Origin of the sequence: Methylobacterium sp. J-043 (assembly GCF_022829505.1) — a bacterium.
Lineage (GTDB): Bacteria > Pseudomonadota > Alphaproteobacteria > Rhizobiales > Beijerinckiaceae > Methylobacterium > Methylobacterium extorquens_A.
On sequence record NZ_JAKSYB010000030.1, the window covers coordinates 1 to 55,243 of the forward strand.

Annotated in this window: 55 protein-coding genes, 1 tRNA gene and 4 pseudogenes (1 of these 60 cut by a window edge); 28 read left to right on the forward strand and 32 right to left on the reverse strand. The window is 66.3% G+C overall.

Features of this window, described 5'->3' with window-relative positions:
* Positions 1-415: sugar nucleotidyltransferase (locus MKK50_RS05210; protein WP_499020891.1), on the forward strand; the 415-nt coding region annotated here is incomplete at its 5' end.
* Positions 416-611: 196 nt separating this feature from the next.
* On the opposite strand, the gene MKK50_RS05215 is transcribed toward MKK50_RS05210, so the two are convergent.
* Positions 612-1,271, reverse strand: a complete 660-nt coding sequence (locus MKK50_RS05215) for a hypothetical protein (protein ID WP_499020973.1) — start codon at positions 1,269-1,271, stop codon at positions 612-614.
* 89 nt (positions 1,272-1,360) lie between these two features.
* A protein-coding gene (locus tag MKK50_RS05220) for an IS630 family transposase (RefSeq protein WP_437871952.1) occupies positions 1,361-2,322 on the reverse strand; the annotation gives its coding sequence in 2 pieces (ribosomal slippage) (positions 1,361-1,977 and positions 1,977-2,322; 963 coding nt in all).
* 65 nt (positions 2,323-2,387) lie between these two features.
* On the opposite strand from MKK50_RS05220, the pseudogene dps reads away from it, so the two are divergent.
* A pseudogene (gene dps, locus MKK50_RS05225) lies at positions 2,388-2,879 on the forward strand (DNA starvation/stationary phase protection protein Dps); the annotation flags it as partial.
* 146 nt (positions 2,880-3,025) lie between these two features.
* Here dps and budC read toward each other — a convergent pair.
* The 3 genes from budC to MKK50_RS05240 all read right to left on the reverse strand — a co-directional run bounded on the left by budC (position 3,026) and on the right by MKK50_RS05240 (position 5,538).
* On the reverse strand, positions 3,026-3,691 hold the full coding sequence (gene budC / locus MKK50_RS05230) for a meso-2,3-butanediol dehydrogenase (protein WP_499020893.1): 666 nt from the start codon (positions 3,689-3,691) through the stop codon (positions 3,026-3,028).
* A gap of 156 nt (positions 3,692-3,847) precedes the next feature.
* Complete coding sequence (locus MKK50_RS05235) at positions 3,848-4,417, reverse strand: type 1 glutamine amidotransferase domain-containing protein (RefSeq protein WP_499020894.1); 570 nt, start codon at positions 4,415-4,417, stop codon at positions 3,848-3,850.
* Between the two features lie 38 nt (positions 4,418-4,455).
* Positions 4,456-5,538, reverse strand: coding sequence for a catalase family protein (locus tag MKK50_RS05240; protein ID WP_499020896.1), 1,083 nt, complete (start codon positions 5,536-5,538; stop codon positions 4,456-4,458).
* Positions 5,539-5,770: 232 nt separating this feature from the next.
* On the opposite strand from MKK50_RS05240, the gene MKK50_RS05245 reads away from it, so the two are divergent.
* From MKK50_RS05245 to MKK50_RS05285, 9 genes are all read left to right on the forward strand, one after another.
* Positions 5,771-6,883 carry a catalase family protein gene (locus MKK50_RS05245; protein ID WP_499020897.1) on the forward strand — a complete coding sequence of 371 codons (1,113 nt, stop codon included), beginning with the start codon at positions 5,771-5,773 and terminating at the stop codon, positions 6,881-6,883.
* An 11-nt stretch (positions 6,884-6,894) separates the two neighbouring features.
* Positions 6,895-7,191: a hypothetical protein gene (locus MKK50_RS05250; RefSeq protein ID WP_499020899.1), complete on the forward strand. Its 297-nt coding sequence runs from the start codon at positions 6,895-6,897 to the stop codon at positions 7,189-7,191.
* An 18-nt stretch (positions 7,192-7,209) separates the two neighbouring features.
* Positions 7,210-7,620 (forward strand): ester cyclase, encoded by a 411-nt coding sequence (locus tag MKK50_RS05255; protein WP_499020901.1) that lies wholly within the window; start codon positions 7,210-7,212, stop codon positions 7,618-7,620.
* A gap of 246 nt (positions 7,621-7,866) precedes the next feature.
* A complete protein-coding gene (locus tag MKK50_RS05260) occupies positions 7,867-8,238 on the forward strand; it encodes a PAS domain-containing protein (RefSeq protein ID WP_499020903.1) in 372 nt (123 codons plus the stop codon).
* Positions 8,239-8,350: 112 nt separating this feature from the next.
* Positions 8,351-8,689, forward strand: a complete 339-nt coding sequence (locus MKK50_RS05265) for an HWE histidine kinase domain-containing protein (RefSeq protein WP_499020904.1) — start codon at positions 8,351-8,353, stop codon at positions 8,687-8,689.
* Between the two features lie 399 nt (positions 8,690-9,088).
* Positions 9,089-10,261 (forward strand): zinc-dependent alcohol dehydrogenase, encoded by a 1,173-nt coding sequence (locus MKK50_RS05270; RefSeq protein WP_391510766.1) that lies wholly within the window; start codon positions 9,089-9,091, stop codon positions 10,259-10,261.
* Between the two features lie 71 nt (positions 10,262-10,332).
* Entirely contained in the window at positions 10,333-10,938 is a 606-nt protein-coding gene (locus MKK50_RS05275; protein ID WP_391510765.1) for a cyclase dehydrase, read from the forward strand.
* A gap of 23 nt (positions 10,939-10,961) precedes the next feature.
* Entirely contained in the window at positions 10,962-12,059 is a 1,098-nt protein-coding gene (locus tag MKK50_RS05280) for a two pore domain potassium channel family protein (RefSeq protein ID WP_499020975.1), read from the forward strand.
* Positions 12,060-12,389: 330 nt separating this feature from the next.
* Positions 12,390-13,019: a tyrosine-type recombinase/integrase gene (locus MKK50_RS05285; RefSeq protein WP_480235055.1), complete on the forward strand. Its 630-nt coding sequence runs from the start codon at positions 12,390-12,392 to the stop codon at positions 13,017-13,019.
* Positions 13,020-13,325: 306 nt separating this feature from the next.
* Here the strand turns inward: MKK50_RS05285 and MKK50_RS05290 are convergent, their stop codons facing one another.
* From MKK50_RS05290 to MKK50_RS05305, 4 genes are read right to left on the reverse strand one after another with little or no spacing between them, the layout of a single operon-like run.
* Complete coding sequence (locus tag MKK50_RS05290; protein WP_499020907.1) at positions 13,326-14,084, reverse strand: VOC family protein; 759 nt, start codon at positions 14,082-14,084, stop codon at positions 13,326-13,328.
* Positions 14,081-14,995 (reverse strand): SMP-30/gluconolactonase/LRE family protein, encoded by a 915-nt coding sequence (locus MKK50_RS05295; RefSeq protein WP_499020909.1) that lies wholly within the window; start codon positions 14,993-14,995, stop codon positions 14,081-14,083. The genes MKK50_RS05290 and MKK50_RS05295 overlap by 4 nt, the downstream gene beginning before the upstream one ends.
* 4 nt (positions 14,996-14,999) lie before the next feature.
* The gene (locus MKK50_RS05300; protein WP_499020911.1) at positions 15,000-15,452 is read right to left on the reverse strand and encodes a cupin domain-containing protein; all 453 of its coding nucleotides are present in this window, start codon (positions 15,450-15,452) and stop codon (positions 15,000-15,002) included.
* Positions 15,449-15,931 carry a DoxX family membrane protein gene (locus MKK50_RS05305; protein ID WP_499020913.1) on the reverse strand — a complete coding sequence of 161 codons (483 nt, stop codon included), beginning with the start codon at positions 15,929-15,931 and terminating at the stop codon, positions 15,449-15,451. The genes MKK50_RS05300 and MKK50_RS05305 overlap by 4 nt, the downstream gene beginning before the upstream one ends.
* 145 nt (positions 15,932-16,076) lie before the next feature.
* Between MKK50_RS05305 and MKK50_RS05310 the strand changes: the two genes are divergently transcribed.
* From MKK50_RS05310 to MKK50_RS05330, 5 genes are all read left to right on the forward strand, one after another.
* Positions 16,077-17,657, forward strand: a complete 1,581-nt coding sequence (locus MKK50_RS05310) for a GMC oxidoreductase (protein ID WP_499020915.1) — start codon at positions 16,077-16,079, stop codon at positions 17,655-17,657.
* Between the two features lie 293 nt (positions 17,658-17,950).
* A complete protein-coding gene (locus MKK50_RS05315; protein WP_499020916.1) occupies positions 17,951-18,745 on the forward strand; it encodes a COX aromatic rich motif-containing protein in 795 nt (264 codons plus the stop codon).
* On the forward strand, positions 18,742-20,844 hold the full coding sequence (locus MKK50_RS05320; protein WP_499020918.1) for a cbb3-type cytochrome c oxidase subunit I: 2,103 nt from the start codon (positions 18,742-18,744) through the stop codon (positions 20,842-20,844). The genes MKK50_RS05315 and MKK50_RS05320 overlap by 4 nt, the downstream gene beginning before the upstream one ends.
* Entirely contained in the window at positions 20,841-21,479 is a 639-nt protein-coding gene (locus MKK50_RS05325; RefSeq protein WP_183571917.1) for a cytochrome c oxidase subunit 3, read from the forward strand. Before MKK50_RS05320 ends, MKK50_RS05325 begins: the two co-directional genes overlap by 4 nt.
* On the forward strand, positions 21,476-21,913 hold the full coding sequence (locus MKK50_RS05330) for a cytochrome o ubiquinol oxidase subunit IV (protein ID WP_499020919.1): 438 nt from the start codon (positions 21,476-21,478) through the stop codon (positions 21,911-21,913). Before MKK50_RS05325 ends, MKK50_RS05330 begins: the two co-directional genes overlap by 4 nt.
* Positions 21,914-21,940: 27 nt before the next feature.
* Here MKK50_RS05330 and MKK50_RS05335 read toward each other — a convergent pair whose 3' ends face one another.
* A complete protein-coding gene (locus tag MKK50_RS05335) occupies positions 21,941-22,969 on the reverse strand; it encodes an SDR family oxidoreductase (RefSeq protein ID WP_499020921.1) in 1,029 nt (342 codons plus the stop codon).
* Positions 22,970-23,563: 594 nt separating this feature from the next.
* On the opposite strand from MKK50_RS05335, the pseudogene MKK50_RS05340 reads away from it, so the two are divergent.
* Positions 23,564-23,776: pseudogene (locus MKK50_RS05340) on the forward strand (transposase); the annotation flags it as partial.
* 61 nt (positions 23,777-23,837) lie between these two features.
* On the opposite strand, the pseudogene MKK50_RS05345 reads toward MKK50_RS05340, so the two are convergent.
* Positions 23,838-25,188: pseudogene (locus MKK50_RS05345) on the reverse strand (IS3 family transposase).
* 20 nt (positions 25,189-25,208) lie between these two features.
* On the opposite strand from MKK50_RS05345, the gene MKK50_RS05350 reads away from it, so the two are divergent.
* Positions 25,209-25,421, forward strand: coding sequence for a hypothetical protein (locus MKK50_RS05350; protein WP_499020923.1), 213 nt, complete (start codon positions 25,209-25,211; stop codon positions 25,419-25,421).
* Positions 25,422-25,423: 2 nt separating this feature from the next.
* On the opposite strand, the gene MKK50_RS05355 is transcribed toward MKK50_RS05350, so the two are convergent.
* Positions 25,424-26,542, reverse strand: coding sequence for a hypothetical protein (locus MKK50_RS05355; RefSeq protein ID WP_499020926.1), 1,119 nt, complete (start codon positions 26,540-26,542; stop codon positions 25,424-25,426).
* Between the two features lie 239 nt (positions 26,543-26,781).
* On the opposite strand from MKK50_RS05355, the pseudogene MKK50_RS05360 reads away from it, so the two are divergent.
* A pseudogene (locus tag MKK50_RS05360) lies at positions 26,782-27,096 on the forward strand (type 1 glutamine amidotransferase family protein); the annotation flags it as partial.
* An 81-nt stretch (positions 27,097-27,177) separates the two neighbouring features.
* Here MKK50_RS05360 and MKK50_RS05365 read toward each other — a convergent pair.
* The 13 genes from MKK50_RS05365 to MKK50_RS05425 all read right to left on the reverse strand — a co-directional run bounded on the left by MKK50_RS05365 (position 27,178) and on the right by MKK50_RS05425 (position 39,363).
* The gene (locus MKK50_RS05365) at positions 27,178-27,723 is read right to left on the reverse strand and encodes a type 1 glutamine amidotransferase domain-containing protein (RefSeq protein ID WP_499020929.1); all 546 of its coding nucleotides are present in this window, start codon (positions 27,721-27,723) and stop codon (positions 27,178-27,180) included.
* 56 nt (positions 27,724-27,779) lie between these two features.
* Positions 27,780-28,082, reverse strand: a complete 303-nt coding sequence (locus MKK50_RS05370) for a putative quinol monooxygenase (RefSeq protein ID WP_499020932.1) — start codon at positions 28,080-28,082, stop codon at positions 27,780-27,782.
* A 40-nt stretch (positions 28,083-28,122) separates the two neighbouring features.
* Positions 28,123-28,452: an FmdB family zinc ribbon protein gene (locus tag MKK50_RS05375; protein ID WP_499020934.1), complete on the reverse strand. Its 330-nt coding sequence runs from the start codon at positions 28,450-28,452 to the stop codon at positions 28,123-28,125.
* A 75-nt stretch (positions 28,453-28,527) separates the two neighbouring features.
* On the reverse strand, positions 28,528-28,821 hold the full coding sequence (locus MKK50_RS05380) for a hypothetical protein (RefSeq protein ID WP_499020936.1): 294 nt from the start codon (positions 28,819-28,821) through the stop codon (positions 28,528-28,530).
* A 533-nt stretch (positions 28,822-29,354) separates the two neighbouring features.
* Positions 29,355-29,795 carry a thioredoxin TrxC gene (gene trxC / locus MKK50_RS05385; RefSeq protein ID WP_499020938.1) on the reverse strand — a complete coding sequence of 147 codons (441 nt, stop codon included), beginning with the start codon at positions 29,793-29,795 and terminating at the stop codon, positions 29,355-29,357.
* A gap of 349 nt (positions 29,796-30,144) precedes the next feature.
* Positions 30,145-30,711: an HdeD family acid-resistance protein gene (locus MKK50_RS05390; RefSeq protein WP_499020940.1), complete on the reverse strand. Its 567-nt coding sequence runs from the start codon at positions 30,709-30,711 to the stop codon at positions 30,145-30,147.
* Between the two features lie 114 nt (positions 30,712-30,825).
* Positions 30,826-31,425 (reverse strand): Hsp20/alpha crystallin family protein, encoded by a 600-nt coding sequence (locus MKK50_RS05395; protein WP_499020942.1) that lies wholly within the window; start codon positions 31,423-31,425, stop codon positions 30,826-30,828.
* Between the two features lie 113 nt (positions 31,426-31,538).
* Positions 31,539-31,874 carry a chaperone modulator CbpM gene (locus tag MKK50_RS05400; RefSeq protein ID WP_499020944.1) on the reverse strand — a complete coding sequence of 112 codons (336 nt, stop codon included), beginning with the start codon at positions 31,872-31,874 and terminating at the stop codon, positions 31,539-31,541.
* Positions 31,875-31,887: 13 nt separating this feature from the next.
* Positions 31,888-32,763, reverse strand: a complete 876-nt coding sequence (locus MKK50_RS05405; protein ID WP_499020945.1) for a DnaJ C-terminal domain-containing protein — start codon at positions 32,761-32,763, stop codon at positions 31,888-31,890.
* A 56-nt stretch (positions 32,764-32,819) separates the two neighbouring features.
* Positions 32,820-33,428, reverse strand: coding sequence for a nucleotide exchange factor GrpE (locus MKK50_RS05410; protein ID WP_499020947.1), 609 nt, complete (start codon positions 33,426-33,428; stop codon positions 32,820-32,822).
* Positions 33,429-33,456: 28 nt separating this feature from the next.
* Positions 33,457-36,045 carry an ATP-dependent chaperone ClpB gene (gene clpB, locus MKK50_RS05415; protein WP_499020948.1) on the reverse strand — a complete coding sequence of 863 codons (2,589 nt, stop codon included), beginning with the start codon at positions 36,043-36,045 and terminating at the stop codon, positions 33,457-33,459.
* A gap of 97 nt (positions 36,046-36,142) precedes the next feature.
* Positions 36,143-38,050: a molecular chaperone DnaK gene (gene dnaK / locus MKK50_RS05420; RefSeq protein WP_499020949.1), complete on the reverse strand. Its 1,908-nt coding sequence runs from the start codon at positions 38,048-38,050 to the stop codon at positions 36,143-36,145.
* A gap of 593 nt (positions 38,051-38,643) precedes the next feature.
* A complete protein-coding gene (locus MKK50_RS05425; protein ID WP_499020950.1) occupies positions 38,644-39,363 on the reverse strand; it encodes a helix-turn-helix domain-containing protein in 720 nt (239 codons plus the stop codon).
* 596 nt (positions 39,364-39,959) lie between these two features.
* Here MKK50_RS05425 and MKK50_RS05430 point away from each other — a divergent pair.
* Together MKK50_RS05430 and MKK50_RS05435 are read left to right on the forward strand one after the other, a co-directional pair.
* Complete coding sequence (locus MKK50_RS05430) at positions 39,960-40,979, forward strand: LLM class oxidoreductase (protein WP_499020951.1); 1,020 nt, start codon at positions 39,960-39,962, stop codon at positions 40,977-40,979.
* A 43-nt stretch (positions 40,980-41,022) separates the two neighbouring features.
* Positions 41,023-41,304, forward strand: a complete 282-nt coding sequence (locus tag MKK50_RS05435) for a hypothetical protein (protein WP_499020952.1) — start codon at positions 41,023-41,025, stop codon at positions 41,302-41,304.
* Here the strand turns inward: MKK50_RS05435 and MKK50_RS05440 are convergent.
* The gene (locus MKK50_RS05440; RefSeq protein WP_499020954.1) at positions 41,259-42,278 is read right to left on the reverse strand and encodes a zinc-dependent alcohol dehydrogenase family protein; all 1,020 of its coding nucleotides are present in this window, start codon (positions 42,276-42,278) and stop codon (positions 41,259-41,261) included. The genes MKK50_RS05435 and MKK50_RS05440 overlap by 46 nt on opposite strands.
* A gap of 186 nt (positions 42,279-42,464) precedes the next feature.
* Positions 42,465-42,911: an SRPBCC family protein gene (locus MKK50_RS05445; protein ID WP_499020956.1), complete on the reverse strand. Its 447-nt coding sequence runs from the start codon at positions 42,909-42,911 to the stop codon at positions 42,465-42,467.
* Positions 42,912-43,163: 252 nt separating this feature from the next.
* Between MKK50_RS05445 and MKK50_RS05450 the strand changes: the two genes are divergently transcribed.
* From MKK50_RS05450 to MKK50_RS05465, 4 genes are all read left to right on the forward strand, one after another.
* Positions 43,164-44,345: a baeRF11 domain-containing protein gene (locus MKK50_RS05450; RefSeq protein ID WP_499020957.1), complete on the forward strand. Its 1,182-nt coding sequence runs from the start codon at positions 43,164-43,166 to the stop codon at positions 44,343-44,345.
* 208 nt (positions 44,346-44,553) lie between these two features.
* A complete protein-coding gene (locus tag MKK50_RS05455; protein WP_499020977.1) occupies positions 44,554-45,765 on the forward strand; it encodes an alkene reductase in 1,212 nt (403 codons plus the stop codon).
* 268 nt (positions 45,766-46,033) lie between these two features.
* Positions 46,034-46,540 carry a PRC-barrel domain-containing protein gene (locus tag MKK50_RS05460; RefSeq protein ID WP_499020958.1) on the forward strand — a complete coding sequence of 169 codons (507 nt, stop codon included), beginning with the start codon at positions 46,034-46,036 and terminating at the stop codon, positions 46,538-46,540.
* A 248-nt stretch (positions 46,541-46,788) separates the two neighbouring features.
* Entirely contained in the window at positions 46,789-47,487 is a 699-nt protein-coding gene (locus MKK50_RS05465; protein WP_499020959.1) for a TMEM175 family protein, read from the forward strand.
* A 107-nt stretch (positions 47,488-47,594) separates the two neighbouring features.
* On the opposite strand, the gene MKK50_RS05470 is transcribed toward MKK50_RS05465, so the two are convergent.
* Positions 47,595-49,289: an FAD-dependent oxidoreductase gene (locus tag MKK50_RS05470; protein WP_499020960.1), complete on the reverse strand. Its 1,695-nt coding sequence runs from the start codon at positions 49,287-49,289 to the stop codon at positions 47,595-47,597.
* A 43-nt stretch (positions 49,290-49,332) separates the two neighbouring features.
* A complete protein-coding gene (locus MKK50_RS05475) occupies positions 49,333-50,859 on the reverse strand; it encodes an aldehyde dehydrogenase family protein (RefSeq protein WP_499020962.1) in 1,527 nt (508 codons plus the stop codon).
* Positions 50,860-51,032: 173 nt separating this feature from the next.
* Between MKK50_RS05475 and MKK50_RS05480 the strand changes: the two genes are divergently transcribed.
* The gene (locus MKK50_RS05480) at positions 51,033-51,323 is read left to right on the forward strand and encodes a DUF2867 domain-containing protein (protein ID WP_499020964.1); all 291 of its coding nucleotides are present in this window, start codon (positions 51,033-51,035) and stop codon (positions 51,321-51,323) included.
* Between the two features lie 869 nt (positions 51,324-52,192).
* Here MKK50_RS05480 and MKK50_RS05485 read toward each other — a convergent pair.
* Positions 52,193-52,268 (reverse strand) — tRNA-Ala (locus MKK50_RS05485).
* Positions 52,269-52,390: 122 nt separating this feature from the next.
* Between MKK50_RS05485 and MKK50_RS05490 the strand changes: the two genes are divergently transcribed.
* Both MKK50_RS05490 and MKK50_RS05495 read left to right on the forward strand, forming a co-directional pair.
* Positions 52,391-52,681 (forward strand): YggT family protein, encoded by a 291-nt coding sequence (locus MKK50_RS05490; protein ID WP_003604312.1) that lies wholly within the window; start codon positions 52,391-52,393, stop codon positions 52,679-52,681.
* A 200-nt stretch (positions 52,682-52,881) separates the two neighbouring features.
* Complete coding sequence (locus tag MKK50_RS05495; protein WP_499020965.1) at positions 52,882-53,928, forward strand: MaoC family dehydratase; 1,047 nt, start codon at positions 52,882-52,884, stop codon at positions 53,926-53,928.
* Between the two features lie 28 nt (positions 53,929-53,956).
* Here MKK50_RS05495 and MKK50_RS05500 read toward each other — a convergent pair whose 3' ends face one another.
* Together MKK50_RS05500 and MKK50_RS05505 are read right to left on the reverse strand one after the other, a co-directional pair.
* The gene (locus MKK50_RS05500; protein WP_499020966.1) at positions 53,957-54,748 is read right to left on the reverse strand and encodes a TSUP family transporter; all 792 of its coding nucleotides are present in this window, start codon (positions 54,746-54,748) and stop codon (positions 53,957-53,959) included.
* Positions 54,749-54,900: 152 nt separating this feature from the next.
* Positions 54,901-55,243, reverse strand: the 3' end of a protein-coding gene (locus MKK50_RS05505) for a class II glutamine amidotransferase (protein WP_253370276.1). 443 nt of this gene lie beyond the right edge of the window; 343 of the gene's 786 nt are visible here — the last part of the coding sequence; the start codon falls outside the window, past its right edge; it ends in the stop codon at positions 54,901-54,903.

Genomic DNA, 55,243 nt, shown 5'->3' on the forward strand with positions numbered 1-55,243 from the left:
GAAGCCCAAGACGCCAGAGAGCCCCTGGGCGGTGACGGGCCTGTACTTCTACGACAATGGGGTGCTCGACATCGCCGCCGAGGTGAAGCCCTCGGAGCGGGGCGAGCTCGAGATCACCTCCGTCAACCAAGCCTATCTCGAACGCGGCCAGCTCCATGTCGAGCGGATGAGCCGCGGCTACGCTTGGCTCGACACCGGCACGCATGACAGCTTGCTGGAAGCGGGCGAGTTCGTGCGCGTGCTGCAGCGCCGGCAGGGGCTTCAGGTCGCCTGCCTCGAAGAGATCGCCTACCTGCAGGGCTTCATCGGCCGCGAGCAGTTGCAGGCGCGCGGCGAGCTGTTCGCCAAGACCAGCTATGGCCAGAACCTGCTGCGCCTCGCCCGCGAAGGCCGCCGCGCCGATCAGGACTTTTGAAGGACACGCTTCAATCGCGTCACTACGAGAGCATCGTCCCGAAAGGTGACTGCCGGCTTTCGGAAAGGACGATGCTCCAGGCGAAGCCGAAGCGGTCCAGCGCGCCGATTGCTCCGGCAAGGTCGCGCCGGTGGATCGCTTCGGCTTCGCCTTGCGATGACGGGTGGGGTGCCGTCGTCTTCGGTCCGGAGCCGCGTCAGCGCTCGCCCTGAATGAGTACGGCTCCGGTATAGGTCTCGGCGACCTCGCAGAACGGCACGCCGCCCGCCGTCAGCACCGCCTCGACGGAAAACAGCGGCTCGCCGGGCCCCGGCAGGCCGCCGGATTCGGGGCGCCACAGCATCGTCAGCGAGCGGTTGCGCCGGCTCGGACCCAGCGGGCGCACGACGTGGCCGAAGGGGGCTTGCGTGCCGTCCAAAGCCGCGTTCATCGCGGGCGTCAGGCGGCTCGGAACGTACCAGTTGTCGGCCTCGGACAGAACGTGGGTGCCGCAGGTGAGCCGCACCCGGCGGTAGCGCACGGGCTCGTCCGGGCCGACGGCCAGCCGCTCGCGCCGGTCGGCACCGGGGGCCTTGTCCGGGACGGGGACGCGCACCGCGACGATCTGCGGATCGGGGCTGAGCCCGCGCTCGGCGCACCACGCTTCGAGAACGGCGGTGGCGCTCGGCGCGGCGAGAAGGTGGGCGCTCAGCGTTTCGATCAAGGCGCGCGCCTCGGACCCATCCTGCGCCTCTCGGCTTGCGTCGGGAGCGACCTCGGAAGCTTGCGCCCGCGCGCTGCCCGCGTCGGCGGGCGGCACGGTGGCACCGAGCGCCGCGAGACCCACCGTCAGCATCCGTGTCGCCGTCCGCTCCATCGTGCAGCGCAATACGTCGATGGCGGGCAAAGGTCCATCGCGCCGGGCGACCGGTTCCCGATTCGCTGGCTACTTAGAGCCGGATCTGCTCATTCTGAAACGGCCAAGTCGGTTTCGTATCCAGCAGCCTCGATGTAGTTCCGGCACTCGGTCGCGGTGAAGTGCTTGAGCGTCTCGCGGATGGCGGCGTGGAGGTCGTCGACGGTGCGAGCGGCAGCGGTTCGCAGCCGGCCTTTCAGTTTGGCGAAGGCTTGCTCGATGGGATTGAAGTTCGGGCTGTAGGGCGGAAGGTAGAGCAGCCCCACGCCGGCTTTGGCCAAGCGCTGTCGGATGCCGGCGACCTTGTGAGCAGGCAGGTTGTCGAGGATGAGCGTGTCGCCCGGCCGCAGCTTGGGCACGAGCACCTGCTCGACGTAAGTGCGGAAGCGCTGGCCGTTCATGGCGCCGTCGAGAAGCCAAGGAGCGACGATGCCACTCGTGCGCAGACAGGCGGTGACGGTGGTCGTTTTGTAATGCCCATGAGGGACGGCAACCCGACAGCGCTGTCCGCGCGGTGCACGCCCGTAGCGGCGGGCCATGTTGGTCGCGGTGGCGGTCTCGTCGAGGAAGACGAGGCGGTCGGGATCGAGTTCGTCCTGCGCCCCGAACCAGTCTTCGCGCTCGGCCTTCACATCCGGCCGCTGCTGCTCGGCGGCGTGGGCTGTGTTTTTTTGCGCGTGATGGCGTGGCGTTTGAAGAAGCGCGACAGGCCGCTCTGGCTGACCGTGATGCCGCGGTCGGCCAAGGCGTCGCGGAGTTCCCACAGGAAGAGGGTCGGCCGCTCCTCGTAGAGGGCCCGGATCACGTCGGCCTGCGCCTCGACCCTGTACGAGCGCTGATCGCCGCCGCGTGGCTTGGGTGCGACATCCCCTGTCTCGCGCATCTGCCCGCACCAGCGGCTCGCGCTCGCCACGCTCACGCCGAAGCGTTCGGCCGCCTTGTGCTGTGATGTCCCTGCCGCCACCGCGGCCACAACGCGCTCACGCAGATCGACCGATAGGGTCGAGGCCATGGATTGGCTCCCAAACCTCCCCAACCCATGCGCCTCACAGCCGTTCCAGATCGCTCGGATGGCGCTCTAATTCCAATGCAAAGAGAGTGTCCATCGAGGCTCTGAACGCACGGCTGGCCGACGGCATCGATCTCGCCCTGGCAATCAAGCAGGCTCACTGGAACCTCAAGGGACCGCAGTTCATCGGCATCCACCTGATGCTGGACGGTTTCCGCACCGAGATCAGCGGCCTCAACGACAAGGTGGCCGAGCGGGCCGTGCAGCTGGGCGGCACGGCACTGGGAACGGCACAGGTCGTGGCGGGATCGACCAAGCTGCCCGCCTACCCGACTGGCATCTACGCCATAGCCGACCACATCGCCGCACTGATTGATAGCTACGCCGCCTACGCCAACGCGGTGCGCGAGAACATCGACGAGACGGACGAAGCGGGCGACCCTGACACGGCGGACCTGTTCACCGAGGTGTCCCGTGCCGTCGACAAGCAACTCTGGTTCCTTGAAGCCCACGTCCAAGAGCCGACGGGCCAGATGCGCGACGGCGACGCTTGCAAATGAGGAACACCCCACCCCTCCGTTGCCGACCCAACGGAGGGGCGGTCAGGAGCAAGGAAGCTCCATCGTCTTGTCGGCCAAGTCGGCTTGGCCGACGCTAAGTTCACCGACGGCGATAGGGCGCGCTACCGACCGGCTTGGCCTCCCACCTAGCTAAGCTTCGGCTGCCCGTTGGAAGCCGAGAGGCCGCCGTCCACTGGCAGGTTCACCCCGGTGACGAAGCGCGCGTCCTCGCTCGCTAGGAAGGCGATGACCCCGCTGATATCGTCTGGCTGGGCGCCCCGTCCCATCGGGATGCGTTCGTTGAACTTGGCCACGAGCTCGGGCTGATCCTGCATGCCGGCGGTGAACGGCGTGTAGACCAGCGTCGGGTTGACCGCGTTCACACGGACGCCATGGGCCGCCTCGTCCATCGCCACCGCGCGGGTGAAGTTCGTAACCGCCCCCTTGGCTGCGCAGTAGAAGCTGTGGTTCCAGTCGCCGCCGAGCCCGGAAACAGACGAGACGTTGACGATGCACCTGCGGCTCTCGCGCAGGTGCGGCAGGGCGAACCGCGTCATGTAGAAGACGCCGTACAGGTCGGTCTCGATGATCGTCGAAAAGTCCCCGATGTCGCCTTCGTCGACACGACCGAGGTGGTCCTTTCCGGCATTGTTGATGAGGACGTCGAGGCGGCCAAAGCGCTCGATTGCGGCCGCGACGACCTCCCGGCACCGGTCGGCGTTCGAGAGGTCGGCGACCCGGGCGAGCGTCCTGTCCGCCCTGATCCCGGCGGCGACCCGGTCAAGGCCTTCACCGTTCATGTCGGCGAGCAAGAGGCTTGCCCCTCCTCGCCGAAGCGGCGTGCGGCGGACTCGCCGATGCCGGACGCGGCACCCGTGACCAGGACGACCTTGTTCGAGAAACGTGACATCGCGATTCCTGAATTTGGACGCCGGGCAACCCGCCCGACGCCTTGACGAAGGGCGGTCTCAGGCGCTGCGGGCCTGGTCCGGATGGCGTCCCTCGGCGAACTCCTCGACGATCTTGGCGCAGAAGGCCGGCAGGTCCTTCGGGTTGCGGCTGGTGACGAGGCCCTTGTCGACCACCACCTCCGCGTCGACCCATTCCCCGCCCGCGTTGCGGATGTCGGTCTTCACGGTCGGGAACGAGGTCAGCTTGCGCCCCTTCACGACGTCGGCCTCGACCAGGGTCCAGGGCCCATGGCAGATGACGCCGACCGGCTTGGCCTGCTGGAAGAAGTCCCGCACGAACTTGACCACGGCCTCGCTGCCGCGGAGCTTGTCGGCCCCGACGCTGCCGCCGGGGATGACGAGACCGTCGAAGTCCGAGGCGAACACGCCGTCTATGGCCTTGTCGACCGGGTACTTACCGGCGGGGTCGAGGTCGTTGTTGACCGTCTCGGCCTCGCCCGCCTTGAGCCCGACCACCGTGACCGTCGCCCCGGCCGCGAGCAGCGCCTCGCGGGGCTTGGTGAACTCGGGCTCTTCCGTCCCACGGGGGGCGATCAGGATGGCGATGGTCTTGCCCTGAAGGGTCATGGGTCATTCCTCTCTGCGTGATGTGGGAAGGGGTAAGCTCAGGCCGGGATGCTCTCGGGCGAGGCGGTGTTCTCGGCGGTCACGCCGTTCTCCCGATGGCGGAAGTCGCTCAGCGCCCGGTAGACCTGGAGCCGCGCCCGCATGATCGACCCGAGGGGGCGGTGCGCCGAGAGGCTGTGCGCGGGGCGGAAGGTCATCACCTCGTCAAAGTAGCGAACCCGCTCGGGGGAATAGGCGTCCTGCCGGGGCAGGCGGACCGTCGCCACCGTGCGGTACGGGCTGATCGAGACCGGCCAGTCGACCGAGGAATCCTCGATGGGCTGGCGCTCGGCATCGGCCCAGAGCTGCGCCTTGAGCTCGAACACCACGTCGTCGTCCCGAAAGAACGCGACCGTGGCATGCCGGAAGCCGTCCTCGTCCCCGTGCGGGTCGAGGCGCCATTCGGCGAGGTCCCGCTGCGCCTGCGTCGCGGGCACCGCTCCGAGCTTGGCGACATAGTCGCCGAACCGCATCGGCGCTTGGCTGAAGTAACTGTCGGCGAGCGGATGGCTGTACGGATGGCCGAAGAAGTCGGCCATGGCGCTCTCCGTGCCGAAGGCATGCAACACCCGGTTGAGGTTGCGCGCGGTGGCGGCGACCGCGCTCTTCACGCCCTCGGGCAACCCGGTCGCCTTGCCGATTACGGTTCCGTCGCGCAGGAACCCGGCCGCGGTCCCGGACGGGAAGGTCGTGCCGGTGGCGAGCACAAAGTCCTGGGTCTCCACATCGTGCCCGGGAAGCTTCTCGCCGGGCACGCCGAACACCTTGATCGACATGCCCCGGTGGGTGGACACCCGGTCGCCGAGGGTCTCGCCGGGACCCTGGGCGAAACGTACAGCCACCTTGTGCGTACCCGGGGTCGCGAACAGGCCCTGGGCCAGTTCCGGCGGCAGGCCGGCGGCAACCGTCAACTCGCCCGTGACGCAGGCCGAGCTCTTGGCGTGGCTAGCGCGCACGGCATGGTGCTCGCGCTTCTCCACCGTCTGCGACTGCTGGGTCATACCCTTGATAATGCCGTCGATGGTCTCCTGCTCGTTCGGGGCGGGCTGCTCGATGTCGGGCGCGAAACGCAGGTAGGTCATGCTCGTCCTTCAATTTCCGCCTCGCCCCCGGGGCAGGGGCAGAGGGGCTGCCGAGCTTCATCGAATGCGCGCCTCTCAGAAGCGGCACCGTTCGAGGCATGAGGCCACACGGTCGGGAATGCGGGTCCAGGCGGACCGTCGCCCTGACAAACGCCAGCCGGCTCGGACGTTCCCAACGGGTCGTTCACGGGCAATTGAGCGGCGCGCAATCCGGAACGCCGATCCGTCGGGCATGTTCTGTCCCGAGATGAACGACGAAGGACGCGAGACCTTGCAAGCACCTATCCGCTACAGCGCCGACGTCGAGGATGTGAAGCCCGACGAGTATCGGACCATCGAGCAGCTCAATGCGACCTTCGACACAATCCTGGAGACCGTCGCGAACGATTCCGGCCACGCCGTCCGCTCGGTCCACGCCAAGTCGCACGGCATCCTGGAGGGGACGCTGACAATCGACGCAGGGTTGCCGCCTGAGCTCGCGCAAGGGCTGTTCGCGACGCCGGGCGAGCACAAGGTCTACATGCGCATGTCGACCAACGCGGGCGACATCCTGCCGGACGCGGTCTCGCTTCCCCGCGGCCTGGCCCTCAAGGTCCTGGACGTCGCCGGAGAGCGCCTGCCAGACGCGGAAGGGACGACGCAGGATTTCGTCATGGTCAACGGCCCGGTTTTCCAGGCACCGAACGCCGAGAAGTTCCTTGGCAGCCTCAAGCTGCTGGCCAAGACCACCGACCGGATCGAGGGCGTGAAGGTTGCCGCCTCCACCGTGCTGCGGGGGGTCAACAAGGCGCTGACCGCGGTTGGTATCGAGAGCCCGACGCTGGGCTCGCTCGGCGGCGCGCCGAACGTCGATCCGCTCGGCGAGACCTACTACAGCGTCACCCCGTTCCGGTACGGCGATCACATCGCCAAGCTCTCGGTCGCTCCCGTTGCTCCGGCGCTTAAGGCGCTGACCGGGACCGAGATCGACGCCTCTGGACGCCCGGATGCGATCCGAGAGACCGTGCGGTCGGAGATGGCCGGCATCGAGGGTGTCTGGGAGTTCCGGGTGCAGCTCTGCCGCGACCTAGAACGACAGCCGGTCGAGGACCCCACGGTGCAGTGGGACGAGAAGGAGGCGCCGTTCCAGCGCGTCGCCACCATTATCGTCCGGCCGCAGGACAGTTGGGACGCCGAGCGCGTCGATGCCGTGAACGAGCGCATGCGTTTCGCGGTATGGACCGGTCTCGCCGCGCACCGGCCGCTCGGCAACATCAACCGTGCCCGCAACGCACCCTACAGGCACTCGGCCGAGTTCCGGCAGCGCTTCAACGGCTGCCCGATCCACGAGCCGGCCAGTAGCTGAGGGAGACTGTGATGCGAAGCCCCGGGACGCTCGCCGCGGTGGCGGCGCTCACCATGACTTGCATAGGCACGGTTTGGGCGGAGGAGCCGGCTCGGACGCCGCTGACGCCGTTCAACGTCACCATCCGGGTCTTCGACCCCACGAAGGGCATTGAGGGAGGCCAGGACTACGTGCTGCCGGTCGACAGTCCCGACGCCGAGCATGCCATCGCCTCGACGACCGCGAACGCGGCATCTTTCACGAGGAAGACGGAGGGCGGGAAGCCACTGCCCGTCGCCTTCACATGCATCAAGGTCGAGCCGCGCTGAGGGATGTGAGCTATGTCGATGGAAACGAATAAGGACTTGGTCCGCGCCTACTTCACGGCATTCCGCGACCGGGACGCGGCGTGGTGGCAGCGCTTCATCGCCCCGGATTTCGTGCGCCACGACCCTGGCCTCGCCTTCGAGGTCAGGGGCCCGGCGGGGGTCGCCCGGCTCGGCGAGGTGCTGCACGGCGCCTTTTCGGACATCGAGATGCACATCGCCGAGGTCATCGCGGAGGGTGACCGGGTGCTGACGCGATTGCGCTTCACCGGGCGGCACACGGGCGAGTTCGAGGGGACCCCGGCCACCGGCACCACGGTCGACATTGCGGTCATGGACTACTTCCGCATTGCGGACGGGCAGCTTGTCGAGCACTGGGCGCTCATGGACAACCTCTCTATGCTGAAGCAGATCGGCGCAGTGGCCCCCTGAGGGCACACACAGCCTCGTCCTCGTGATCTTCGGGGTGAGGCGGCTCGCCCCCGAGCTACGTCAGGGTTGTAGGATGCCGCAGGTGTCGAGAGCAGCGAGGGCGGCAAGCTATTCCCTCAAATGCTGGGCCGTGTGGAAGGTCTGAGCCGAAGGCAACCGTCGCTGAGGCGGACGGTTGACCGGGGTGGCAATCGAGGGACGGGGGCGGAGACTCGGCAACCCGCGCCGTCGCCAAGGGGAATCGCGTTGGCCCAGCTCAACGGAAGCGTATCGGCTCCGCCCGATTTGGGCGTGCTTCTCGCCGCCGTCGAGGCATCAGGTGAGGCCATCATCATCACCACGGCCGACCTGGACGAGCCCAGGCCCCGCATCGAGTTTGCCAACCCCGCCTTCCTGCGCATGACCGGGTTAGAGGCGCACCAGATCCTCGGAAGGACACCCCGCCTCCTTCAGGGACCGGACACGGATCGCGCAGTCCTGGACCGGATGCGCGCGGCGCTCGCGGCCGGCGAGCCGTTCCGGGGCAAGGCGGCGAACCACTGCAAGGACGGCACGACCTACGTGGTCAAATGGCTGATCACCCCGGTGCGCGGATCGGATGGCCGCATCGCTCACTAAGTCTCCACCCAGCGCGACGTCACCGAACGACGGGCCTACGAGGACCGGCAGGCGCTGATAGTGCGCGAACTCCATCACCGGAGTGAAGAACACCCTCGCCACGGTGTAGGCCGTGGTAAACGCCACCGTCCGCTCGTCGCTCACCATCCCGGAGTTCACCCAGGCGCTGTCTGAGCGCATCACGTCGCTCGCTCGGACGCACGCCCTGATCACGAAGGACCTCGCCCAGGTCGCCTCGTTCGACGGGCTGCTGGGGGGCCGAGCTCGGGCCCTACGACGAGCGCGGGCGCCTGAGCCTGGAGGGACCGAAGGCCGTCCTGCCCTCCGAGCTCGCGGTGCCGGTCGGCATGGCCCTGCACGAGCTCACCACCATCAACGGCAGCAGTTGGCCTTCAAGCGGCCATTCCAGTGTCTTCGGTCGGAGGTCCGCTCATGGCGCACAGCCGAATAAGTTGAGCGCGAACTCCTGACCCCAAGCGGACTCTGGGATGACGGCCGCTGAAGGACCGGATGGGGTGGGGAGCGGGCATTCGACCGAGGGGCCGCAAGGGACCGCATCGCCACTGGAAGCAGACGTTCGCTGTGACGCAGAGGCGCGGGCCTGGGCTCGCAGCGCTCCGCTCAACTGCGCAGTCGCGCAACATTATTTCATTTGAAATAACGCCGAAGCCTCTGAGGAGTTTGCCAAAGACGTTCGGCAGCGGTTTCAGCCGAAATTACTGTCAAGGTGACACATGTCGCAAATGGTCATCTTTGCTTGCTCCTATGTTGTAGAGGAAGGGGTATTTCTTTGTTAGTTTGTAACTAGAAATTAACTCGCAATAATTCCTACCTGTTGCGGAGAATTCCTATGAGAGCACTGGTTTGGCACGGCACTGAGGATATCCGCTGCGATACGGTCCCCGACCCCAAGATCGAGGATGAGCGCGACGCGATCATTAAGGTGACCACCTGCGCGATCTGCGGTTCGGATCTGCACCTCTACGACCACGTCATGCCCGGCATGGAGAAGGGCGACGTGATGGGCCACGAGTTCATGGGTGAAGTCGTTGAGATGGGAAAAGGGGTCAACGGCGCTCTTAGGAAAGGCGAGCGCATCGTTGTGCCGTTCACGATCATCTGTGGCGAGTGCGACCAGTGCAAGCGCGGCTACTTCTCCGTCTGCGAACGTTCGAACCGCAACAAGCATGTCGCCGACAAGGTCTTCGGACACACCACTGCGGGTCTATTCGGCTACACCCACCTCACCGGTGGCTACCAGGGCGGACAAGCCGAGTACGTCCGCGTGCCGTTTGCCGACAAGACCCACATCAAGGTGCCGGAGCACCTGAGCGACGAGCAGGTGCTGTTCCTCGGTGACATCTTCCCGACCGGCTGGCAGGCGGCGGTGCAAGCCGATATTCAGCCGACCGATACGGTTGCGATCTGGGGCGCCGGTCCGGTCGGCCAGATGACGTTGCGTTCCGCGCTTCTTCTCGGAGCCAAGCAGGTAGTCTGTATCGACAGCGTGCCGGAGCGCCTTGAGATGGCACGCGCGGGTGGGGCTATCACGATCGACAATTCGCAGGAGAGCGTGGTCGAGCGCCTCAATGAGTTGACCGGTGGCAAAGGTCCGGAGAAGTGCATCGATGCTGTCGGCATGGAGGCGCATTCGCCCCGGGCTCTGGAACACGCATACGACCGACTGAAGCAAGCTGTGATGCTGGAGAGCGACCGCGCCGCGGTGCTGCGCGAGATGATTTATGTCTGCCGGCCCGCTGGCATTCTCTCGATCCCGGGTGTCTACGGCGGCCTAGTCGACAAGCTGCCGATGGGAGCTCTGATGAACAAGGGGCTGACCATCCGCACGGGGCAGACCCACGTGAACCGGTGGACGGATGACCTCGTCAAGCGCATCGACGAGGGACAGATCGACCCCTCCTTCGTCATCACCCACCGGGTCGGGCTCGATCAAGGGCCCGAGATGTACAAGACCTTTCGCGACAAGAAGGACAACTGCATCAAGGTTGTACTTCGGCCCTGATTGGCTCCGTCGCTCGCCGTGCTGCGGCGGGCCTGCCACGCCTACCTCATTGCGGAACTGAGGAAGTCTGCATGTCCAATGCCATACCTCACCGCGACAGGGACCGCGCGCCCGTGACCTCTTCCCTGCCGAGTTACCTCACCTCGGACCCGCGCCGTAGACCGGATCCCGCAACCAGGGAACTCGCCCAAGGTCTGGGCTGGTTTTCGATCGGCCTCGGTCTGACTGAAGTAACGTTCGGCGGTGCCATGGCCCGCTGGCTCGGAATGCCGCGCGCGGCCCCGGTCATCCAGGCCTACGGGGTGCGCGAACTCATACAAGGTGCCGGGATCTTGGGCTCGCGAGATCCGACACCGTGGATCTCGGCACGTGTCGCGGGAGACGCGCTCGACATCGCCACCGTCCTGCCAGGGCTTGAGGGCCATAATCCGCACAAGGACAACGTGCTGATCACCCTCGTGGCTTTGATCGGCGTGACAGCCATAGACGTGATCTGTGCGCAAAACCTTTCCGGGGCGCCTCTCAACCCTTCCCAGAAGATCCAGCAGGATTACCGCCGCCGCAGCGGCTTTCGCCGTCCCGCGAAGGCAATGCGAGGGGTGGCACGCGACTTCAAGCCGCCCCCTGATATCATCGGACCGGAGGCAATGCGTCCCTGGACACTGACCAACGCCTGAAGCTCAGAAGGATGGCGAGCATGATGCTGCCTATCCTTGAACAGGCGTTGGGCGCGCTCGGCATGGGCCTCGTCCTCGCCGATATTTTCCTGACGGTCCTCTATGCGCGCATCGGGACAGGCCTGATCGCGGACAGGGTTGCCCATCTCACCTGGGCAATCTTCCGTCGTGCCGCCGGTAGGTTCGGGCAGAGGCGGGACGCCGTGCTCTCCTTCTGCGGCCCGGTCATCCTCATCGCCTACGTCCTGCTCTGGGCACTGGGGCTGACCCTCGGAGCCGGCCTGATCATCCACCCCGCGCTCGGGACCGCCGTTCGAGCGAGCACCGGGGAGACGCCGGCCGACTTCATGACCGCCCTCTATGCCGGCGGTAGCAGCATGGCGATCGTAGGAGCTAGCGACTTTAAGCCGGTCACGGACGCCTATCGCGCCCTCTATCTCGTGAACTCGCTCGTTGGGATGTCGGCGACGTCGTTGGTTCTTACATACGTCATGCAGGTTTACAGCGCGCTTCGGCAGCGCAACGCGCTCGGATTGAAATTGCATCTATTGGCGGGTGAAACGTCGGATGCCGCCGAACTCCTGGCGCGGCTCGGGCCACAGGGGCAGTTCAGCTCAGGTTACAGCCACTTAGCCGACGCCGCGGCATCCATGGCCGAAATGAAAGAGACGCACCACTTCTATCCTGTGCTGTTCTACTTCCGCTTCCGGCAGCCTTTCTACTCGGTCTCAGCACAGGCATTTATCGCTCTCGACACCGTGTCACTGATCCGCAGTGGGATCGCAGACCGGCAGGCGGCATGGCTGAAGGAAACCGCCGCTGTGGATGCAATCTGGCGCGTTGCCATGCTGCTCGTCGTCACGCTTGAAACGACGTTCTTACCGGGAGACCCGCCCGCTCCAGCCGACGTGAACAACGTTGAGAGCGAGGCTTGGTGCAACCGCTTCGCAGCGGCTCTCAGGCGCCTTTCGGCAGCTGGCGTAGAAACAATGCCCAACGAGGCAGGGGCGGAGACTTACCTCGCGCAAAGGGCACAATGGCAGCCGCATATCGCGCGACTGGCACCCGCGATGGCCTACCACATCCACGACTTCGAACCCGGCGGCCAGAAGCGCAGATGATGCGCTGATGATGTGCTGTGGCCCGGACGGTGGGTGAGCTCTTTCAGTGGAATGGGTCGACACTCTGGAACGTCACCACCCTTGAAGCTCCAGAACTAATTGCAACTACCAAGCCCCTCCGTCTCGCCGGCAGAGGCCACGGAGGTCCGCTGTGCCTTCGTTAGTAGCCCTTCATTGCTGGCATGCCGAACGGCTTCTCTGGGTCGGGTGCAGCGGTCCAGGCCCATTAACGCCAATGTCGGCTTGTGCTGCAGTGAACCGTCATTCGAGATTGGGCTTAGCAGCAGCATCGGGTTCCTCATCACGAGCTCCTCAACCCAGGAGCCTGTCATGCCCGAAGTCGTTGCCGTTCCCACCAGTACACGTGTTCCCTGGAACCGCGGCCGTATAGTCGGCCCCAAACCGCCCCTGAAGCCGAAGCACATCTGGGCCCTGCGCACGCGCTTACAGCTCGCCAACCGCACGCGAGATCTTGCCCTGTTCAACCTTGCCGTCGATAGCAAGCTGCGCGGGTGTGATCTCGTCGGCCTGCGCGTGAGCGACATCCACCTGGGCGACGCCGTGCGTCTCCGAGCGACTGTCTGCCAGCGCAAGACCGGCAGGCCGGTCCCGTTCGAGATCACCGAACCGACGCGCGAGGCTCTCACGGCTTGGCTGACTGCGCGCAAGTTGAAAGCCGGTGACTGGCTGTTTCCAAGCCGGAGTCGGCTTGGGGAGCATCTTACGACGCGCCATTATAGTCGGCTGGTAGACCGCTGGGTTGCCCTGATCGGCCTGGACCCTTCGGCGTTCGGCACGCACAGCCTGCGCCGCACGAAGGTCGCTCTGGTCTACAAGCGTACCGGCAATATCCGAGCCTGCCAACTGCTGCTCGGCCACACCAAGCTGGAGAGCACGGTTCGCTACCTCGGCATTGAGGTTGACGACGCGCTGATCCTCTCAGAGCAGACCGAAATCTGATCCAAGCGCCGCGGTCGAAATGGCCGCGGCGTGCCAGCAGGATGGCCGCCCCCAGGATGCCGAATGACCCCTTGCCGACATTCGAGTTGACAACGTCAAAGGTCCGGATGGCGTCGAAAGCCGCCATTCGAACCGAACAAGCTGAGCGTCAGGATCGCATCCTTTCCGAACTTTCCAATGCATATTATTCACTTTTTACTAAATGGTAAGCCAATTTATCACACGACGTCTCGAGATGATACTGAAGAATTTGTCGCAAATGTTTGGAAACGCGTCAGATAAAAGAATTTATTGTGCCGTAGATGATCAAAATAACGAAATATTGTTGTTGCCGACCAGCCTATGGCCATCGGGGTCACGGAGGTTGCTCCCGCCGGCCAGGACGATTCGGGTGGCCAGAGGCGAGCCGTCGGCGCAGGGGCTCGGGACCGTGCCCGGCGCGCGGTAGCACAGAAGCTCCAGATGCGGCGCCGCCCCGCCCGGCGGCGTGAGGCCGGTCACCTCGACGACCGGATCGTCGACCGCGTCCAGACGGGCCTGCTCCGGGCCCCGGTTCAGTCCCCGGCTCGCGACCCGGAACCCGAGGCCGGCATAGAAGGCGACGGCGCGCTCAGTGTCGGCGACCGTGATCGCCGTGTGGTCGATTCCGAGGAACAGGCCCGGTCGATCCCGCCAGATCGGCGGTACGGCCTCCGGCGGAAAGGCCAGGAGTTCGAGCGGGTGCCCATCGGGATCGCGGAACTTGAACGCGCTCACGCCGCCGGAACGCGCGGGCAGTCGCTCCGGCCCGGCCCGCGAGATTGGCGTCCAGCCGGGCACCTCGGAGAGATGCGCGTAGGCAGCCTCCATGTCCGCGACGACGAGGGCGCAATGCTGGAAGTCGGTGCCGTTGGAGGGCGCGGGCTCGCCCCCATGGTCGGAGGCGGGCGCGAGTTGAATCGTCTGTGCTCCGAGCGCGACGCCGCCCGCGGCGAGGCTGGCGCCGAAGGCCGCCGTATAGAAGGCGGCGGTGGCCGCCGGGTCCGGGCAGAGCAAGCGGATCGCGGCGATCCGCAAGCCGGTCATCGCCCGGCCCCCGGCAGCGGGGCGCCGCGGCGGTTGAGGAAGATCGCGAACACGCGCTGCGAGGCGGCGATGAACAGGCGGTTCCGGTGCACCCCGCCCCAGGTCAGGTTGGAAACGCGGTACGGCACTCGCACCTTGCCGAGGAGGCGCCCCTCCGGCGAGAGGCAGTGGACGCCATCGGCGGCGCTCGACCAGACATTGCCGTCCTCGTCCACCTTCATGCCGTCGCAGTAGCCCGGCGCGATTTTATGGAAGATGTCGCCGCCGTTAAGCGTGCCGTCCGCACCGACGTCGAACACGCGGATGTACTGGCGCGGATCGGGCCGGCTCTGGTCGCCGGTCTCTGAGACGTAGAGGCGCCGCTCGTCGGGCGAGAAGGCGAGGCCGTTCGGTCCGTCGAAATCGCCGGCCGCGACGCGGATGTCGCCGGTCGCGGGGTCGAAGCGGTAAAGGGCCGGCGGCTGCTCGGATTCCTGCCGGCCGCCCTCGTAATCGTTGGAAATGCCGTAGAGCGGGTCGGTGAACCAGATCGTGCCGTCCGATTTCACGATCACGTCGTTGGGCGCATTCAGCCGCTTGCCCGCGTGGCGATCGATGAGCCGCGTGACGCGCCCGTCGTGCTCGGTGCGATACAGGCATCGACCGTGATGCGAGCAGGCGATCAGTCGCCCCTCGCGGTCGCGGGTCTGCCCGTTGCCGTAATCCGAGGGCGCGCGGTAGATCGATAGGCCTTCCGCCTCGCTCCAGCGCATCGTGCGGTTTCGCGGCAGGTCCTGAAACAGCAGGCAGTTCCAGTCGCCCATCCAGACCGGACCCTCGACCCAGCGGAAGCCCGCGGCGATCTCCTCCAGCCCGGCATTGTCGAGCACGTAGCGCCGGAACCGGGGATCGTGGATCTCGAATCCGTCCATCGGCTCACCCGAACCGGCAGGGCGTGGTGCGTTCGCGCTTGGTGTCGAACTGCACCACCATCAGCACGGCGGGCGCGTCGCCGACCGTGCCGGACTTGTGCCCGGTCTTGCCGTCCACCGTGCGGCAGCCCTGGTCCTCGCCGAACGAAATCTCGCCCGGCCCCATCTCGATCCGGGTGCCGTCCATCGACTCGACGTACCAGCGCCCGCTCAAGGGGATGATCCATTGCGGCGCCGGATTCTCGTGCCACGTACCCTCCCAGCCGACGGGCTGGACCGTGATCATCGTGGTCATGCCGTCGTGGTGCTTCACGCCCTGCCATTGCGGCGAGGCCGGCGGCTTCATCGAGGCGAGATGGAACTCGGTCATCGCGCAGCGGACCTGACGGCTGATGCCGTCCGCGTCGGTGTAGAGGTGCCAGTAGGGCACGCTCGGCTTGTCGCCCGGCTCGCTCATCGACCTGTCTCCGGAATGGCTTGCTCGTAGGGATGCGTCGACCCGAACGGGTCGTGCAGGAAGGCTGCGACGCCCTGCGCACTCGGCCCGCCCCAGGCGAGCGCGAGGAAGCCGCCCGCCACGGCGAAGTTCTTGAGGAAATCCCAGAACGTCTCGCGGCCCTCGCTCGAGCCCCTCAGGCGGAAATCGGGCTTGCGCCAGAACGGTTTCCATAGCAGCGCCGTGACCATGCAATAGCCCGCGAGCACGAAAGCCGCGAAGCGGTCGGCGATGCCGGTGAGCACGCCCAGCGACATGGTCACCTCGACGAACAGCCCGGCGAGGATCAGCGCCATCGCGCGCGGACGCGAACGCGCGGCCTGCGCGGCTTGCCCGACCGCGGCGGAAAAATTCAGAACCTTGTCGAGGGCGCTGAACGGCAGGAACAGCAGCACCAGACAGGCTCGGGCCGCGAAGGCGGCGAACACCTCGAGGGTCATCCGGGTCTCCCGGTTTCGTCTTTCGGCTGCCAACGTCACTGGGCCGGTGCGGTTCGCGCATGTCTCGCATCAGTTTGGCGGTGGCACCTGCCTGGAACGGGGGGCGCCGCCGTCCGTTCACGCGTCGCAACGCGGAGCGAGGCGGATGAGCGACGACCGTTACGACGTGATCATCGTGGGCTCGGGGCCCGGCGGCGGCTCGGTGGCGTGGCGCCTCGCACGCACCGGCAAGCGGGTTCTCGTGATCGAGCGCGGCGACTACCTGCCGCGCGAGCGCGAGAACTGGGACACCGACGCGGTCTTCCGCAAGGCCCGCTATCAGGCGGACGAGACGTGGACCTCCTCCAACGGCGACGCGTTCAAGCCCGGTCTGCACTACTACGTCGGCGGCAATTCGAAGGTCTATGGTGGCGTGCTGTTCCGGCTTCGCGAGAGCGACTTCGAGGCGCAGCGCCACCCGGATGGCATCTCGCCCGAATGGCCGCTGAAATACGATGCCTTCGCGCCCTACTATCAGGCGGCCGAGGAGCTGTTCCAGGTCCACGGCGCCCGCGGCGAGGACCCGACCGAGCCGCCCGCGCCGCATCCCTACCCTAAGCCCGCGATCAGTCACGAGCCGCGCATCCAGAAGCTCGCCGACGACCTCGCCCGCACCGGCCATCATCCGTTCCACCTGCCGATGGGCGCGCTGATGGAGGAGGATGGCAGGGGCGGAACCCTGCCGCATTCGCCGCTGCTGCGCTGCGACCCGTTCGACGGCTATCCGAGCCTGACCAACGGCAAGGCGGATGCGCAGATCATCTGCATCGATCCGACGCTGGCCGCCCACCCCAACGTCACGCTCTTGCGCAACGCCTATGCCGAGCGCCTGCTGACCGATGCGGGCGGCGGCCGGATCACCGGCGTCGAGGTCACGATCGAGGGCCGAAGCCATACGCTCAGCGCCGACCTGTTCGTGGTCGCCTGCGGCGCGCTGTCGTCGGCACTGCTGTTCCTGCGTTCGGGCAACGACCGGCATCCGGACGGGCTCGCCAACCGCTCGGGCCAAGTCGGGCGCAACTACATGCGCCACAACAACACCACCGTGCTGGCGATCTCGAAGGACCCGAACCCGACGCAGTTCCAGAAGACGCTCGGGCTCAACGACTTCTACTACGGCCACGACCGCAGCCCGCTGAACGAGTGGGAATTTCCGCTCGGCCACATCCAGATGGTCGGCAAGTCCGATGGGATGCAGATCGAGGCGGAGGGGCTGCCGGGCTTCCTGCAATGGCTGCCGACGCGGCCGTTCGACTACATCGCCCGGCACTCGATCGATTTCTGGCTGACCTCCGAGGATCTGCCGCGGCCGGAGAACCGCATCCACTACCGCGATGGCCGGGTGCATCTCGACCTGACGGCGACCAACGCGGAAGCCCAGGCCCGGCTGCGCGAAAAGCTGCGCAGGCTGTGCGACAGCCTCGACATCCACCCGCACCTGTTCGACCGCACGCTCTATCTCGGCAAGGACACGCCAATCGGCGGCACGGCGCATCAGGCCGGCACCCTGCGCTTCGGGCTCGATCCGGACAGTTCCGTGCTCGACCTCGATTGCCGGGCGCACGGCATCGACAACCTCTACGTCACCGATGCGAGCTTCTTCCCCTCGATCGGCGCCGTGAACCCGACGCTGACCATCATCGCCAACGCCCTGCGGGTGGCCGACGGGATCGCGGCGCGGCTTTAGCGCATCGTCCCGGATATCGGATCCGGGACGATGCGCTAGGTTGTTGTGCCGCATTGGCTTTTTCCGCAAACCGGTTCCCACCGTTCGGGCCGGTGCTTGAGGCCGGTCCAACCATGGAGGCGAACCTCTGACCACGAACCGGAATGGACGAGGCCGCGATGCCTGAGGCCACCCCCGCGCACACGCTTCCCGGCGGAGCGGTCCGCCGGGGCCGGTCGCTTCGGCGCCTCCCGTCATGCCTGTGTGTCCTCGCGCTGCTGCCGCTTGGCGGGTGCGGCGTCCTCGATCACGGCATGCTCGGGGCCGCCGGCCCGGTCGCCGACCAGACACGCAGCCTGTTCCTGCTCGTCTGCGCGATCATGGTCCTCGTCGCCGCCCCGGTGATGCTGCTGACACCGATCTTCGCGTGGCACTACCGGCTATCGAACACGAAGAGCGCCTACCGCCCGCAATGGGGGTTCAACTGGCCGCTCGAAGGCCTGATCTGGATCCCGCCGACGATCATCGTGATCGTGCTCGCGGTGTTCCTGTGGCGCGACACGCACGCGCTCGATCCCTACAAGCCGCTCGCCTCGCCGCATCAGCCGGTCGAGGTGCAGGTGGTGGCGTTCGATTGGAAATGGCTGTTCATCTATCCCGGTGAGGGCGTGGCCAGCGTCAACGAACTCGCCTTTCCCGCCGACCGTCCGGTCCATCTCAGCCTGACGAGCGCCACGGTCATGCAGTCGTTCTTCGTGCCGCGAATCGCCGGGCAGATCTACGCGATGGCCGGCATGACGACGCAGTTGAACCTCGCGGCGCACGCGCCCGGTCGCTTTCGCGGCGAGAATACGCAGTTCAACGGCACGGGCTTCCAGAACCAGAAATTCGCGGTCCTGGCGCAGTCGAACGACGACTACGCCGGCTGGCTCGCGCGGGCCCGCGCGGGCGGCAGGACCCTCGACGGGGCCGCCTACGCGTCCCTGACCGCCCGCTCGATCCAGCCCGAACCGATCCTGTTCGGTTCGGTCACGCCGGGCCTGTTCGGGTCGATCCTCTCCCGGCACGCGCCCGGCATGCACGCCGCCCACGGACATCACCCCCAATGAGCGAAGACGGCCACTGGCTCACCCTGTTCGGCCGCCTGAACCTGCGGGCGTTCCCGTTCGTGCGGGCCTGGGACAACCCCACGGTCAGCGAACTCATCGGCGCGCTGGCCGGCGCGCTCGTTGTTGTCGGCGCGCTCGCTCTCGTGGCCCTGCTGACGTGGAAGCGCTGGTGGCGCCCGCTCTTCCAGGACTGGCTGATGAGCCTCGATCACAAAAAGATCGGCATCATGTACGTCGTGCTGGCCGGAGTCATGCTCAGCCGCGCCCTGGTCGAGGCGGTGCTGATGCGCGCGCAGCAATCGCTCGCAGTCAACGCGCCGGGCATCGTCGCGCCGGAGCACTTCGCGCAGCTCTTCAGCACCCACGGCACGATCATGATCTTCTTCATGGCGATGCCGTTCCTGACGGGGCTGATCAACTACGTCGTGCCGCTGCAGATCGGCGCGCGCGACGTCGCCTTCCCGCTCCTGAACTCGATCAGCCTGATGCTGACGGGCGGCGGGGCCGGGCTCGTGATGCTCTCGCTCGCGGTCGGCGAGTTCTCGACCGGCGGATGGTCGGGCTACCCGCCCTACACAGGCAAGGCGTTCCAGCCCGGCGTCGGCCCGGATTACTGGATCTGGGCCGTCACCCTGGCCTCGCTCGGCACGACCCTATCGGGGATCAACATCGCCGCGACGATCTACAAGAAGCGCTGCCCCGGCCTGCACCTCACCCGCATGCCGCTGTTCTGCTGGACCTCGCTCTGCACCGCGATCCTGATGATCTTCGCGACCCCGCCGCTCACCGTCGCGACCGCTCTGCTCGCCCTCGATCGTTACCTGGACTTCCACTTCTTCACCAACGACCTCGGCGGCAACATGATGAACTACGTGAACCTCTTCTGGCTGTTCGGCCATCCGGAGGTCTACATCCTCATCCTGCCGGCCTTCGGCGTGTTCTCGGAAGTCATTTCGGCGTTTTCCTCAAAAGAACTCTACGGCTACAAGTCGCTCGCCATCGCCACGATGGCGATCGCCGTGCTGTCGTTCACGGTCTGGCTGCACCACTTCTTCACCATGGGCCAGAGCGCGAGCGTGAACGCCGCCTTCGGGATCGCGACGATGACGATCTCGATCCCGACAGGAGTGAAGATCTACAATTGGATCTGGACGATGTTTCGCGGCGAGGTCCGGTTCACGGCGCCGATGCTGTTCGCGCTCGCCTTCATCGTCACCTTCGTGCTGGGCGGCCTGACCGGGATCATGTTCGCGATCCCGCCGATCGACTACGTGGTCCACAACACTGTGTTCCTCGTGGCCCACTTCCACAACATGCTGATCCCGGGGCTGCTCTACGGCATGATCGCCGGATATATGTACTGGTTTCCCAAGGCGTTCGGCTTCCGCCTGTCGGAAGTCTGGGGCAAGGTCGCCTTCGTTTGCTGGGTCAGCGGCTTCTACCTCGCCTTCATGCCGCTTTACGTGCTCGGGCTCGGCGGCATGGCCCGGCGCAGCCAAGCCCTGTTCGAACCCGATTACCGACCCTGGTTGATCGTGGCGGCCTGCGGCGCCGTGCTGCTGCTGTCGGGCCTCGTCAGCCTGTTCGTGCAGCTCTTCGTCAGCGTGCGCGACCGGGACGCCAACCGCGTGCCGGTGGGCGACCCTTGGGATGCCCGCGGCCTCGAATGGTCGGTCGCGGCGCCGCCGCCCGAGTACAACTTCGCCACGATCCCGCGGGTCGATCGGCTCGATCCGTTCTACTGGCTGAAGGAGCGCGGCGAGGCTTACCGGGCCCCTTCGCGCTACGAGGACATCGTGATGCCGAAGGAGAGCTGGGTCGGCCCGCTTGTCGGCCTCGCGGCAGCGGCCTGCGCCTTCGGCCTCGTCTGGCATATCGGCTGGCTGAGCCTCGTCGGCTTCCTCGGCATCTGGATTCCGGTCGTCGCCCGCAGCTTCGTGCGCGACATCCACCGCACGATCCCCGCCGCCGAGGTCGAGGCGACCGAGCGGCTCTGGCTGGAGCGCGCCCACACGGTGCGTCCGGTGCCGCGCGAACGCGAGACCGAGCCGGCCAATCTCGGGCTCGCCCGCCCGTTCCCGTCGGAGGTGACGGCATGATCGCGCCTGCGCAGGGGCCGCAACTGCAGCATGTCGGGCTCAACCTCCTCGATTCCGACGAGATGGAGCCGGGGGAGGCCGCGACCGGGCTGTACGGCTTCTGGCTATTCCTGATGAGCGACGCGATCCTGTTCGCGCTGCTGTTCGCGATCTACGGGACGCAGGTCGCGGCCACCGCCGGCGCGCCGGGCCCGCAGGAGACGCTGAAGCTCGGGCCGACCTTCATCGAGACGCTGATCCTGCTCACCAGCAGCCTGACCTTCGGGCTCGCCGCGATCGCCTTGAAATACGACGAGGGCCGCCGCGGCCTCGTCCTCTGGCTCTGCGTGACGCTGGCCCTCGGGATCGCCTTCCTCGGCTTCGAGCTGAGCGACCTGCGCACGATGGTCTCCGACGGGGCGACCCCGAACCGCAGCGGGTTCCTCTCGGCCTTCTTCGCCCTGGTGCCGACCCACGGCCTGCACGTCGCGGCGGGCTGCCTCTGGATCGGGGTGATGCTGGTCCAGATCGCGGTGTTCGGCACCGATGCGCGGGTCAAGCTGAACCTGCTGAAGCTCGGGCTGTTCTGGCACCTCCTCGACATCGTCTGGATCGCGATCTTTTCCGTGGTCTACCTGCAGGGAGCGTCCGCATGACGACGCAGGGACCGTCGCGGGGCACGGTGCTGCTCCGGGCCCTCGGCGCCGCCGGCCTGATCGGGCTCGCGCGGGCCGTGTCCGCCGGCCCTCCGCCGCGGCCGAAGCCTGCGGCGTCCGAGGCCGACCCGCGCCATGCCCGGCGGCGCGATCTCCTCACCTACGGCATCGGCTATGTCCTGGCGCTGCTCCTGACCTGCGCCGCCTTCTCCATCGTGACGTGGCGGTGGGCGGCCGGGGCGACCGCGCTCGGCCTCGTCTTCGGCCTCGCGCTGGTCCAGGCCGTAGTGCATTTCCGCTGCTTCCTGCACATCGACCTTAAGCGCTCGGCCCGCGACGACCTCCAGCTGATCCTGTTCTCGACCCTCATCATCGCCCTGATGGTGGGCGGCACCCTCGTCGTGCTGTTCAACCTACGCATGCGGATGATGTAGCCGGGTTCGAGGGGCAGCCCCACCGTTCTACCGAAGGCGGCGCGACGGTCCGGACGCCCGCGCGGCTGCCAGCGCGCCGAAAGCGACCGTCCCGAGTGCGGCGGCGAGGCCGAGCCGGAGCCAGCGCGGGTCGGCGGCGGACACCGACGGGAGTGCCCGGTCGTCGAAGCGTCCATGCGCCCCCGGATCGGTATCGACCGGTTCGTAGAGGTTGTCCGGTCGGTTCGCGCGGGCTGGCCGGCTCGTCATCTCGCCGCGATAGCCGTGCCGTGAGAGGTAGCCGTCGATCCAGCCGGGCGCGATCATGTTGCCGATGATCGCCTTCCAAGTCGGGAAGCCGATCCAGAGTTCGCGCGGCGCGGTGTGGGCCGCGCGGTAGACGTGGCGCGCGATGGCCTCCGGCTGATAGATCGGCGGCACCGGCTCCAACTGCTGCTGCATGCGCGAGCGCGCCCAGTCGAATTGTGGGGTGTTGACCGCGGGGAGTTGCACCATCGTCAGCCGCACGCGGGAACCGTCGTGCAGCAATTCGCTGCGCAGGCTGTCGAGGAAGCCGCGCACGGCGGCCTTCGCGGCGCAGTAGCTCGATTGCAGCGGAATCGAACGGTAGGCCAGAGCTGAGCCGATGCAGACGATGGTGCCCTCATCGCGGCGCTGCATGTGCTTGAGGGCGGCCAGCGTCCCATAGACCTGCCCGAGATAGGTCACCTCGGTCGCCCGCTGGTATTCCTCCGGCGGCGTCTGCTGCGCGGGCGCGTAGATCGTCACCATCGCGACGTTGATCCAGACATCGATGCCGCCAAATGCCCGCACGGTCTCGTCGGCGGCCCGCATGACGGCCTCGGCATCCGCGACATCGACCCGGTGCGCCAGGGCGCGGCCCCCGGCCCGCTCGACGTCGCGCACCGTGCCCTGCAAACCGGCCTCGCCGCGGGCCAGGACCGCAACATTCCAGCGGTGCCGCGCGAATTCATGCGCGATGGCCCGTCCCACCCCGGCACTGGCTCCCGTCACCACCACGGTCCGATGCCGGCCGTCCTTCTCATTGCGCTTCATCGATCACCCATCTCGGACGCACTCGGCCCTGTCACCACGGCCGAGCCGTCAACGTCCGATCGATGACGGCGTTCATGGCTCCGGTCGCCTGCGACGGTACCCGAGCGGCGCAACCGAAGTTCCAGCCCCGGGGGTAGCGATGCGCCGTCATCGGACGACCGCCCTCCGTTCTTATCAATTAGGTCCGGATCGTCTCGAACTGTCCGGGCGGAAGCCTCCGCCACTACGCATCGGGCGCGGCTCGAACAGCCGCTTTCGACCTACGATCAGACATTCAAGCCCCTCCCGTCGAAGGTCCGGATGTGGCGCACAGCCGAATAAAAGGCATGCGAACTCCTGACCCCTTGCAGACCCTCAAGCCTGCCGGCCGAGACGTCCGCTTGATAAGAAGAAGCGGACCTTTAAGCGGCGGTCACGACATCGGCATGTCGGGGTACATCATGCCCCTCGTCAAAACCGCGACTGACTGGCACGGCATCTAGCTGTGCGAAGCGCAACCAGCCCTGGACAAGCTAGGGTTTGAACCGAACCAAAGCGTTGCAGCGGATATGGTTTTTGTGATTCAGAGCCACCGTTTTCAGCGTGGAGGCGGCGGTGGCGGACCTGTTCTGGCTGTCGGACGAGCAATGGGCAGTGATTGAGCCGTTCATGCCCAAGAACCAGCCCGGGCCGGAGAGGAACGACGATCGGCAGGTCATCCCCGGCATCCTGCACGTGCTGACCTCTGGCTGCCGCTGGCGCGACTGCCCGGCAGCGTATGGTCCGCGCACGACCGTCTACAACCGTTTCAATCGTGTCCGTCGTCAGATGATTTGAGACGCTTTGAGGTGCTCAGGAACGGAGGCTCTGGTCCACCTGGGTTGAGTGGTTAGGCAGCCTGCGCGTGATGGCGCAAGCGGCGATCCATGAGGGTCTGGCGCTTGATCAGCGCCCGTTCACGTAAGATCGTCTCGCCGCGGCCGAAGTAGACGTCGGCAGGGGTGAGATTGCCCAGGCTCTCGTGAGCCCGAGCGTGGTTGTAGTGCTCGACAAAGGCGGCAACCCGCGCCTCCAATTCGCCGGGCAGGTAGGCGTCTTCGAGCAGGATGCGGTTCTTGAGCGTCTGGTGCCAGCGCTCGATCTTGCCCTGCGTCTGCGGATGGCGCGGCGCACCGCGGATATGGGTCATACCCCGACTGCCGAGCCGGTCGGCCAGATCACCCGCGACGTAGCTCGATCCGTTGTCGGTAAGTAGCCGTGGCCGATGCGCCACCTGCACGTGGTCGAGCCCGGCCGCCGCCAGCGCAAGGTCGAGCGTGGCGGTGACGTCGCCGACCTGCATCGTCGTGCACAGCTTCCACGCCACGATGTAGCGCGAGAAGTCGTCGAGCACGGTCGAGAGGTAGTACCAACCCATCCCACAACCTTCAGGTAGGTGAAGTCCGTCTGCCAGAGCTGGTTGGGCGCGGTCGTCTTGTCGTGGAACTCATCGGCGGCTTTGACGACGATGTAAGCCGGGCTGGTGATCAGGTCCTGGGCTTTGAGCAAGCGGTAGACGGTTGCCTCCGAAACGAAGTAGCGCCGCTCGTCGGTGAAGCGCACCGCCAACTCGCGCGGGCTGAGCTCCGGCTGCTCCAGCGCGAGGGCGACGATTTGCTCGCGGATCTCTGCGGGCAGACGATTCCAGACCCGGCTGGGCCGCGAGGGACGATCCGCCAATGCCTCGGGGCCGCCGCACTGGAAAGCGTCATACCAGCGGTAGAAAGTGGCGCGCGGGATGGCGAGCTTCTCCAGGGTAGCGCGCACCGGCAGGTGGGACTGCTCGACCAGCTGGATGATCTCCAGCTTCTCAGAGGCCGGGTACCTCATGCCTCGTCGCCCCCAGCCGCGGTCATGCTTTTTTTCAGCAGGCGGTTCTCCAGGACGAGGTCGGCCACGAGTTCCTTCAGCGCACCCGTCTCGCGGCGCAGATCTTGGACCTCATCAGCGGTCGCGGCACGGGCCGTGTCGCCGGCCAGCCGCTTCTTGCCGGCCTCCAGAAACTCCTTGGAGCAGCCGTAGTACATCGAACTGGCGATGCCCTCACGCCGGCACAGCTCGGCGATGCTGTCTTCACCGCGCAGGCCTTCCAGCACGATGCGGATCTTCTCCTCGGCCGAGAACTGTCGGCGTGTCGCGCGACGGATGTCCTTGATCACGGCTTCTGCCGGCTTCCGTGCCGGCCCGGACGTCTGTTTCATCTTCGCTTCTGGAGGCTACGATGAACCAGCCATCCTCCGTTCGAGAAGACCCTCAGTATGTCTCAGGAGTGCTGACGGCGGACAACGGCGGACAATCGGACGTGTATGTCCAGCGGGGGCGCCGGGTCGTCTCGTCGTGGATCGAGCCTTCGCGCGCGAAGATCGATGCCCGCCCCGTTCCGGACGGGACGCTCCTGACGATGGTCGGCGGTCTGCAGATCGAAGCCGCCTAGCCTCAGACCTCCCCCCCGAGGTCGTCGCGCCGCTTCCGCCAGACGCCATTCGACCAGTAGCACATTTGCCCCGTGCCCGCGCCGGCGGCCTCGCCGGACTTGCGGCCGTTGGTGATGTACCACAGCACGCCCTCGTAGCGCCCCGTCGCCGCGTCGGTAGGCAGGCCTGTATGCGCGGTCGCGGCGGGCCGGATGGCGCCGGAGTAGAGCAGCGGAGGTCGGATCGCGGGTCCGAAGTCGCCCATGGAGTTCTGCTGGAACCATGGCGCGACGACCTGGATCCCCTCGACCGCGACCGCGACCGCGCTCTCGACGCCGTACCGCTGCGAGTACCGGATAAGCACCCCGACGATGTGCAGGTTGACCGAGGACGAGTTGTTGTAGAAGGCGCTGCCGACGGCGTTGAAGCTGGTCCCGCCCGTATAGGTAATGGTGGCCGAGACGTTCTCGTCGATGATGAAATTGTGGGTCGAGCTCGACGCCAGCCACGTTCCATCGAACTCGAAATAGGAACCGACGCCGGCCCGGGTATCCGAGATGCGGATGCCGGGGCCGTCGGTCGAGCCGTCGAACTGCGCCAGGGGTCCGAAATTCAGCTCGCGGTTGCCCTCGGCCGTCGGCGTCGTGTCGATGATGAGGCCGGTGCCGTTCGCCGCCGTGAGGTAATCCACCAGGAGGCCGCCGAACGCGCCGCCGACGCGCAGGCCGACGCCGCACTGCTGGATCTTGCCGCACAGCATGTGCAGGTCGGCCTTGGCCCCGCCGCCGGCACCCTCGTTCACGCGCGCTCCATCGGCCTGGCAGCGGATCTGACAGTGCAGCAGCTTGACGGCATCGAACTCCCGGAACCACATCCCGAGCCAGAGGGTCTGCGTGCCGTCCTGGCCGGCGGCGATCACGTCCTGCACGATGGAGCGCGCGTACCGGTAGAACAGGAGCGCGGTGCCCGCCGTCATCTTGGTCGAGCTGTCGACCGTGAACCCCCTGACGAGCGACCGAATAACGAAAACGGACGAGTTGCCGAAGGTGATCAGATCCTTCGTGGTGCCGGTGCCGGCGCAGACGAGCTTCGTCGAAGCCGAGCCATCTCCCTGAAGGGAGAAGTCCGAGGCGGCCGTCACGAGCGTGTCGGTGAACTTATAGGTCCCGGCGGGTCTACGACCGCACGCGGGCGGACGCCGGTATCCCCTGGCTGACGGAATGCCAGGATGAGGGGCTTAACCGGTTGTACGGGGAGGCTTTCGCGCAGCGGGATCGGGCCCGTCTGGCACTCGAGCAAGCGGCGGCATTGCGATCGAAGCCTGTGGCCTCGGGTGAGCCCGAGACGGATCCTTCCGTCGATGACGCTTCCACGCCGTCCCAGGCCGATAAGCCCGTCGCCCTCGTCTGCCACGCCCCCGGCGTGCTGCGGCATGCCAAGGCACCCGACGGCAGGCCGCTCGTCGAGGGCAAGGCCGTCACCGGCTTCACGAACACCGAGGAGGAGGCCGTAGGCCTGACCGCGATCGTCCCCTTCCTCGTCGAGGACGAGCTCAAGCGAAACGGCGGCGTGTTCTCTAAGGCCGGCGACTGAGCGCCCTACGTGGTCGGGGACGGGTTGCTGATCACCGGCCAGAACCCGGCTTCCCCCGGTCCGGCGGCCGAGCGCCTGAAGGCGTATCTCGACAATCGTTGACCGCTTGGAGCGACCACGGCGCGAGGGGCGTTCGCAGCCCCTTGCGCGTTTGAAGGGCTGACCGCTTCACGCGGGCCGGACTCACCCGCCTGCGCCTGCGAACAGCCTGATCATCTCCCGATTGAACGAAGGGATGTCATCGGGCTTGCGGCTGGTCACCAGATTCCCGCCCACGACCACCGCCTCATCCACCCAATCGGCCCCTGCGTTTCTCAGATCCGTCTTGAGCGACGGCCACGAGGTCAGGCGTCGCCCGCGCGCAGCGCCCGCCTCGATGAGGGTCCAGGGGCCGTGACAGATCGAGGCCACGGGCTTGCCCGCATCGAAGAAGGCCTTGGCGAACGCGACGGCCTTCTCGTCCATCCGGAGCGCGTCGGGATTGATGACGCCGCCCGGCAGGAGAAGGGCATCGAACTGATCCGGCCTCGCTTGGGTTAGGGGCACGTCGACGGGCAGGCTGTCGCCCCATTCCGTGAACTTCCAGCCGCGAACCTGACCGTCCTTGGGCGATACGATCGCGGTGTCGGCGCCGGCCTCGTCGAGCGCCTTGCGCGGTTCGGTCAACTCGACCTGCTCGAAGCCGTCCGTGACCAGGATGGCGATCTTCAATCCGTTGATGCCGGCCATAGCGATGCGCCTTTCGATGGGATCCTTGGGGCAAGGGCCGCCGCGACGTGGAAAGCCTAGTCGGGAAGCTTCGAGGCCAGCACGTCGATCTCCCCGATCGCAGGCGGCTCGGAGAACAGTTCGGACGCCTGCGCCTTCAGCGCCTGCGCGACGCCGCCGGACAGGTGAGCTTGCCGGCCCGCCTCGTCGGGGAAGGCGTCGAAGATGCCGAAGGTCGACGGTCCGATCCGGACTGCGAACCAGGCGGTCGTCGCCGGCTCCTGCTCGACGATCGAGAGACCGTCGCGCAGGAACCGTTCCACGTCGGCCTCTCGTCCGGGCTTCGCTTGCAGTCGTACGAACAGCGCCTTGGTCACCATGGCGAGCCTCTTCTGATGGCGAGGACGTTCCGTTCCGGTCTCACCGCCCGCTCCGAGGCAGCGGACCGCTCGACGTGAAGACGCGGCCGGTCGAAGCCAGTGCGCTCGGGATCGGCGAACGGCGCATGCAACAGCCGCAGCCGGCCGGATGGACCGCCGGAGCTCCACCCGAATGGGTCGCACTCGGCTCGGTTGCCGCGAAGGCGAGACGGCCACCTGCGTTGCCGCCCACGATGGCCGGTGCGCTCAGGAACGTCCGTGCGACCGCGTCGCCGCATTCCGGGCAGGCGCACGGGTCCCGGAACTGCGCCATGGGCCGCATCGCCGTGAACGGCCCGCACGCGTCGCAGGCGTAGTCGTAGATCGGCATGGGATCCTCACGCTCGGGCCTGTCAGGCACGTGTCGAACAAGCCGGGCGAGCGATGGCTCTCCCGGTCCGACGGCTCATGCGGCGGGCTTGAGGATCACCTTCGTCCAGCCATCGTCGCGCGCGTCGAAGTGCCGGTAGGCGTTCGGTGCCTCGCTCAGCGGAAGCTCATGCGAGACGATGAAGGACGGCTTCGCGCGGCCGGTCGAGATGAGGTCGCGCAACTGCCGGTTATAGGCTTTCACGTTGCACTGGCCGACGCCGATCTTCTGACCCTTGAACCAGAACAGCCCGTAGTCGAAGACGATCTCGCCCTGCTTGTAGAGCGGGTCCTGCGGGGCCGGATCCTGGGGCGTGTAGACGCCGACCACGCCGATGCCGGGATGCGAAGCGACCGGCTCCGGACTGCCCGGCCCTTCCGCTATTGAGAAACGGCGGCTGCAGCATCTTTGTTTGATCGGGACGGCTCCTAAGGGTTTTTCCGCTATCTGCGCGAGCCGGCAAAGGTCGGAGCACCACTGTCCGGTTTCTGGTCCTTCCTGCGCGATATACGAAAGCTTGAATGTCGGCCTTGGCTTCCCTCTTTCGTCGACCGAGCGGCACTCTCAGTATGCGATGCACCCGGCGGTGCCGTCTGAAGCTTGGGCTGAACGCAGGCCATCGAACACGCCGGTGACGCGCAGCCGCAAGGCACCGGATAGCGCGCCTCTTTGGCTCGACGACAGAGGCGCTTCGCCGTCGATCCAGGGCCAGCTCCGTTCGCCGTCGCGCTCGATTTCGCGGGACTCCCGCGTGAACCCTACCATCCGACTCAGCACAGAGCGAAAATGCTCCAGCCGGTCAGTCCAACGCCCATGCGTCGAGCACGAGTGGTCGTCGTCGGTCGCGCCTGAGCAAGTCGTCATCAAATCTCGTGCTGCCGGAGCCAAGCCCGGAGGGTCTCGGTGTTGACCGCGCCGGCACGCCGAGCGAGCTCGTCGCCCCTCCAGAACAGGATCATCGTCGGAATGCTGCGGATGCCGTATCGCGCCGCCAATTCCTGCTCCGCCTCGGTATCGACCTTGAGGAAGCGGAATTCGGGCTCGAACTCGGTGGAGAGCTGCTCGAAGACGGGAGCCATTGCTTTGCAGGGACCGCACCATTCGGCCCAGAAATCGACCACGACCGGAATGTCGTTCCTTTGGATATGCCGGTCGAAATGTGCGGAGCCGATCGAAGCCGGATGCCCCGTGAACAGCGCCTGCTTGCACCGCCCGCATCGCGCCGCCTTGGCCGGCTTGGAGAGGGGGACGCGGTTGATGCTCGCACAGTGCGGACAGACGATGTGACGTCCCATCTCGCTCATCGGTTGCTGTCCCAGGCTCGACCATCTTCCCGCCGGCGGGCCACACTTGATCTCAGGCGCTTTGTCGAGACATCGGCCTACGTCCCGAGCCGTACCCGACCACGTTCGTCAAATCACGGCTCCAGAGCATCGTGCTGGGTATCGTATCCGGCACAATGATCCAGGTTGTTGTGCCGCATCGGCATTTTCCGAAAGCCAGTTTCCACCTTTCGGGCCGATGCTCTAAGTCTTTGTTCTGAAATGCACTCTAACGACAAGCCGCCGTCCATTTCATCAGTTTGCACTCTATGATCACGCGCTGGGTCAACTTAGCGGCGCTCGCGCAGGCTGCCCGGCGACAACTGTCGTTCTAAGCCGGCTGAGCCACCGTGGGGCTTGGTCGATCATTGCGGTGTTCGCGTAGCCTGAAGGCGAGCACCAGCATGGCGAGGCCCAAGACAAAGGCGTAGATCCCGATCCACCACGTCAGCACCACGGCGCCCGCGAGCGGAGCCAGAACGAGAATGATGCCGAAGGCGATCGATGTCACACCGCCGAGCGCCAGCCACCACCGTCCATGGTCCCGCTTGAGGCGGACCGCCGCAGCCAGCATGGTACATCCCGAGACGATGGACCAAGCCGCCGTGATCACCACGAACACGAGGGCGGTGATGCCGGGCCACGCGGCAGCAAGCACCCCGGTGATGATGTTGAGGACGCCTCCGAGGAAGAGGGCGCCCCAGCGCTTCCTGTGCCGCGCCGCCCTCAGGGACGCGACAATGGCGAACATGCCATCCACCAACATATAGGCGGCAAAGTATAGGATCAATGCGATCAAGGTCGAGACGGGCATCGCGAGCGCCAGGATGGCAAACACGATTGCAAGCGCGCCCCGAATGGCCATCACCCACCAGTTCTGGGCCAGCGAATGGTTCAAGGCGTCGATCTCGCCTGAGGTCCAACCGCGGCCTGAGGGTTGTGAGCTTGCACCGGCCATTTGCGTCCTCCTCGTTTGAAGCGTGCGCGACGGACCAGCCCGAGGTCCGGTCCGTCAGTGCGGCATTGACTGTTCGGACGCCTTGTCCTGCTGGCTCGTCTCGGCGCCGTTCTGGCTGAGCGAGCCTTGGGATGCGGCGGCTTGGTCGGCGCCACGCACCTGCACACGGCGCGTCCGTTGCTGAGCCTCGGTCTTGGGGAGCGTGATCGTGAGCACCCCATTCTCGACCCTAGCCTCGACCTGTTCGGGATCGACGCGGAACGGCAATGCGAGCGCACGCTGGAACGTGCCGAAGACGCGCTCACTCACGTGAACGTTCTGACGATCGTCCTGACGCTCGGTCTCCTTGACAGCGCGAACGACCAAGGTGTCGTCGTCGACCAACACCTCGACATCCGCCTCACGGGCGCCGGGCACCTCGACGGTGACGCGTATCTCACGCTCCGTCTCGGCGATGTTGATGTCCGGCACGAGGATCGTGGCGCCGGACTGGTTGGCGGCACCTGCGGCCCCACCGCTTGCCCCCGATGCGTCATCGAGCAGGAGGCGGTTCATATCGTGGTAGAGGGCGAGAAACGGCGTCAACAGCGGGCTCGGCATGCCGCGCCTGGTCGAACCGCCCGAACGCGGAAAGGCGACGAGTCCTCGGGACATGACGTGTATCCTCCGTGATGGATGGGCGGCCTTCGGCCCCTCGCGCTTCCGCTGTCGAGGCTGCGCGATCTCATTGGACTAGCCGATCATGCGCATCGCAGCCCTGACGCCTATCAGTTTGCCTTCCTGATCGGCTCCGCGCCGCGCATTCCCTCCGCAATCTGCCGACGGACAGCGTCAGGCTGCGCCTCGAGAGCCCGCAGGACCTCCCGGAGCACGTGCCTCAAGCCGCCGACCTGATCGATGAGGTCGAGCACGACCGCGACGCCATCGTCGTTGATCCCGAGATCGTGCTGCAGATCGTGAATCAGCTGGACCCTGGCCAGATCGATCTCGAAGTAATGATGGACGCCCTCCCGGTAAGTCGGCACGAGCCAGCCGGTCTCCAGCCAGATCTCCAGTGAATCGGCGCGCAAGTCAGCCCGAGCCAGAAATTCACGCTCTTCCATAGCATCGCCCTTCTCACTTACGCCTATGCCACTCGGCGACCCATCGTTCGAGTTCGGGATCAGGCCTGTCCGGCAACTTGATCAGCAGCTTCACGTAGGCGTCGCCTGCTGTCCCGTCCGGCCGCGGAACGCCTTTTCCCTTGAGGCGAAGCATCTTGCCGGAGCTGCTCCACTTCGGGATCGTCATCGTCACGGGCCCCGTTGGGGCCGACACCTCGATCCGACCACCGAGGACCGCCTCGCGCAGCGGGACGCCCTGTTCGAAATGGACGTCGTCACCTTCACGCCGAAAGACCGGGTGCGGGCGGACACTGACCTCGACCAGCGCATCCCCGGGCGGCGCGCCGCCCTGACCCGGTTCCCCCTTGCCGCGCAGGCGCAGCGTCTGTCCATCGCGCGTGCCCGCCGGGATGCGGACATCGAGCCTGGAGCCATCCGGCAGGATCACCGAGCGGGTGGCACCGTTGAGCGCATCGAAAAAATCGAGGGTGAGATGGTAGCGAATATCGGCGCCCCGGCGCCGGAGATTCGAGCGATCACGGCGACCGAAGATCTCGGAGAGGATGTCGTCGGCATCGAAATCCGCAAAGCCCGCGTCGCTGGCATAGGCATGGCCGGCGGATTGCTCGGAAAAATCGCGATAGTAGCGCTGCCGGGGCCGCTCGACGCCGGAGATGTCGATCTCGCCGCGATCGAAGCGCGCGCGCTTCTCCGGATCGTTCAACAGATCGTAGGCGCGCGATACGTTCTTGAATTTCTCTTCCGCCTCGGCGTTGCCCGGATTCACGTCCGGATGCAGTTTACGTGCGAGCTTGCGGTAGGTTTTCCGGATCTCCTCCGGAGAGGCATCGTTCCTCACGCCTAAAATCGCATAGGGATCGTCGCTCAACGCTTCCTCCCTGCGCCGTCTCGTGGCGAAGTGTGCGACCCGTCGGGGACATCGCCTTACGGATGGTGTTTCGACGGTTCGTGCCGCCGGTGATCGCCATTCGATGGTCCGCGACGGGTCACGGTGACACGGGCAGGCCGCAGCAGTCGGTCGTGGATGACGTAGCCCTCCTCCATGACGTCGGCGACGGTCCCAGGTGCGTTCGAAGGGTCGTCGACCTCCATCATGGCCTCATGCCGCGACGGGTTGAACGGGGCGCCGAGGGCATCGACCTGCTGGACGCCGACGCGCTGCAGGACGCCCATGAGCAGGCGCTCCGTGGCCCGTACCCCGTCGATGAGCGACGCGCCCTGAGACGACGTCTGCTCCGAAGCCACGATGGCCCGGCGCAGATTGTCGAGGACCGGCAAAAGCTCGCGGGCGAGGCCCGTCACCGCGAATTGCCGCTCGTCCTGCACGCTGCGCTCCGCCCGGCGTCGGGTGTTCTCCGCGTCGGCCAAGGCCCGCAAGGCGCGGTCCTGAAGCGCGGCGTTCTCGGCCCGCAGGGCTGCGGTCGCGTCCGTGCCCGACCCGGATGCCGCGCTCGTCTCGGGGGCATCCGACGGTGGGGAATGACCGGCGGATGCGGGCGGGGAACTCTCGTGGTCCGAAGGCTTCTCAGCCATACCATGCCTCCCTTCAGCCCGGCCGGCTTCAGGCCGCCTGAGCCAAGCTGGTGCCGCCGACGGTGAGCTGGCCGTTGAGGACCGACACCGGAACCGTGTCGCCGTCCTTGATCGCCCCTGTCAGGAGCATCTTGGCCAGTGAGTTCTGGAGATGGCGCTGGATCACGCGCTTGAGCGGACGCGCACCATACACGGGATCGTAGCCGGCATTGGCGAGCCAGTCCTTGGCCGCGTCCTCGACGTGCAGCGCGATCTTCCGCTCGGCCAACCGTCCTTCGAGGCCTTGGAGCTGAATGTCGACGATCCGGCGCATGTCGCTGCGGCCCAGCCGGTTGAACAGGATGATCTCGTCGATTCGGTTGAGGAATTCCGGCCGGAATGCCCGGCGCACGACCTCCATGACCTGCTCGCGGGCCGCCTCGGCCGGCTGGCCCTCCATCAGGGCGGCCAGGAACTCGGCACCGAGGTTCGAGGTCAGGACGATGATCGTGTTGCGGAAATCGACCGTGTTGCCCTGCCCGTCCGTCAGCCGCCCGTCGTCGAGCACCTGCAGCAGGATGTTGAAGACGTCCGGGTGAGCCTTCTCGACCTCGTCGAAGAGGATCACCTGATAGGGCCGCCGCCGGACCGCCTCCGTCAGGACGCCGCCCTCCTCGTAGCCGACATAGCCGGGCGGTGCGCCGACGAGCCGCGAGACCGCGTGCTTCTCCATGAATTCGGACATGTCGACGCGCAGCATCGCCCGCTCGTCGTCGAACAGGAATTCGGCCAACGCCTTGCACAACTCGGTCTTGCCGACGCCGGTCGGCCCGAGAAACAGGAAGGAGCCGATCGGCCGGTTCGGGTCCTGCAGACCCGCGCGGGCCCGGCGGACCGCGTCGGACACGGCCACGACCGCCGGTTCCTGGCCGACGACGCGCTGGCCCAGCTTGTCGTCCATCGTCATCAGCTTATCGCGTTCGCCTTCGAGCATCCGCGTGACGGGAATACCCGTCCAGCGCGAGACCACGGCGGCGATGTCCTCGGCCGTGACCTCCTGCTTGATCAACCGGCCATGGCTCGCCTGCATCGCGTCCGCGAGGCGCTGCTCCAATTGCGGGATCACGGCGTAGAGGAGTTCGCCCGCGCGGGTCAGGTCGCCCCGCCGCTCCACCTGCTCGAGTTCGATCCTGGCCTGCTCGGCTTGCTCCTTCAGCTGCTTCGTCTCTCCGAGCTTCGCTTTCTCGGCTTCCCATTGTGCCGTCAGCTCGGCCTGTTGCGCCTCCAGCTTGATCAGTTCTTCCTCGACCTTCTTCAGGCGCTCCCGTGCGCCCGGATCGGTCTCCTTCTTCAGGGCCTCCCGCTCGATCTTGAGCTGGATCACGCGGCGGTCGATCTCGTCGAGTTCGCGGGGCTTGGACTCCGCCGCGATCCGGAGCCGGCTCCCGGCCTCGTCGACGAGGTCGATCGCCTTGTCGGGGAGGAACCGGTCCGCGATGTAACGGTGGGACAGGGTGGCGGCCGCGACGATCGCGCCGTCGGTGATCCGCACGCCGTGATGGAGTTCGTACTTCTCCTTGAGACCGCGCAGGATGGAGATCGTCTCCTCGACGGAGGGCTCGCCGACGAACACCGGCTGGAAACGGCGGGCGAGCGCGGCATCCTTCTCGATGTTCTTGCGATACTCATCCAGGGTGGTGGCTCCGATGCAGTGCAGCTCGCCTCGGGCGAGAGCCGGCTTGAGCATGTTGGAGGCATCCATCGCCCCCTCGGCCTTTCCGGCGCCGACGAGGGTGTGCAGCTCGTCGATGAACAGGATCACGTCGCCGGAAGCCGTGACCTCTTGGAGGACAGCCTTCAATCGCTCCTCGAACTCGCCCCGGTACTTCGCGCCGGCCAGGAGGGCCCCGAGATCGAGGGACAGGAGACGCCGATCCTTCAAGGTGTCGGGGACGTCGCCGTTGACCATGCGCTGGGCCAGCCCTTCGACGATGGCGGTCTTGCCGACACCGGGCTCGCCGATCAGTACGGGATTGTTCTTCGTACGGCGTGAGAGAACTTCAACGCTTCGTCGGATCTCCTCGTCGCGTCCGATGACCGGATCGAGCTTGCCCTCGCGGGCGTCCTCGGTGAAATCGCGCGTGTACTTCCTCAGCGCATCGTATCCTTCCTCGGCCGACGCGCTGTCGGCCCGGCGCCCTTTCCGGAGCTCGGCGATGGCACCCTTGAGGGCGGCCGGCGTCACACCCGCCTCTCGCAGCAGCGTGCCTGTCCCGTCCGAGGCCTCGGCGAGGGCGAGCAGCAGGGTTTCGACCGTGACGAAGCTGTCCCCCGCCGCATGCGCCCGCTCCTCGGCTCGGTCGAACAGTCGCGCGGTCTCAGGCGCCATGAAGATCTGACCGGCACCGCCGCCCTCGACGCTCGGAAGCTTCGCCAATTCGCGGTCCAGCGCCGTCGCGAGCGCATCGGGACGGCCGCCTGCGGACTGGATCAACCGCTTGGCCAAGCCTTCTTCGTCGTCGAGCAGCGCCTTCAGGAGGTGAAGCGGCGTGAGCCGTTGGTGGCCTTTGCGCTGAGCCAGGCTCTGCGCCGCCTGGATCAGGCCCTTGAGGTGATCGGTGTACGTGTCGATCTGCATCGCTCACCCCGGATGATGGTCGCATACGGCCAAGCGAAGCCTCTCAACCTGCCTGGGCACAAAGGCGTCGCGCCGCCTCGCCTCGTACGAGTGTGGGCTAGCGCGCGCCCTGGTCCTGACGGCCGTGGTCTTCGAACTCGGCGTCGACCACCTCCGGCTGCGGGTCGCCTCCGCCGCCACTCGCTCCGGCACCAGGTCCTTCGGGCGGAGCGCTCATGGCCTGCGCCAGCTGCTGCGCCAGCTGCGACACTCGCGCCGTCGCCTGCTTGATGCGGTCGACGACCTCGCCGCCGATCGCCTCGCGGAGCGCTGCGATCGCCTGCTGCAACTCGGTCTTCAGGTCGCTCGGGACACGCTCGCCCGCCTCCTCCTGGCTGCGCTCGACCGTGTAGATCGCGGCATCGGCCTGGTTGCGGGCATCCGCCAGCTCTCGACGCCGCCTGTCTTCCTCGGCATGGGCTTCGGCTTCCCGCACCATGCGCTGGATCTCGCTCTGGTCCAGTCCCCCCGAGGCCTGGATGCGGATCTGCTGTTCCTTGCCGCTGGCTTTGTCCTTGGCCGTCACGTTGACGATGCCGTTGGCGTCGATGTCGAAGGTCACCTCGATCTGCGGCAGGCCGCGGGGTGCCGGCGGGATGCCGACGAGGTCGAACTGCCCGAGAGGCTTGTTGTCGGCCGCCATCTCGCGCTCGCCCTGGAAAACCCGGATCGTGACCGCGCTCTGGTTGTCCTCGGCGGTCGAGAAGGTCTGGCTGCGCTTCGTCGGGATGGTGGTGTTGCGCTCGATCAGCTTGGTCATCACGCCGCCCAGCGTTTCGAGCCCGAGCGAGAGCGGGGTCACGTCGAGCAGCAGCACGTCCTTGACGTCGCCCTGGAGGACGCCGGCCTGGATCGCGGCGCCGATGGCCACGACCTCGTCCGGATTGACGCCCCGATGGGGCTCGCGCCCGAACAGGCTCTGGACGGCCTCCTGCACCTTCGGCATCCGCGTCTGGCCGCCGACGAGGACGACCTCCGCGATATCGGACGGCTGCAGCCCGGCATCCTTGAGCGCAGCTTGGCACGGCCCGATCGTGCGCTTGACCAAGTCGTCGACGAGGGCTTCGAGCTTGGCCCGCGAGAGTTTGATGGTGAGGTGTTTGGGGCCGCTCTGGTCGGCCGTGATGAAGGGCAGGTTGACCTCGGTCTGGGTCGCCGACGAGAGCTCGATCTTCGCTTTCTCAGCGGCATCCTTGAGGCGCTGGAGGGCGAGCTTGTCCTTGGTCAGATCGATGCCCTGCTCCTTTCTGAACTCGGCCCCGAGGTACTCGACCACGCGGTTGTCGAAATCCTCGCCGCCGAGGAAGGTGTCGCCGTTCGTCGACTTCACCTCGAACACGCCGTCGCCGATCTCGAGAATGGAGATGTCGAAGGTTCCGCCACCGAGGTCGTAGACCGCAACTTTGCCGCCGCCCTTCTTATCGAGGCCGTAAGCGAGCGCGGCCGCGGTCGGCTCGTTGATGATGCGCATCACCTCCAGACCGGCGATCTTGCCGGCATCCTTCGTGGCCTGACGCTGGGCATCGTTGAAGTAGGCGGGCACCGTGATGACGGCCTGCGTGATGGATTGACCGAGCTTGAGCTCCGCGGTCTCACGCATGCGCTGCAGAATGTAGGCGGAGATTTGGCTCGGACTGTAGGTCTTGCCCCTCACTTCGACCCATGCGTCGCCGTTCGGCCCGGCCACGATCCTGTAGGGCACCATGCCCATGTCTTTCTTCGTGATCGGGTCGTCGAAGCGCCGCCCGATCAGCCGTTTGATAGCGAAAACGGTGTTCTCCGGATTTGTGATCATCTGCCGCTTGGCCGGTTGCCCGACCAGGATCTCGCCGGACTCCGTAAAGGCCACCACCGATGGAGTTGTGCGCCCGCCCTCGGCATTCTCGATGACATTGGCCTTGGTGCCATCCATCTCCGCGACGCATGAGTTCGTTGTGCCTAGATCAATGCCGATCGCCTTGGCCATAAGGGCACTCCTTCAGGTTCACGCAAAGCAGACCGGCCGAGACCGGGGCCAAATCCGAGAACGATGTTCATCGCGGAGGAACGCGTGCTACGTCGGGCCGACGCTACATCTCGCGTCGCTTGTGGCCATGACGCGGATCAGTTTTGCTGCGGCGATGTTTTATTTGCGAGGCTTGGCTTGGCGAGATCCTGACACGGGTCGGGCTGAGTCACAGGTGGGTGGCGGCGACGGACGACGTGTCGTTTACAGGCGGAATTCGGCGGGGACCGGTGACCCTCGGGGCTGGCGGCTCAAGTGAAGTTTGTGAACTTCAACCTCGGTCGGAAGGACGCCGATGGCCGACGATAGGCGGACCCTGATGAGGCTCTGCAGAGAACGGACAACGGCAGAAACCGGGCCGGCAGCCTCAAGGTCAGAGCCGAACGGACGCGTGACCGCGAGCTCTGGATCTGCTGGAAGACATCACTGCCGAGTTGGCATGCAGCGTCAAAATCAAAGGCCGCGCAGCCCATAGCGGGCGGCCAGCACATGAAACGGTGGTCTCCAACGCGGGCGTTCTCAAGTCTCCGAACTGAGCTGCAATCCGAGCAGGACTATCTCAAGCGGATGTCGCTCTCGAGCCCGCGATGGCGAAGCGCATCACCGACGAGTTCGCGCAGGGATGCGGTGCAAATGAGTGTGACGAAACGGCCCTTTGTCAGGATGAGGCCACGCTGCCGAAGCAAGGTGAAGGTCCGGCTGACAGTCTCGCTCGATACACCGAGATAATCGGCAATGTCGAAACGGGACATCGGAAGCTTGAAACTCTTCCCGACGGACAGAGGCGTGCTCACCTCAAGGAGGAAGTAGGCAACCTTATGGATCGCATGAGCATGGCGAAGAACGCACATCGCCTCTGCTCGCTCGGCGTTTTCCAGGACATGCGCCCACAATCGGCGCACCATGGCCGGGTCGGAGGTCATCATGGCCTCAAGTCGCAGGCGTGAGCAGCGCACCACCTGCGCCTCGCTGACGGCCTCCGCGCAGGAATAGCGGGTGGGCCGCCTTTCGATTCCGAAGATGTCACCAGCGGCGTGGAAGGCGTGAACGGTACGATGCCCATCGCATGCTATGGTGGTGATCCGGACAACGCCGAAGACGACTTCGTAGACGGAGTCGGCCGTATCCCCATCTTTGTAGATCGTTTCGCCGGCCCGAAACGACTCAAAAGTATGGCCAGCACGCGCCCGGAGCCGATCATCTCCGGAAAATCTCAGCAGATGTTCTGACGCAGGTTTCGTTTTCAGATCATCGGCATTGAACTCCAGAAGCATGGAACCACCTCGTGCAAAGCAAGTTGTTTTGTTCCTTATGTAAGTGCGTAGATATTTGTCCGTATTGCTACGAAATTTGAGCGTATTCACATTGATATCTAGGTTAAGCGCGCGGGCAAGCAATGCGGGAGTTCCCTTAGGATATTTCCGCGGCTGCTCACTTCCCTCTGTCAAATTCGCCTGCGCAGTTTGATTACTTGGGTTCGTTTCAGGCGATTATTTCGGTCCCACATAAACACCCGTGAGCCTTCGTAGCTAGCCAGCGGCGTTCCCCCCGCTGCAGCTGTCCCTACAACGACGGGCAGACGACGTGAGGCTCCGATGGGGCTCTCCCTCTCCGCCGCGATAGGACGCAAAGAGCCTCGCTCGACGGCCCTGACGCCGAAGGAGGGGGCGGTCGTCCTCCCCTTCTGGCTGCATACTCTGTGGCCGCCCGACAAATATCTCGACGGCCTGCGCTCTCGGGCTCGTCGTGCGTATCCTTCCCGGCGATCTCCAGCGCCGCGCGTCGGCCGGCTGATCAGCGTCAGGGCGTCAGAGCTTGGAAAGTGATTGCTGAGCGATGCGAGACAACAACGCACCGTGGGAGCCATCTTATGCTTCAGCCCAGCAACGGCGCCGACCCGAGCGACACTGCTGGATACCAGCGGATGTTCGCCCCGGATCAACTGACGGTCGGCACCTTCTTTCCCATCGAGGCATTCCAGCGCGATCAGCCTACCATGCGCGACCAAGAGCGCCTGGCGATCCGGGCGGAGGAACTCGGCTTCGCAGCGCTCTGGACCCGAGACGTGCCCTTGCGGGACCCGAATTTCGGCGATCTCGGGCAGGTCTACGACCCATGGGTCTGGCTCGGCTGGATCGCCGCGCAAACGCGCAAGATCGCCCTTGCGACGGGGTCGATCGTCCTCCCGCTTCGCCATCCGCTGCATACCGCGAAGGCCGCCGCCTCCGTAGACCGGTTGTCGGGAGGCCGGTTCGTCATGGGGGTGGCCTCGGGCGACAGGCCGGTCGAATTCCCGGCCTTCGGCGTGTCCGCCGACGAGCGTGACGGTCTGTTCCGCGAGAGCCTTGCCGTGATCCGAACCGTCCTCGAAGAGGAGTTCCCCGCCCTGCGCTCGCGCTTCGGAGACATGTTAGGGAACGTCGACCTCGTGCCAAAGCCGATTGGACGGCTGCCGATCCTCGTCACCGGGTCGAGCCGGCAGAGCCTGGAATGGATTGCCGAACATGCGGACGGCTGGATCACCTACCCGCGCTCGCTCGAGCGCCAAGCGGACGTTGCGGCGCGGTGGCGTGCGACCACCGCCGGTGTGGCACCAGGCGTGTTCAAGCCCTTCGCTCAATCCCTCTACGTCGATCTGCACGCTGACCCGGATCACCCGCCACAACCCATCCACCTGGGGTTCCGCAGCGGCCGCAAAGTTCTGCTCGACTTTCTCGTCGCGCTCCGCTCGATCGGCGTCCACCACGTGATCCTGAACCTCAAGTACGGCGCCCGCAGCGCCGGCGAGGTGCTCGAAGAGATCGGCTTCGAGGTGTTGCCGCAGCTGAAGGCAAGCCAACCAGCGTCCGCACCGGCAGCCGCCCCTAAACGCGTGCAGTCAGCGCGGTAAAAGCGCCCTGCGCATCGTCGACCGCGCGCAGGAGCGGCGGTTCGTGAACGCCAACCGCATCCTCGACCGGGCGGCGCGGTGCCCGCGCAGCGGCAGCCGCATCCTGCCCGGGCTCCTCGTCGACGCGTTCGCGCACCCAAGCCCTGTGTTCCGGGGACAGGACGATACGATCGAGCCATTCACAGGGCTGTCCACCGTTCGACCAGCGCAGCACGTCGACCGCGGTCACCGGTCCAAGATGTCTGCGGCCCATCCGATCTGCGGCCGCAGCGACGCCTCTCAGATCTCGATGCAGATCTTTCCGAAATGGCGGTTGCTCTCCTGATGGCGGAACGCCTCGACGAGACGGTCGAGCGGGTAGCGGCTGTCGACCACCGGCCGCAGCCCGCAGGCCTCGATCCCGCGGACCATGTCGATCTGGTGGCGGCGGCTGCCGACCAGCACGCCCTGCAAGCGGATCTGCCGCAGGAGCGCCGGCACGAGCGGCAGCTCAGCCGCCATCCCCGACAGGATACCGATCACCGAGATGTGACCGGCGACCCGCACTGCGTCCATGGACTGCTCCAGCGTCGCCGGCCCGCCGACATCGAGGACGTGATCGACGCCGCGCCCGTCCGTCAGCCGTCGGGCGGTCTCGCCCCAGGCCGGATCGGTGCGGTAGTTGATGACGTGGTCGGCACCGAGCGCGCGCAGGCGCTCCAGCTTCGCGTCGCTGGAAGAGGTGGCGATCACCGTGGCACCCGCCGCCTTGGCGAATTGCAGCCCGAACAGCGACGTGCCACCGGTGCCCTGCACCAGCACGACATCGCCAGTCTTCAGTCCGGCATCGACGTGGAGCGCCCGCCACGCGGTGAGGGCAGCCGTCGTCAGCGTCGCTGCCTCGGTATGGTCCCAGCCTCTGGGGGCGTGGGTGAAGGCCGTCGCAGGCGCCGTGACCCGCTCGCGCGCGTAGCCGTCCACCCCGTCGCCCGGCACGGTGGCGAAGCCCACGACCTGCGGCGTGCCCTCCAGCCAAGTGGGGAAGAACGTGCTGACAACCCGGTCGCCCACGGCGAACTCCGCCGGGCCGGGCCCCACGGCCTCGACCTCGCCGGCGCCGTCGGACATCGGGATGCGCGGCTCGCTCGGCCCCCACATCCCGCTGATCACGGCATAGTCGTGATAGTTGAGGGAGCTCGCCCGCAGGCGGACGGTGATCTCGCCGGGACCCGCCTCCGGCACGGGACGCTCGCCGAAGGTCACCTTGTCGAAGCCGCCGCCCGGCTGAACGATGACGGCACGGGCTGTCGATCCGGTCATGATACACCTGCCTTCCTACGCCTGTGATGCCCCTCGTTCTGGGCATCGAAGCCGCCGGCCTGTCGTGCTGAGCCGGGGGGAGAGCGTCCGATCCGGACCCGGCGCCCAGGGGCGTCAGCCTCGTCGAGAGAATGCGCCGGCCCGGCCGGCCCGCCCTGACGGCCATCAGCAAACGGCACGATTCCGTCAGCCCGGCAGGGCTGCCGCAAAGTCGGCGATGTCCAATTCGAGTTCGTCGCTCAGCCGGACCTGCAGAACGGGCGAGACGATGTCGAGGAGCGCACGGCCCGTGGAAGCCCTGGAACCTGGGCGGATTACGAGCGTGAGTCGCGATCCGCCGCTGGCCACTGCGTCGATCATGAAATCCCGGTCGAAGTGGTGATCCGAACTCGCGACGAACAGCCGGAAGCGATGCGGGCGGGCGAACTCAATCACCTCCGACTCGAGGACGGCATCGGCCCCGAGCAGGAGCCGGCGCTCGCGCAGGCGTGACCCCACGCCCAGCGCACCCTCCGTCACGAGTTCCGCGCTCTCTACGGACCGCAGGATGAGAGGCCACTCCACCGCGTTCGAGACCAGGCTGAATACTTCGGCTGGGGAGGCAACCACCGTCCTGCTCGCTTGGATCTGCATGGTTCACCCCGGGGAGCGTGATGAGGCGGTGCCCCGCCAGGGTCATCCTCGTCACTCGGAACGATGAGACGGACAGTCTCGTCGTGTCCCTGACGGTCGTCAGCAAATGGGTGCGCGAGGCCCCGGGACCCGAGATCGCGCAGGGACTGACGCGCGTCAGGGCGATCCCGGCGATAGCCTGCTCAGGTCGCCGAGCCCTGCCTCGCACGGCCTGGAGCCGCCGAGGTCCGAGCCGCTTGAGGCTGGTGCGCGATGATGCACGTCGACATCCCCGGATTGCAGGAGTTCAAGGCGCTCGCGACGGCGCGAGGCGGCGTATTCGTGTCGCTCTATCTGCCGACCTCGCCGCTGCACCCGGACGCTAATCGCATCGCCTTCAAGGATCTCGCCAAGAATGCCATCTCGCAGCTGCGCGAGGCCGCCGTATCGGAACGCGTCATCGAGTCCTTCGAACGGCAGTTCGGCGTTCTGTCAGGCCGCATCCAGGAGAGCCTGGACGACAACAAGTACCGGCTCAGCGGCGCGAACCCGTTCGCATCGGTGAAAGAGTTCTGGAAGTCGCAAGCCCACGGTCTCGGCGTGCTCGCTCGGCCCGAGGCGAAGTCCATGCAGACGTACCGCTTGCCGATCCAGCCCAAGCCCCTCGCCGAGGTCGCCGACCGGTTCCACCTTGCTCCGTTGATCCGTACGATGACGTCACCGCTGGAGATCTTCGTTCTCGCGATCTTGGAAGGCGGAGCCAGACTTCTGCACGTGGTCGTGAACATGCCGCCGGCGCGGGTCCCCCTCGCCCGGCTCTCCGACGATCCTGCGGAGACCCTCGGCCGGCCTTCGCTCCACGTGCGGGCCCCGCGCGGCCGCCTTCAGAACCTCGAGGGCGAGAAAATTCTCGAAGCGCAGTACGCGCGAAAGGTGGACCGTGCAGTCGGGGAAGCGTTCGCGGGTCGCTCGACACCGATGGTCCTGGCCGCGGCGGAGCCCATGCTCAGCATCTTCCGCGAGGTGAGCACGTATCCGCATCTCATCGACGAGGTCATCGAGGGCAGCCCGGACCACCGCAGCGACGCGCAACTCGGCGACGCTGCCCTCCCCATCCTCGACCGCCTCTACCGGAACGAAGTGAAACGCATTCTCGCTCTCTACGTTGAGTTGAAGCCCCATCGGGCCACCAGCGACGTCTCCCATGCGGCCCATGCCGCGACGGCTGCAGCGGTCGATCGGCTTGTTGTCGACCTCGATCGCGCGACCCCGGGCCTCGTCAGCGATCTCGACGGCAGCGTGACGTACGCCGTATCCGACGACGCCGAAACCTATTCGGTTCTCGATGAAGTGGCCCGACGTGCGCTCTGCACGGACGGCCGGGTCGTGTGTGCGAGGAGCGAGGAGATGCCAGCAGGGCACGCCCTGGCGGCGATCCTGCGTTACGCTTTCTGAGGCGCCACGACACCATGGCGCCCGGCGCGCTTCATTTCCGCGAACCGCCTCAAGTTCGTCCGACGCTGACGGACATCAGGGCCTGCGGTCGTGCCGTTCTTATGGTCGGAGCCCGAGCAGGAAGCCTGCCGCGTGCGGAGGGCGTCCGAACCGCGTGACGCGGGCGGCCCGGCCTTGCCGGCCGGAACGCGTCCGAAGGAGGCAATCCATGGCAGAGACGGCGACCCTCTCGCGACCGCGCGGCCCGGCGACATCCCCGGATACGGACGCGCTGTTCCAGCCCTACCGGCTGGGCCCTTTCGACCTTCCGCATCGCATCGTCATGGCGCCGCTCACGCGCTCTCGCGCACGATTGCCGGGTAACGTGCCGAGTGCCCTCACGGCCTGCTACTACGCGCAGCGCGCTTCCGCGGCGCTCATCGTGGGCGAGGCGACTCAGATCTCGATGCAGGGCCAGGGTTATGCCTGGACGCCCGGCATCCACAGCAGCGAGCAGGTCGAGGCCTGGCGCCGCATCACCAAAGCCGTGCACGAGGCCGGCGGACGCATCGTCTGCCAGTTGTGGCATGTCGGTCGGATCTCGCATCCGGCGCTGCAGCCCGACAACATGCTTCCCGTTGCCCCATCCGCGCTCATTCCGCAGGGCAAGGCCTTCATCGAGAACGAGCGGGGTGAAGGGGCGCTCGTTCCCTTCGTCCGTCCGCGCGCCCTGACTCTCGAAGAGATGCCCTATATCGTGGCGCAGTACGAGCGCGCGGCGAGGAACGCCCAGTCCGCGGACTTCGACGGGATCGAGATCCATGCCGCGAACGGCTATCTGCTCGACCAGTTCATAGAAAGCAGCACGAACCGCCGTTCCGACACGTATGGCGGTTCCGTGGAGAACAGGACGCGACTGCCCCTGGAGGTTGCCGAGGCACTCTCTCGGATCTGGGGACCCGACCGTATCGGCGTCCGAATCTCGCCGCTCGGCCAGATGAACGAGATCAGCGACGACGACCCGGAGGCCACCTTCGGCTACCTCGTCGAGCGGCTCGCCGAGTTCGGTTTCGCCTATCTCCACCTCGTCAACCCGGCCACAGCGCTGATGCAGAAAGGGGCCCCTCCCGATCAGCGGTCTCTCGCGCTCGTCAAACTGATCCGCGAGAGGTTCAAGGGGGCGCTGATCGCCGCCGGAGGTTTCGACGCCGAGGCCGCGGCGCAATGGATCCGCGAGGGAAGGGCCGACCTCATCGCGTTCGGCCGCAAGTTCATCGCGAATCCCGATCTGCCGGAGAGGTTGCGCGCTGGCGCCCCGCTCAACGACGACGACCCGACCACCTACTATGGCGGCGGCGAGAAGGGCTACACGGATTATCCGTGTCTGGCGCAGGATCGCGGCGAACAGCCCGGTGCGTGCGTCGATCAGAGCTGGCGATGACCCCAGAGGGCCGTCGACCGTGCCTGGACGGGTATGGTCGCTGCAGGTTGCACGGCGCCGGACGGCGATGAAGCGATGCACGTCAGTGCCCAAGGTTCGCCCGAGCCAGCCCTCGGCAGAGGCAATCACCAATCGCTCGTGCGTCTGACGCGGATCAATGTGCAACGTCCATTGCGGGGGCAGAACTTCGGGCGCAGAGGCCGTCCGCGGCAACGGCCGCTGTTTCGGTCGAACGCCGTGTCTAGCGCCCTTGCCGAGGAGTGTTCTCATGCCCCGTTACCGCCGCGTCCGACCTGATGCAGCCTGGCAGGAAACCGGGGCCAACGGCGCCGGGCACCATGCTTCTCGGCCTCCCGGTGCGGGTCGAGCTGACCTGGCGCGCCTTCCAGTCATCGCGATGCTGGCGGTGGGTGCCGTGTTCACGGGAGGTGTCGCGAGCGTTGGGGTCCCTGTCCCGGCTTTTTCCCAGGTCGTCCGCCTCCTGAGCGTAGACGTAAAAGAAGTCGCCAAGGGCTGGCGCACGACGAAACTGCACGGCAGCGCCGTGGTCAATGAGAAGGACGAGAAAATTGGCAGCATCGACGACCTGATCATCGGAAAGGATAAGGTTTTATTTGTTGTTGTACAAGTCGGTGGATTCCTCGGACTCGGCGGACACCTGATCGCAACGCCGTTCGATCAGCTGAAACTCGATGACGAGAAAGGAAAGATCGTGCTGCCCGGTGCCAGCAAGGACGAGCTGAAGAAACTGCCGGAGTTCCGCTACTTGACGTAACGGGTCGTGGCGCGACGATTGAACCGAAATCGACTGGCGACGCCGGCTCTCCCCGAGACGAAGAGGGCAGACGGGGCCAAGCTGAATCGCGACTCGATTGCACGGCGGGTACTCCAAGACGATGCTCCAAGGGCGCGGTACGCCCATCGTCCGACGCGTACCGTCCCGAGCGGTGCCTGAACCGGGTGCGATCCCGTTCTCCGTCGGCGCTGTCGTATGTCGGCTCGAACCTTGGCGAGGAGCCTGCCATGACTGATGCCGCAGCGGCGGTCGCTCAGGTGATTCCGCGGCCCGAGGAGGAACCATCGCCCGCGCGCATCGAGGCGTTCAGCGATGGTGTCTTCGCCATAATCATCACCTTGCTGGTGCTCGATCTCCGCGTCCCGCGGGAGGATGCACTGGGTGGTCAGTCCCTCGGTGCTGCGCTGATGCGGCAATGGCCGCTCTACGCGGCCTATGTCCTCAGCTTTCTGCAGGTGGGTGTGGTCTGGTCCAACCACCACACGATGTTCCACCACATCCGTCGCAGCGACCACGTGCTGCTGGTCCTCAATCTGCTGCTTCTGCTCTGCGTCGCCGTCCTTCCCTTCACGACCGCGATGCTCGCGGAATATGCCCGCGCCGGGCATGCGGAGCGACAGCTTGCTGCCATGGTCTACAGCGGGGCGCTCTGCGCCGCAGGGCTCTTCTTCAGCGCGATGTGGCAGCATGCGCTGCGCGCCGGCCTCGTCTCCCCGCGCGCTGACCCGCACCGGATGCAGGCGCTGCGTTTCCATTGGATGCTCGTGCCGCTGCTTTACGGACTCGCCTTCGTGATTGCCTGGGTCGATGCCCGCCTCAGCATCGCGATCTACATCGTCCTGCTGCTCTATTATGCGCTGCCCGGACCGTCGGTCGTGCGTTGGCAGACGCGCCGAGGGGCACGGCTCGCCGCCGCCGTGAGGTAGACTTCGGTCGGCACCCCGGGGCCCCCGGCATTCAGGCAGACAGGGCCGACTTAAGTCGGCGCAGCACGGGTTCTACGGGCTTCGGCCGTAGGGCGTGGGATACGGTGCTACCCCGTTCGGCGGCCTCGGTTCGCGACGGCCACATCCGAGAGAATGGTGTGCAGCTGCGCCACGACGGCCGCGCCCTCTCCGATCGCGCCGCCGACGCGCTTGACGGAGCCCGATCGGACGTCGCCCACCGCGAAGACGCCGGGGATGCTCGATTCGAGTGAAAGCGGACGCCCTGAATTGCCGGCCTCACCGGCCTCCTGCGCCAGGTCATGGGCGCCCGTTCGGATGAAGTGCTTCTGATCCAGGGCGATGCCGGAGCCCTGCAGCCAACCGGTCGCTGGATCGGCACCGATCATGAGGAAGACGTTACGGATCGGTTTCTCCGTCTCCTCGCCGGTCGGCTTGTGCCGCCAGCGCACGCGCTCCAGCTGCCGCTCCGCCGATCCGGAGACCGAAACGATTTCCGTCTGGGTCAGGACCTCAATGCTCTCCGTGGCCTCGATCCGGTCGATGAGATAGCGGGACATGGTCTCCGCCAAGCTGGGTCCGCGCACCAGCATCCACACCTTGGCCGCGAAATCGCGCAGGAAGACGGCAGCCTGACCCGCGGAGTTGCCGCCTCCCACCAAGATGGCCTCCTGCCGCTGGCACAGGCGCGCTTCGATGGGGGACGCCCAGTACCAGACGCCGTGACCCTCGAACTCCTGAAGATGCGGAATATCGGGCCGCCTGTAACGGGCGCCGCTGGCAACGACGGCGCTGCGCGCCTGTATGCGGCGCCCGTCGGACAATTCGATCCCGAGCGCATCGCTGGCAGGGTCGAGCCTCACGACCTCGCTCGGAATGACGACATTCGCCCCGAACTTCTGGGCCTGGACCCAGGCGCGGCCGGTCAGGACCTGGCCCGGAATGCCTATGGGAAAACCGAGATAATTCTCGATGCGTGCGCTGGCGCCGGCTTGGCCGCCGAAGGCGTGGGCCTCGAGGACGATGACCGATAGGCCTTCGGATGCGGCATAGACGGCCGTCGAGAGGCCACCCGGGCCGGCGCCGATCACGGCGACGTCATAGGTGCGGCCCGACTGATCGATCCGCGTCATGCCAAGGCTGGATGCCAGCTCGGTCTCGCTGGGATTCTTGAGAACGGAGCCGTTAGGGCAGACCGACAACGGGAGGTCCGCCGGCTTGGCGTCGTAGTGTTCGACCAGCGTGGCGGCATCGCCGTCTTGGGCGGGGTCGAGCACCTGGTGCGGATAGGCGTTCCGGGACAGGAAGTTCTCCAGCCGGATCATGTCCCCGCTCAACGCAGGCCCGATCAACACCGGGCCGCCGGCGCCGGTCTCGACCAATGTGACCCGGCGCAGGATCAGGGCCCGCATGATCCTGTCGCCGAGTTCCGCTTCGGCGATCAGGAGCACCCTGAGGTTCTCACAGGGGATCAGCACGGTATCGAGGTCGTTCACGGCCACGACGTCGACGAGTGCCGCACGGCCCGCCAACTGTCCCACCTCGGCCACGAACTCGCCGGCGTCCTGCGTCGTGATCGGCGCAAGATGCCCCAGCGGGTCGTGGCGCCTGACTTCCACGGAGCCGGAAACAAGGACGAACATGCCGGGTGAGATGTCACCGGTCACGAACAGCGCAGCGCCGGCAGCGTAATGCTTGTCCTGACCGAACCGACGAAGGCGACCGATTTCCGCAGGGCTCAGTTTCGGGAACATCTGGTCGCGGCAGCTATCGATCATCGACATGGTCGAGCCTCGGCGCAATTTCGAGAATGTCGTCTCCCGGCGCTCACGCCCAGGCACCCGTGACAGAGCGCGCATCCATTGGCGGGTGACGCGGCGAATGCTGGACGGTGAGCCACTGATCCGTCGTGAAAGCCTCGATCACCCACGCGCCGTTGAAGCGGCCGATCCCGGAATTCTTCTCGCCACCGAATGGACTGTTCGGCAGATCGATGACCGGCTGGTCGTTGACATGCACCATGCCGATCTGAAGGCGCCGGGCAAACCGCTCGCCGCGTTCGAGATCGCGGGTGAAGACACTTCCGGACAGCCCATGTTCCGCGTCGTTGGCAATCCGGAGCGCATCCTCTTCCCCGCGGGCGCGAATGACCGGTGCGACGGGGCCGAAGATCTCGTTGCGCGCCAACGGCATGTCGTTGGTGACGTCGGCGAACACATGGGGCGGCAGAACGAGGCCCTGTGCCTCTCCGCCCGCCAGTTGTCGTGCCCCGGACCCACGCGCCTCATCGATGCGCTGGCGCAGACCTTCCAACTGCTGTTCGTTGATGATCGGGCCGATCATCGTATCGGGTTCCTCGGGATTGCCGACCTTGAGTGCCTTGGTCCGATCGGCGAACCGCTCCACGAAGGTCTCGTAGAGTTTGTCGTCGACGATGATCCGGTTGATGCAGATGCAGATCTGGCCCTGGTGCAGGAACTTGCCGAAGATTGCGGTCTCGACCGCCTGATCCACGTCCGCGTCGTCGAGCACGACGAACGGACCGTTCCCGCCGAGCTCCAACTCGACCCGTTTCAGGATCGGCGCTTTGGCCGCCAGTTCGGCGATGCGCCGGCCCACCGATGTCGAGCCGGTGAACGAGATCGCCCGCGGGACAGCGTGGCCGATGAAGGCGTCGCCGATCTCGCTTCCGGCCCCGACGATGACACTGAGCACGCCCGGGGGCAGCCCGGCTTCCTCGAAGATCTTCGCCAGCAACAGGCCGCCGGTCACCGGCGTGTCGCTGGCCGGCTTGACGACAACGGCGTTACCGACGGCAAGCGACGGTGCGAGGGACCGGTTGGTGAGATGCAGTGGCCAATTCCACGGGCTGATCACCCCGACGACACCGACCGGCTTCCGGTAGACCCGACCTTCCTTGGCCGGGATATCGGTCGGCAGAACCTGCCCTTCGGCGAGGTAGGGCGCCGACGTCGCCCAGAGCATCATCGCGCGCGTCGACGCCCATTCGAGCGTGGCTTTGAGCCGCGTGCTTCCGGACTCATGGATCAACCAGGAGATCACTTCCTCGCGTCGTGCTTCCAGGATCTCGGTTGCCCGACGGAACACGGTTGCCCGTGTCGCTGGAAGCTCGGCTGCCCAAGCCGCCTGTGCCGTGGCCGCGGTGGCGTAGGCGTCGTCGAGGTCGCTGCGGTCGGCCTGCGGAATTTCGAGGATGACTTGGCCCGTGTAGGGATCGCGGTCATCTAGGATACGGTTGGACTTTCCGTTCCGCCACTTGCCGCCGATGGGTAGCCGGTCGAAGTCCGCATAGGCCTGTGGGGCCGCGACTTGCCGAACCGATGCTTGGTTCATGGGGCAACCCTCTTCTTGGGCCGCGCGGCATTGGCAGTATGGCGGCCTGCGCTGTTCCGCCTTGGCCATTGAGGCAGTCGTGAAGATGGGGCCGGCGCGTAGCCCGCGCCCTGACCAGCGTCAGTTCCGATCTCGAATGGCGGATCCGACGAGAGGTCCGCCTCCCTCGTGACGTGACAGGTTCAGAAGATTCACACCGGTTGGAGACCGGCGAACGGGACCGGATCGGCGTCTTCGCCTTGCTCTCACGCTTGGACCGGGAGATAGTGCCGGGAGAAGACGACCACGACCTCGTCTCCCGCCTGTCGCTGCTTCTGGACACGCGGGACGATGAACAGGAGGGTCTCACCGTTACCCGTCTGGTCCGCTGCCATAACCTGTTTGGACACGCTCACATCGCAGCCATCTACCCCGGACACTTACTCATCTTTCGGTCCATCCTGGAAAGGGTCGGGATGCGTTGACTGGTTTGCTTGGCTGTCGACCTTGACCGCTGCTCTTGCTTCAGTCGGATCGTTCGGTTCCCCTAAGCTGTCATGATCCGCAGTATCCACGACGCGCTCGGGAAGCGCCTGGAACGGGACGGCTCAATCGTCGATGTCCGGCGCATCTTGGTGCAGGACTGCGGATGGCGAAGCCGGGGGGCATCCGGTGCAGCCGCTACGGCCATCGCACTTGGCCCCATTCACCCTGCGCCAAAGCCGTGTCTGCATTTGCCCATTGAGCGGTCTTTTGCGAGACCGAACACGAACGTCCGCTTATGGCGCACAGCCGAACAAGCGGCGGGCGAACTCTTTACCCCAAGTGGACATTGGAGCGGCTGCTGCCGAACGTCCGGAGGGGGGATAGCCGTCATTGACCTGTTGCCCGGAAGCCGACGTTCGGCTTTGCGGCCATATCGGCCGCCCGGCGGCGTTCGACTGCATCTCCGAAGCGGGCATCGGCTCGCGCCGTATCACAAAGTGGGCTTCGCCCTGCTCGCTGCCGGCGCCATCTCAGTGGCCGAGATCGCCACCCGCCTCAGCCGAATTGCCTACTACAGCCAGTTTCCGCACGTGGATCGGCAGCCAGGCAACCAAAGGTTTTTCTGCCTGTATGGAGGAAGGAGTGAATACATGCGGATGGCAGGGCATGCCACCACATGTTAGTCTCCTTCCTACCCGAGTTGCTCGGCATCCAAGGATGTTGAAGGAATGACCTCCGACAACGAAGGTGCGCAGAGCTTATGCTTGGGGAGAAAACCGTCCCCTGACTGGGGACTGCTGGGGAGAACGGGCATTTTCCGCTCCCATAACCCATTGCCACCATTCGGTTTTCTTACGCGAAGAAAACCTGGTGGAGCTGAGGGGAATCGAACCCCTGACCTCCGCAGTGCGATTGCGGCGCTCTCCCATCTGAGCTACAGCCCCGTCCGAGGCGAGGGCCTTGTAGGCTTGTCCGCTTCGGCCTGTCAATTCCGGAAATTTCCCGCCGCACCCGCGTCCCTCACGCCGGGTCTCCGTGCGGGGCGATGAGGACCGATACCCCCCGCATGAACGCCCTGCTCTGGCTCTTCAACACCATCATCCAGCTCTACATCTACGTCCTCGTTGCGAGCGCCGTGCTGAGCTGGCTCGTGGCCTTCAACGTGGTCAACGTGCGCAATCCGATCGTTTCGCAGATCGGCGAGTTCCTCTATCGCGTCACCGAGCCGGTGCTGCGGCCGATCCGTAACCTGCTGCCCAATCTCGGCGGCGTCGACATCTCGCCGATCATCCTGATCCTGCTGCTGCTGTTCGCCCAGAAGCTCGCCACCGACCTCTACGTCCAGCTCGCATTCTGAGCCCTACTCCGGCGCCCGTCCTCCCCCGGCACGAAGCGCGGCATTGCGCGGGCGCCGGGCTCGTTGCTAAGGCGGACGGGCATCGGTTCGGCCGAAAAGCCGATGCAATGTCAGAAGTTTAGGGCCTCGTCCTGAATACGGTATTCAAGACGGGGCCCCGCTCGGCCAGCAAGAGCCGCACAGGGAGCGACGCGCGCGCCATGAAGACCAATCCGGGCCGCTTCTTCGAGGATTTCCGCCTCGGGGAAACCATCCGCCATGCCACGCCGCGCACCGTCACCACGGGCGACGTGGCCCTCTACACCGCCCTCTACGGCCCGCGCTTCGCCGTGCAGTCCTCGGACGCCTTCGCCAAGGCGATCGGCTACCCGGCGAGCCCGCTCGACGACCTGCTCACCTTCCACGTCGTGTTCGGCAAGACCGTTCCGGACGTCTCGCTCAACGCGCTGGCCAATCTCGGCTACGCCGAGGGCGGCTTCCACCGCCCGGTCTATCCCGGCGAGACGCTCTCGACCGTCTCCGAGGTGATCGGCCTCAAGGAGAGCTCCAACCGCCAGACCGGCGTGGTCTACGTGCGCTCCACCGGCTCCGACGCCTCGGGCCGGACCGTCCTGAGCTATTGCCGCTGGGTGCTCGTGCGCAAGCGCGACCCGGAGGCCAGGATCGCCGAGGAGCACGTGCCGAGCCTCGCCAAGGTCGTGAACCCGGCCGACCTCGCCCACGCCCTGCCCCCGCTCGATCCGGCCGCCTACGACATCGCGCTCGCCGGCAGCCCGCACCGCTTCGCGGATTACGCGGTCGGCGAGAAGATCGACCACGTCGATGGCATGACCGTCGAGGAGGCCGAGCACCAGATCGCCACGCGCCTGTTCCAGAACACCGCCAAGGTCCATTTCGACGCGGTGGCGACCAAGGAGACCAAGTTCGGCAAGCGCCTGATCTATGGCGGCCACGTCATCTCGCTCGCCCGTGCGCTCAGCTTCAACGGACTTGCCAACGCGTTCGCCATCGGCGGCATCAATGCCGGCCGGCACGTCGCCCCGCTGTTTGCCGGCGACACGGTCTACGCCTGGTCCGAGGTGCTGGAGACGGCCGAACTGCCCGGCCGCAGCGACATCGGCGCGCTGCGGCTGCGCACGGTGGCGACCAAGAACCAGTCCTGCGGCGCCTATCCGGACAAGCAGGGCGAGGGCTACGACCCGTCCGTGATCCTCGATCTCGACTATTGGGCCTTCATCCCGCGCTGAAGCCTTCGCCCGTAACGGGCTGACACCCTTACGAAAAGAACCCGGTCACGGCCTGACGCAATGGGTTGGCCGGGTTCGATAGCAGGCGCAGCGCCATCGCGCAGGCGATGACGACGAGGAGCGGGCGGATCAGCCGGGCGCCGAGGCGCACGGCGAGCGCCGAGCCGACCTGGGCCCCGAGGAAGGCGCCGACCGCCATCGCGAGCCCCACGGGCCAGATCACCGCGCCCTGGAGCGTGAACAGGGCGAGGCTGCCGAGGTTGCTCGCGGCGTTCGAGAGCTTGGTGTGGGCGGTGGCGCGCACCACGCCGAGGCCGAGCAGCGTCACGAAGCCGATCATGTAGAACGAGCCGGCGCCGGGCCCGAACACGCCGTCATAGAAGCCGATGGCGGGCGCGAGCGTGACGGCGAACAGGCCCGGCGTGATGCGCGCCGTCGCGTCCACGTTGCTCATCCGCCGTGCCGTGGCGAAGTAGCCTGCAATCCCGACGAGCATGACGGGCACCAGCGCGTCGAGCACCGGGCGCGGCAGCAGGCTGACGCAGAGCGCCCCGCCCACCGAGGCGAGGCCGGCCCCGAGCGCGGCGGGCCCGGCCTCGCGCCAGCGGATCAGCCCGCGCCGGGCGAAGGCGATCGTGGCCGAGACCGAGCCGGCGCTGCCCTGGAGCTTGTTGGTGGCGATGGCGCTCACGGGGTCGAGCCCGGCGAGCAGCAGGGCCGGCAGGGTCATCAGCCCGCCGCCGCCGGCAATGGCGTCGACGGCGCCCGCCACCACGGCCACGCCGAACAGGCCGGCGACCGTCTCAAGCTCGATACTCATCGGGGATCCCAAAGGGCTTCAAGCCCTTTGGCGGGTTGTCAGGGCAGAGTCCTGATCTCGGCGGAGCCGATGTGCAGGGCCCTACCCTGCACCTTTGACAAGGACTCGTCCTTTCGAATCCATGATCACGACTGCCCTGTCCGGGCAAGCCTTCAGGCGGCGGCGCGCTCCGTGCGCGGCAGGCTCACGACGGCGCGGCTGCCGCGGCTCGCCCGCAGCGTTCCACCCTTCGGCACCACTTTCCAGCCCTCCTTGCAGCCGTCGATCGGCTCGGAGACGACGGTGAGGCCGCGCTCGCTCTCGCGATAATAGAGGCTCGGCGGGCGCCCGTCGCAGGCCCATCGGAAGGCGGTGAGGCTCTCGCCGTCGGTGAGCACGGCGGTGAAGCGGAAGGCTTCGGCGATGCGCGCCTCCTGCATCAGGCCGCGTACGGTGGCGCAGGTCGCCTCCATGGCGCCGACGGGATCCGCGTCGAGGCCGTTGGCCAGCGCCAGC

Bases quoted from the DNA above. Each gene is read 5' to 3' on its own strand.
- MKK50_RS05215 (WP_499020973.1), bottom strand. From the start codon at position 1,271: ATGGAGCGGACGGCGACACGGATGCTGACGGTGGGTCTCGCGGCGCTC.
- MKK50_RS05235 (WP_499020894.1), bottom strand. From the start codon at position 4,417: ATGACCCTTCAGGGCAAGACCATCGCCATCCTGATCGCCCCCCGTGGG.
- MKK50_RS05240 (WP_499020896.1), bottom strand. From the start codon at position 5,538: ATGACCTACCTGCGTTTCGCGCCCGACATCGAGCAGCCCGCCCCGAAC.
- MKK50_RS05245 (WP_499020897.1), top strand. From the start codon at position 5,771: ATGTTCTGTCCCGAGATGAACGACGAAGGACGCGAGACCTTGCAAGCA.
- MKK50_RS05250 (WP_499020899.1), top strand. From the start codon at position 6,895: ATGCGAAGCCCCGGGACGCTCGCCGCGGTGGCGGCGCTCACCATGACT.
- MKK50_RS05255 (WP_499020901.1), top strand. From the start codon at position 7,210: ATGGAAACGAATAAGGACTTGGTCCGCGCCTACTTCACGGCATTCCGC.
- MKK50_RS05270 (WP_391510766.1), top strand. From the start codon at position 9,089: ATGAGAGCACTGGTTTGGCACGGCACTGAGGATATCCGCTGCGATACG.
- MKK50_RS05275 (WP_391510765.1), top strand. From the start codon at position 10,333: ATGTCCAATGCCATACCTCACCGCGACAGGGACCGCGCGCCCGTGACC.
- MKK50_RS05280 (WP_499020975.1), top strand. From the start codon at position 10,962: ATGCTGCCTATCCTTGAACAGGCGTTGGGCGCGCTCGGCATGGGCCTC.
- MKK50_RS05285 (WP_480235055.1), top strand. From the start codon at position 12,390: ATGCCCGAAGTCGTTGCCGTTCCCACCAGTACACGTGTTCCCTGGAAC.
- MKK50_RS05290 (WP_499020907.1), bottom strand. From the start codon at position 14,084: ATGACCGGCTTGCGGATCGCCGCGATCCGCTTGCTCTGCCCGGACCCG.
- MKK50_RS05295 (WP_499020909.1), bottom strand. From the start codon at position 14,995: ATGGACGGATTCGAGATCCACGATCCCCGGTTCCGGCGCTACGTGCTC.
- MKK50_RS05300 (WP_499020911.1), bottom strand. From the start codon at position 15,452: ATGAGCGAGCCGGGCGACAAGCCGAGCGTGCCCTACTGGCACCTCTAC.
- MKK50_RS05305 (WP_499020913.1), bottom strand. From the start codon at position 15,931: ATGACCCTCGAGGTGTTCGCCGCCTTCGCGGCCCGAGCCTGTCTGGTG.
- MKK50_RS05310 (WP_499020915.1), top strand. From the start codon at position 16,077: ATGAGCGACGACCGTTACGACGTGATCATCGTGGGCTCGGGGCCCGGC.
- MKK50_RS05315 (WP_499020916.1), top strand. From the start codon at position 17,951: ATGCTCGGGGCCGCCGGCCCGGTCGCCGACCAGACACGCAGCCTGTTC.
- MKK50_RS05320 (WP_499020918.1), top strand. From the start codon at position 18,742: ATGAGCGAAGACGGCCACTGGCTCACCCTGTTCGGCCGCCTGAACCTG.
- MKK50_RS05325 (WP_183571917.1), top strand. From the start codon at position 20,841: ATGATCGCGCCTGCGCAGGGGCCGCAACTGCAGCATGTCGGGCTCAAC.
- MKK50_RS05330 (WP_499020919.1), top strand. From the start codon at position 21,476: ATGACGACGCAGGGACCGTCGCGGGGCACGGTGCTGCTCCGGGCCCTC.
- MKK50_RS05335 (WP_499020921.1), bottom strand. From the start codon at position 22,969: ATGAAGCGCAATGAGAAGGACGGCCGGCATCGGACCGTGGTGGTGACG.
- MKK50_RS05350 (WP_499020923.1), top strand. From the start codon at position 25,209: ATGAACCAGCCATCCTCCGTTCGAGAAGACCCTCAGTATGTCTCAGGA.
- MKK50_RS05365 (WP_499020929.1), bottom strand. From the start codon at position 27,723: ATGGCCGGCATCAACGGATTGAAGATCGCCATCCTGGTCACGGACGGC.
- MKK50_RS05370 (WP_499020932.1), bottom strand. From the start codon at position 28,082: ATGGTGACCAAGGCGCTGTTCGTACGACTGCAAGCGAAGCCCGGACGA.
- MKK50_RS05375 (WP_499020934.1), bottom strand. From the start codon at position 28,452: ATGCCGATCTACGACTACGCCTGCGACGCGTGCGGGCCGTTCACGGCG.
- trxC (WP_499020938.1), bottom strand. From the start codon at position 29,795: ATGAGCGAGATGGGACGTCACATCGTCTGTCCGCACTGTGCGAGCATC.
- MKK50_RS05395 (WP_499020942.1), bottom strand. From the start codon at position 31,425: ATGTCCCGAGGACTCGTCGCCTTTCCGCGTTCGGGCGGTTCGACCAGG.
- MKK50_RS05400 (WP_499020944.1), bottom strand. From the start codon at position 31,874: ATGGAAGAGCGTGAATTTCTGGCTCGGGCTGACTTGCGCGCCGATTCA.
- MKK50_RS05410 (WP_499020947.1), bottom strand. From the start codon at position 33,428: ATGGCTGAGAAGCCTTCGGACCACGAGAGTTCCCCGCCCGCATCCGCC.
- clpB (WP_499020948.1), bottom strand. From the start codon at position 36,045: ATGCAGATCGACACGTACACCGATCACCTCAAGGGCCTGATCCAGGCG.
- dnaK (WP_499020949.1), bottom strand. From the start codon at position 38,050: ATGGCCAAGGCGATCGGCATTGATCTAGGCACAACGAACTCATGCGTC.
- MKK50_RS05425 (WP_499020950.1), bottom strand. From the start codon at position 39,363: ATGCTTCTGGAGTTCAATGCCGATGATCTGAAAACGAAACCTGCGTCA.
- MKK50_RS05430 (WP_499020951.1), top strand. From the start codon at position 39,960: ATGCTTCAGCCCAGCAACGGCGCCGACCCGAGCGACACTGCTGGATAC.
- MKK50_RS05440 (WP_499020954.1), bottom strand. From the start codon at position 42,278: ATGACCGGATCGACAGCCCGTGCCGTCATCGTTCAGCCGGGCGGCGGC.
- MKK50_RS05445 (WP_499020956.1), bottom strand. From the start codon at position 42,911: ATGCAGATCCAAGCGAGCAGGACGGTGGTTGCCTCCCCAGCCGAAGTA.
- MKK50_RS05450 (WP_499020957.1), top strand. From the start codon at position 43,164: ATGATGCACGTCGACATCCCCGGATTGCAGGAGTTCAAGGCGCTCGCG.
- MKK50_RS05455 (WP_499020977.1), top strand. From the start codon at position 44,554: ATGGCAGAGACGGCGACCCTCTCGCGACCGCGCGGCCCGGCGACATCC.
- MKK50_RS05460 (WP_499020958.1), top strand. From the start codon at position 46,034: ATGCCCCGTTACCGCCGCGTCCGACCTGATGCAGCCTGGCAGGAAACC.
- MKK50_RS05465 (WP_499020959.1), top strand. From the start codon at position 46,789: ATGACTGATGCCGCAGCGGCGGTCGCTCAGGTGATTCCGCGGCCCGAG.
- MKK50_RS05470 (WP_499020960.1), bottom strand. From the start codon at position 49,289: ATGTCGATGATCGATAGCTGCCGCGACCAGATGTTCCCGAAACTGAGC.
- MKK50_RS05475 (WP_499020962.1), bottom strand. From the start codon at position 50,859: ATGAACCAAGCATCGGTTCGGCAAGTCGCGGCCCCACAGGCCTATGCG.
- MKK50_RS05490 (WP_003604312.1), top strand. From the start codon at position 52,391: ATGAACGCCCTGCTCTGGCTCTTCAACACCATCATCCAGCTCTACATC.
- MKK50_RS05495 (WP_499020965.1), top strand. From the start codon at position 52,882: ATGAAGACCAATCCGGGCCGCTTCTTCGAGGATTTCCGCCTCGGGGAA.
- MKK50_RS05500 (WP_499020966.1), bottom strand. From the start codon at position 54,748: ATGAGTATCGAGCTTGAGACGGTCGCCGGCCTGTTCGGCGTGGCCGTG.